Genomic DNA, 55,466 nt, shown 5'->3' with positions numbered 1-55,466 from the left:
ACGGAAATCTTCTGCTTCACCGCAGTCCAGCTGGAAGTGGTGAAGGCTGCAATGGGAGTCGTCAGCGAGTCCTAAAACAACGGCAGGCTGGGCTTTCGATTTCTTCCCCTTCGTTCAGCTACGCCCGCAGCAGCTTGCGGCGGTCCTGTCCATCCAGAAGCTCTGCAGGTATTGCCGACAGACTTCCGGTGGGGTGCTGGGCCTTGGCTATGTCCTGGGCATGTGCAGCCTCGAGGGCTTGCACCATCTCGATGCCGAAGCCGCCATAGTCAGACAAGATCACGGCGAACTGGGGCACGTATCGAAAGGACTACTGCTAAGGGGTTTCTAGTAATAACAGCCGCTATTTGGCCGATGGTGGGTTAGAGGTAGGACAAGCGCCCTTATTTCGGTAGCAATGGATCTGATCGACCACCTCCAGGTACTCGCTGCCAGGGCACAGCAAATCGAGGACAGCCTGACTAACGAGGAGGCCACCAAGATGGCTCTGATAGCCCCATTCATCCAGGCGCTCGGATACGACATCTTCAACCCCACAGAGGTGAAGCCAGAGTTCAGCGCCGACCTGCCTGGCATCAAGCAGGGCGAGCGGGTGGACTATGCCGTCCTTGAGGACGGGCATCCCAAGATCTTGGTCGAGGCCAAGCCGTATCGCACCGACCTCAAGAGTGCCGAGAAGGGCCAGCTCTCCCGCTACTTCCAAGTCACCCGTGCCCGCATCGGCATCCTGAGCAACGGCAGGCAGTTCCTGTTCTTCTCAGACCTCGACCGTCAGAACCTGATGGACGAGAAGCCCTTTGCTGAGATCGACCTAACCGATTTGAAGTCGGCCCCGCTGGAGCACATCAAGCAGCTCTCCAAGTCGATGTTCGACCTGGACACCCTGCTCTCCACTGCAGAGCGCCTGAAATACCTGCGGGGCGTCAAAGAGGAGATCAAGGCCGAGTTCAATGACCCGAGCGAATGGTTCGTCCGCGAGATGGCCAGGAGGGTTCACACCGCCGAGCGAGTGACAGGCCAGCTGCTGGAGAAGTTCAAGCCGGTGGTCTTCGACGCGATCAAGTCGGTAATCAACGACCGAATCAACGACCGCCTCAGCTCAGCGATGACAGAAGAAGCGACTCCCGCAACAGCAGACGCTGAGGACATCTTGGAGGCTGCAGCCGAGGAAGACGGAATCGTGTTCACCGAAGAGGAGCGTGAAGGTCTCTACATCGTCCGCGCCATCTGCTCAAGCGCGATTGACGCCAGCCGCCTAGTTGAGAAGGACACAATGACCTACTGCAACGTTCTCATCGACGGCAACAACAGGAAGTCGATCCTGCGGATGCACTTCAACGGAGGCACCAAGCGGGTGGAGATCTTCGATGAAGCCGAACCCAAGTTTGTTCAGATTGAGAAAATGTCAGACATCTACCAGCAAAGCGAGCGTATCAGGGCTGCGCTGAAAGCCAAGCTGGGGTGAGGTTTTGCCCTGGCTTACCCGTTAGCCACGAACTGCTAATGCCGGGTGGCGACCAGGGCCACCTCCACCAGGTGCCCGCAGCACCCCCTGGAGCTTGGGGCCGCGGCAAAGTGCCTGGCCGTTGAGTATCGCCCTTGACAATCTCCCGGCGCTGCTTAAATGCTGGCGGGGTCTACGCCATTGGCCCGCAAGTCATCGTTGAACTGAGCAAAGACAGTGCAATACGGCGGGCGACCCATTTCATTTGCGCTAACAGGGTTGGCGCTTGCCTCCTGCATTTCCATGGTGATCTCACACTGACGATCGAGCCATTTATGCAGCTCAGCAGGGCTAGTCGACCAGGTGAGGTTTAGAGCTAGTAACCTTCTTCGATCTGAACCAGCACCTGATTGAGTTCGGCCATCGCGCTGACCTGAGCACTCAACCAGTTGTTGCAGCCGAAGGATTCCGGTAAGAGGTGGTAATTTGCTGGGTCGAAATTGTCGTTGACGTGGCTACGCTCGCTGATCACAACATCGAGCAATAAAGCCCATTGTTAGGCACGAAAATCCACGCATTGATTCCTTAGCGGCGCATGACCAACCCTGATTCAGGGTAAGCTGGCCCCCCTCGGCCAAGGTTTGGAAGACATAGGCACTTGCAACCCATTTCTCCATCTGGAAGTGGATTGGACTTGGGCTGGTGAGCCTCGTGGACTGGGGGGCGGGTGGGGCAGGAAAGCGAGGCTCTACGCTTGATTGGCAAGAGGGCAGACCCTACTTCCATTTATTGAAAGCCATGTTCATCTTGGGTTGCATTGTTGGAGGGATTATTGCCTGGTACATAAATGAATCACGTTTTAAAAAGCGTGCACTGGATTACTGGGATACTCCTCAGGGTAAAAGCAGGATGAGCAAGAAGGATCTTGCCGAGGTGTCTAATATTGGCCAAAGTCACTTCGCAGCCCTTAAATGGGTTCAATATCCATCAGCAGGATTTCTACCGTTTGAGTTGCTTCTTTTCCAGTGGCTACACGACCGAGACAAGATCGAGGAATTCAAGAAAATAGATAATTTGGCATACAAGAGCCTGCACTGGCGTGTCGTTTCCTACATGTCAATGCTCGAGATAAACAAGACAGAAAGCCTTCAGGACAATAGCATCCTGCAAGAAATTAAAAGCACTTCAAATCTAGAGGTTGCAATGATGAGGTGGTGGACGTCTAAGTGGCACGTGAGCTTTCAGGAGGTTATCGAAAAACTGGGAGGCTACCAAGACTTTGGTGAATATATAGAAAGCTCTGATTACCCAGAAGCGATAAAGGAAATGATTTTCAATACATTCATGGCTGCGATCAAGAATAAATGACTAAATCAAAACTGTATCCGCCGATCAGCCCTCCAAGCCAGATAGTTGCGCGATCAGATTCCCGCGTCGGCAGCCTCTCAAATCAGAAGAGCCACGCTAAGTTCTTACAGGGTACTCCGAATATCGCAAATGTTCTTCGTTGCAAAAGTGAAGGCTCTAGCTTGAATTCTTGCAAGATTAATGGAGCACCTCTAGCATCATCTGCAAGGCATAAGGTGGTGACACAATTACCTCCAACTTGATGTACGCGTCACCAAAGGCGATGCCAAAGCTGTAATCAGCAACGGGACCCTACGCCCGCATTGCAGGTTTGTCGCCTCTGAAAACGACCATGCGCAGGCCATGCTCTTACTCCGACCAGGCGACTCCCGGGCCCGGAATATCAGCGGATCAGGAACGCTTTGCTGGTGGGCCAGTAAGCCGTCACCGGCCCCGTCATCATCGGTTCAGCTGCGTCTGGCACCCCTCACCAATCGAGCTGTAACCAGAACCACGCGGCCTCGACAGCAGCGTTATGAGTCAACTGTTCGAGGATTTCGAACACTGCTATTAGGTATCAATCTTATATTTTGGTGGAGTTCAGCGGGCTCTCTTTTCGCGTCTCGGCTCTTCTGCCACTCCCCATGTACGGCGCCCCCATCGACTGAGTATTACTGCGTTCCTGCATGGCCGCAAGGTTCGCGGAGCGGGGTGCAGCTGCACGGCAAGGCATCGTCACGCTCGCAACAGCGCCCAGGCTTTGTGTAATCTCTAATCTCCTCCATCATGCTGAGTAATTCTATTTGTCAAGAATTCATTGCTTTTGTCAGTAGTTCGTGCTCTGCGTTGTGGGGGTGCTAACTGGACTTGGAGTCTCGCCTGATTCGCATCTATGTCCTGTCGAAATAGTTTTATGCTTTATAGTCGCCCTTGCTTCGAGAAGCTGGCAAATAGCCTTTCTCTTTTCGTGTTTGCCTCCCTTTGCTTGGGGCGGGCAGCATATGCGAATCCCCTGCTACCGCAGAGCTTGCCGCTTCCCCCGGGCTCAGTTTATGCCGACTGCGTTGTAGCGATTGGACGCGAGAGATGTGCGGCTATTGCCATGTCGAGGAGTCTCTGCAAGGCAAGAATCGAGGAGAGCAGAGGAATTAAAAGGAAAATCAGCCGAGCCTCTAATGATTATCTTGATACTCTTGCGGCTATGAATATAAGGGAAAATGACCTTCTTAACGCAAATTTTGCTTATAGTGGAATTGTCACCGAGCTCGCCGCGAACATTATGTATGAGGTCTGCCCATCGGTGCTGAAATCGGAAAGCGGAGACAGGCCTATTCTTGTAGCAAACCTGGAAACCATGACATTTGGAGTCTATAGGGAAGCTATTTTGCGCTTCTTGCTTGTAAGATCAAGCGCGGATGCTGATTGCAAAAATAAAGTACCTTACGATAAGTGTATGCGTTCAAGGCAAGAGTTTTATTTTGATGCTTTCCGCTGATAATCCCGCTGAAATAGCTAGGTACTTGATCTTGTCTTGCTTAAGTAATTAGCGCCATTTGGCGCCATCGATAAGCAAGGCTACCCGCTAAGCCGAGGACAGAACTGGTTAACACTAGGGGAACCCGTATCCCACCTAGCGTGATGGCGGTAAAGTTCCCAATTGCAATCAGTCCTGATCCTGCAGCGAACAGTGACCCGCAGATCAAGAGCATTTGGGCCCTCCCCTTCCAACTGTTTTTGTAGTCGGGGAGCATCAGGGCGTTCCAGATTCCGTAGGCACCCAGGCAACAAATCGCATAGCCAAGTACTGAGACAAGAGCAATCCAGCCAGTAGCAAGGCACTGCTGTAGGCCCTGGATCCCAACAGGCAACCAAGCAGCATTCAGGCAAATTGAGGTCGCGATCGTGATGCGGGCCATTTGCTTCTTCTTTCTCTCATGTCGATGCAATAGCCAACTGAGATCAGGATCGCTGCAGTACCCACCAGGCCCCACAACGGCTTCGCGCCCATCTGCATGTCGATAAATATGCTCGTAGCTCCATTCCTCATCTTCGTAGTCGATGAATTGGATGATTTGCCAGTCGCCGATCCTGATGCACATGTTTTTTTGGCAGCGTCAAAAATCAATCTATTCCCCGAAGCGTATATAAAGAAGGCTCAGTAGATGAGTCAATGATTTTGACTGCTACTCGGATACCTTGTGCGCGCTTTGAACGTTGTATTCAGTGCTCGGGCAAGTGCTGTTATTTCCCAGTGGTGGCTCTCCTTCTGGGCAGCCAGGATTTACAGTGGCTCTGGAAAGCCCCTCAAGCCGCAATACTCCTGCCCAGGAAAATAGGCCCATTCCGCCACATTTCCAGCCCTTGCCTGCAACGCGCGGATCATGCCCTCTGCCGCCCCCTCCCAAGCGCCTGGGATAGAGGCACTGAACTTCGCTGCAGTTGCCTCCGCCTACATAGGCCCATCCAACAGGGCATTGGTTGCCTTCAGCGATGTCGGCTCCTTGCTGAATGATGGTTCGCTGAGGGGATGTGGCCTCGCCGGTCATTGTTTTGACGCACCCGGCGTAATCCTTCGCCTCTATGCAGAGCTTGTGAATCTTCGGATCAACCTGCGCCATGACTGGTGCAGCCAAAAGGATTGAAAAAGCAGTGGCTAGTTGAAGGTGACGCATACAGGTGATGTGAAGGAAGGCGGTCATGTCGAATCCGGGGATCAGTTACTCCGCTGCTGCTTCCTGAAATCCCAAGGCTTCAGCTTGTTACCCCATCGCCAGACGCCTTGCCGGTAACGCTCGGCCTGAGCTTCGGCATCAAGGTAAGCGTTGGCGTCACAGCCGCCTAGGTAGTCCCGGTATGCGTAGGCCAGGCCCATGCGGACCAGTTCAAGGTTGACGTTGCGGCCACCGGCATAGACCTCAGCAACGGTGCGTCCGTACTTGTCGATGGTCTGGGGGCGTAGTTCAAGGGAGGCGTTTGATAGGAGCTGCTTGAGCATCTGGGTGGCTTCGGTGCCGCTTTGGCCTTGGGCGGTTTCTGGGGCATCAATGCAGACCAGGCGAACGGTCATCTTCTGAGCTTTGGCAGTGGTACGCGAATGGTGTCGCCATCACCAACGGAAACTAGGGAGTAGGGTCCTCGGCAATGTGTAATTAATTTACTGCTGTGTCATCCCGTGATAGCAAAGCCGCTCTAGTCTCTGAAGCTCTCAGAAGGGTTAAGCATCTGGACTGGCCTGACTGCATCACAGTAAGTACAGCCAAGAGAGCAATGCATCGAATAGTTCTGGTGATTCTTTTCGTCATTAGTCTTGCGCTTCCCACGATTGCTTCAAGCACGAACTGGGATGGAAAGATTTCTGCTTTTCAATGTGATCAGAATCCTAATATCGAGATGACACTTGGAGAGGGGCAGCAAATTAAGGAGGAGAAACTGCGCCTTCTCTGCTCATGTATTTGGGATGACAAGATCAACGTTGGAGGGTGGGAGAGGGAGGCTCTGGCCCAGATAGGATCTGGAAAAGATCCTGGCTTTGTCAAGAGCCAGGGAGCCATGGGGAGGCTCTATAAGGCAGTAAAAGCATGCTCTCCTGGTACCTACGTACAGGTTGCAAAGCCTGGATATGTCGTAGCTCCAGAGAATGAACAAATGAAATCAAATTGGTTCCCTGCGATTCTTGGCCTTGTCACAGGTGGTCCATTCGGCTTCTTTGTTGCTCCACTAATCCTGGTGCTTGTGGGGAGCAACTATGTCTTGTGGACCATAATTGGCGTTTTTGCAGGCCCACTCCTCTGGAAGATATTTAGCATGCTTTTCTTTTTTGTTATATACTTGTTCTCTAAGCCGAAAGAGTAGCCTTTCCTCCATGCACACACAAATAGATAACGCTTTTGCAAATCAGAGGGCGAATAGAGCAGAGGTCAGGAGTGCTCATTTCAAGGAATAGCCAAGCGGCGTTCAGCCAGCCTGCCACGAAATAGCCAGCAGCCATGCCAGGCGAAAGGCCCTCGTGGATGCCCCTGGACCCAGCGCCAGTCACTGCTGCACAGCATCGGCTGTGGCTGCTACCTGGGCCTGAACGCCCCTGGGTGCTGGCCACGGCTTGGTGCGGGGAGTGTGATGAAGCACGAACAAAGTACCGACTAGCGTCCACTCCCGTAACGGAATCCAGCAGTTGCGCTCAGATGCGTCCTGCTGCGGATAGCTGTAGGGGACCACGACAACTAACTAATGGCTCTGCTACTGCTGCTAGTGGCGATAGCTGCCATCGCCTGGGGGATCGGCCAGGCAAAAGCTGTGAAGGCAGCACAGGGTCAGCTCCAGGAGTTTTCCAGGCGGTACAAGCCCGCAATGGACATCGACCGGCATGTCCGACTGGGGGAGGAGCGTGTCCAGAAGCTACTGGACCAGGAGCAGCAGCTCAGGGCTGAAATCGAATCTGCCAAGCAGGGGCTGACCCGCATCAACGAGGAGCTGGAGCTGGCCAGTGATGCGGCCTTCCTGGTGGAGGTCGGCTACTACGAGCCGCGCTACGACTTTGAGGACCTGCCCAGCTACGAGGCTGAGCTACAGCGGATCAGGGAAAAGCAGAAGGCCATGCTCCGTGAGGACGGAACTGGTGACAACAGGAGAGCCGCCGCTTTTGCTACCCAATCCCTGTCCTTTAACGGCTCAGCAACCCAAGGGCGGGCAGCCCAGAAGAAGACCCTCAAGCTGATCCTGCGAGCGTTCAACGGTGAGAGTGACTCCTTCGTGGCCCGGGTCAGCTACCGGAACGTCGAAGCCATGGAGAAGCGCATCCGCTCCGCCTTTGAGGCGATCAATGCGATCACCCAGAAATACGACTTCTGCGAGCTGAACCCTCGCTACCTGGAGCTGCGCCTTCAGGAGCTGCAGCTGGTTTACGAGTGGGAGGAAGCCAAGCAAAAAGAAAAGGAGGAACAGGCCCGAATTCGTGAGCAGATGAGAGAGGAAGAAAAAGCTGTGCGGGAAGCCGAGAAGGCGCAGCAGCAAGCCGACAAAGAGGAAGCTAAGTACCAGGAGCTACTCCAGAAAGCCGAACAAGAGGTCCAACAGGCCAGCGAGAAGGACAAGGCCAAGCTCAATGCCAAGATCGAAGAATTACAGCGTCGAATCGCTGAAGTAGAGGACAAGAAGCGAGCTATCAGCCAAGCGATGCTCACAAAGACGGGGCACGTCTATATCATTAGCAATGTCGGGAGCTTTGGCGAGAACGTCTACAAGATCGGCATGACCCGGCGACTAGAGCCGATGGATCGCGTCAAGGAGCTGGGGGATGCCTCAGTGCCGTTCCCCTTCGACGTCCACGCCATGATCCGCACGAGCGATGCACCTGCCCTAGAGAACGCACTGCACAAGCACTTCGACATTCGGCGCCTGAATCTGGAGAATCAACGCAAGGAGTTCTTCCATGTTTCCATTGACGAAATCAGACAGGAGTTGGATGCGCTGAAGGACAGGCTGGGAATCGAGTCAGAACTGAGGCTCACGCTGCTGGCCGATGCCAAGGAGTACCGAATGAGCCAGGCCAAGCGGAAGCACCTAGAAGCGAGCTGGCAAACGAGCAACTGATTGGGACCACGATTTGCGTTGAAGGCCTTCGCTGCTCCCTTTGCATCACCAGCTGAGGCAGCGCTCCCCACGCAAGGCCTCTTGCTGCCTGGTTTCATAGCGAAGCTTCCCGGCCAACCTACGGGTTTCTTTTGAGGCCCACCCTTGCAAGGGGCGTGCTTCGATTTGCTCTGTCATGGGGCCTTTCTGGTTTGGTCAGCTTTTGGGCTGAATCTGGCCTCAAACACAGCGGCCATACGGGCAACTTTTTGGCGAGCACCACCAGAACCCCAGTCATACCAACGCTATGAAGATCGCCACCTGGAACGTCAACTCGGTGCGCACCCGCCTCGAGCAGGTGCTGGCCTGGCTGCAACAGGAACGCCCCGATGTGCTGTGCCTGCAGGAAACCAAGGTGACCGATGAGCTGTTTCCGAGTGAAGCCTTTGAGGCCCTGGGCTATGCGGTGGCCATCAGCGGCCAGAAGGCCTACAACGGCGTCGCCATCCTCAGCCTGCTACCCCTGGAGGACGTGCAGATCGGCTTTGAGGCCCTACTGCCCGCCGAGCAAGAAGCCGCCGGTCTCAGCGAGCAGAAACGGGTGATCAGCGCCCTGATCGACGGCATCCGGGTGCTGAATCTCTACGTGCCCAACGGCAGCTCGCTCAAGAGCGAAAAGTACGCCTACAAGCTTGAGTGGCTGGCCTGCCTGCGGCGCTACCTGGAGGAGCAGGAGAGCCACGGAGATCCCCTCTGCATGGTGGGCGACTTCAACATCGGCCCCGAGGCCCGCGACATCCACGATCCGGAGCGACTCAGCGGCGGCATCATGGCCAGCGCAGCGGAGCGCTCAGCCCTGCAGCAGCTGCTGGGCGAGCGGCTTACAGATGTGTTTCGGGTATTTGAGCCAGAGGCCGGGCACTGGAGCTGGTGGGACTACCGCACCGGCGCCTGGGACCGAGACCGGGGCTGGCGTATCGACCACATCTACCTCTGCGAACAACTGCTCGCCTGCGCCACCGGCTGCGTGATCCACAAGGCCACCCGCGGCAATGAGCAGCCCAGCGACCACGCCCCGGTGGTGGTGAATCTGGTGTGGCCGCCTGAAACCGACTACTGGAACTAAGCCCGGTTAAAACACCACCGCTTCATCGGGCAGCGCCTGGCCCTGGGCCTGCAGCACCGCCACCCTGCGGGCCGATTCGCCGCAACTACTGGGGGTGGGGAAGATCTTGCCGGGATTAGCAAGATTCAGCGGATCGAAGGCCCGGCGCACCAGCTGCATCGTGGACAGGTCATCGGGGCCGTACATCCAGTCGAGGTAGCAGCGCTTATCGCTACCCACGCCGTGCTCGCCGCTGATGCTGCCCCCCTCATCCACACACAGCCGCAGAATGTCGGCGGCCAGGGCCTTCACCCGCTCCTCGATGCCGGGCTCCTGGGCCGAGTAAAGGATCAAGGGGTGCAGGTTGCCGTCACCGGCATGAAAAACATTGGCCACCGGCAAGCCGTAGCTGGCGCTGAGCTGCTCAATCGCCGCCAGCACCCGGGGCAGGGCACTGCGGGGCACAACGCCGTCCTGGAGGTAGTAGCTGGGGAAGCGGCGACCCAAGGCTGATACGGCCGATTTGCGCCCTTTCCACAGCAGGGCGCGCTCCTGGGCATCGGTGGCCTGGCGCATGGTGCGGGCGCCCGCCTGGGAGCAGAGCTGGGTGGCGAGCTGCACCGCTGCGGCCACCTCCCCCTCCTGACCATCCAGCTCGATCAACAGCAGTGCCGCCGCATCGCGGGGGTATTCATCAACGCCGAAGTAGTCGTTCACCGCCTCGATCGTGAGGCGATCCATCATTTCCATGCCAGCAGGCAGCAAGCCGGCGGCAGTCACCAGACGCACCGCCTCGCCGGCCGCTTCCATGCTGGTGAAGTCAGCTAGCAGCACGGCCACGCTCTGGGGCGCCCGTAGCAGCCTCAGGGTGATCGCCGTAGCGATACCCAAGGTGCCCTCACTGCCGATAAAAGCGCCCCGTAAATCGAGTTCAGGGGTTTCGTCGAGCTCGCTGCCCAGGCAGGTGACGCTGCCATCTGGCAGCACCACCTCCAGGCCCAGCACGTGGTTGCTGGTCACGCCGTATTTGAGGCAGTGCACACCACCGGAATTTTCGGCCACGTTGCCGCCGATGCTGCAGGCCACCTGGCTGGAGGGATCTGGGGCGTAATAAAAGCCATCGCCGGCCACCGCCCGCGTCACCCAGCTGTTGATCACACCAGGCTGCACCGTGATGCGCTGGTTTTCCAGGTCTATGGCCAGCACCTGGCGCATGCGACTGGTGGCGATCACCAGGGACTCGAGCTCGGCTACGGCGCCGCCGGAGAGGCCCGTGCCACTACCCCGGGCCACAAACGGCACCCCCTGCTGATGGCAGAGCTTTACCGCTGCAGCCACCTGGGCCGTCGTCTCAGGCAGCACCACTAGGGGCGGCTGGTGCCGGCTCAGGGTGAGGCCATCGCAGTCGTAGGCCAGCAGCTCCTGGCGCGCCGACACCACGGCACGGGGTGGCAGGAACTGGCGTAACTGCCGCTCCATCTCTGGCCAATTGATGCCCAGATGACCCATCGCAAGAGGCTCAATTTACCGAGCAAGCACCAGGGGTCTGTTTTGGGTCAGGATGGTTGACGGTTTTGTCCCTCTGCGGGTTCCGCTTTGACCTCGGCTGCCACCTCCGCTCCGGCCTCGGGTTCTGCCCACAACACCAGCCGCTCCCAGGAGCTCTTCAATGCTGCCCAGAGCTTGATGCCAGGTGGCGTCAGCTCGCCGGTGCGGGCGTTTAAATCGGTCGGCGGCCAGCCGATCGTCTTCGATCGGGTCAAGGGCTCCTACGCCTGGGACGTAGACGGCAACCGCTACATCGACTACATCGGCAGCTGGGGGCCGGCCATCTGCGGCCATGCCCACCCCGAGGTGATCGCCGCCCTGCACGAAGCTCTCGACAAGGGAACCAGCTTCGGCGCCCCCTGCGCCCTGGAAAACACCCTCGCCGAGATGGTGATCGCCGCGGTGCCATCGGTGGAGATGGTGCGCTTCGTCAACAGCGGCACCGAGGCCTGCATGTCGGTGCTACGCCTGATGCGCGCCTTCACCGGCCGCGAAAAGATCATCAAGTTCGAGGGCTGTTATCACGGCCATGCCGACATGTTTTTGGTGAAGGCCGGCTCCGGGGTGGCCACCCTGGGCTTGCCCGATTCCCCTGGCGTGCCGCGCAGCACCGCCGCCAGCACCCTCACCGCCCCCTACAACGACCTGGAAGCTGTAAAGCAGCTCTTCGCCGAGAACCCCGGTGAAATCGCCGGCTTGATTCTTGAGCCTGTGGTGGGCAATGCGGGCTTCATCACCCCCGAGCCTGGCTTCCTCGAGGGCATCCGCGAGCTCACCAAGGAGAACGGCGCCCTGCTGGTATTCGACGAGGTGATGACCGGCTTCCGCATCAGCTACGGCGGCGCCCAGGCCAAATTCGGCGTCACCCCCGACCTCACCACCATGGGCAAAGTGATCGGTGGCGGCCTGCCCGTGGGGGCCTACGGCGGCAGAGCCGACATCATGGCGATGGTGGCCCCAGCCGGCCCCATGTATCAAGCCGGCACCCTCAGTGGCAATCCCCTGGCGATGACCGCCGGCATCAAGACCCTGCAACTGCTGCAGCAGCCCGGCACCTACGAGCGCCTAGAGGAAATCACCAAGCGGTTGGTCGCCGGCATCCTTGATGCTGCCCGCAGCGCCGGTCTGCCTATCTGCGGCGGCTCGATCAGCGCCATGTTTGGTTTCTTCCTCTGCGATGGCCCGGTGCGCAACTTCGAGGATGCCAAGGCGGCTGACACCGTGCGTTTCGGCAAACTGCATCGCACCATGCTCGAGCGCGGCGTCTACCTGGCCCCAAGCGCCTTCGAGGCGGGCTTCACTTCCCTGGCCCACTCAGACGCTGACATCGATGCCACCATCGCGGCCTTCCGCGAGTGCTTCGCAGCGGTGGCTTGACCCCGGCTCCCATGCAGCGTCGTCTTGCCTCCAGCCTGGCCGCCTTGCTCTCTGCTGCTGCTGCACTCAGCGCCTGCCAGGGCTCAGAGGATCAGGGTCCAGTCAATCTGAGCAAGGGCGTTCCCGTTGGGGCCGTATTGGCACTCACCGGCAATGCCAACGTCTACGGCCAAGACCAGAAAATCGGCATCGAGCTCTCCCTGGCAGCCCTCAATGGCGCCGGCGGCGTTAACGGCAAACCGCTATCCCTAAGCATCGAAGACGGGGGCAGCGCGGAGCCCAGTGCCAACGCTGCCGTCTCCTTGCAGATCAACCGGGGCATACTTGCCCTGATCGGCCCCACCCTCTCCCAGCAATCATTTTCTGCCGGTCCGATCGCCCAGCGCCGGGGCGTGCCCTTGGTGGCTCCTTCTAGTACCGCTACCGGCATTCCGGAGATCGGCTATTTCATTAGCCGGGTATCAGCCCAAAGCTCGGTGATCGCGCCGCTCTCGATTGCCAAGGCCCTGCAACTCAACCCGGGCATCCGCCGGGCAGCGGTTTTTTACGCCCAAGACGACGCATACAGCACCGCAGAGACGGTGATCTTCCAGCAGGCCCTCACAGCCAAGGGACTCAAGCCAGTCACGGTGCAACGCACCCAGCTCAACGACCAGGACTTCCAGAGCCAGATCACCGCCGCCCTAAATCAGAAGCCTGATCTGGTGGTGCTGTCGCTGCAGGCGATGGATGGCGGCAACCTCATACGCCAGCTGCGGGAGCTCGGCTACCGCGGCGCGATCGTGGTGGGCAATGGTATGAACACGCCAAACATCTACCCGATCTGCCAGAAATATTGCGACGGCATCTTGATCGCCCAGGCCTACAGCCCGGAGCTGCAGACGCCAGCCAACCAACGCTTTACCGCAGCCTTCGCTGCCGCCCAGGCCCGCAATCCCAAGGTCAGCCCGATCCCACCCCAGCTCACCGCCCAGGCGTACACAGCCATGCAGGTGATCGGCGAAGCTCTCGCCCGCCTCGATCGCAGGCAACCGCTCAAGGGCCTCCCGCTAGCCCAGGCCCGCAAGGCCCTGATGGCTGAAATCCTCGGCGGCACCTACCAAACCCCCCTCGGTGAAATCCGCTTCACGCCGGAGGGCGAGGTGATTCAGAAAAACTTCTTTGTCGCCCAGGTGCGCATGAATGCTGGGGGCAAAAGCGGACGCTTTAGCCTGCTGCCTTAGGGAAGCGGCATGGAAGGCCTGCTGCAACTGCTGTTCAACGGGCTTTCGGTAGGAGCTGTATACGCCCTGTTTGCCCTTGGCTACACCTTGGTGTTTTCAGTGCTGGGGGTGATCAACTTCGCCCACGGGGCGATCTTCACCATGGGGGCCTACTTCACCTATCTGCTGATTGGGGGCTCGGTGGGGGCTAATGGTTTATTGGCCGGCCTGCAGTTCCCCTTTGCCCTGCCCTTCTGGCTGGCTCTGCCACTGGCGGGCATAGCCGCAGCCGCCGTGGCCCTAGTGGTGGAGCGCATCGCCTTCCGCCCCCTGCGCGATCGAGGCTCGGATCCCCTGCTGGCCCTGATCACCAGCCTTGGGGCCGGTGTGATTTTGGTGAACCTGATCCAGCTGCTGGTGGGAGCCGAGAGCTATTCGATTCCTGTGGGCACCCTTGGCTCCCTGCCGGCGGCGCTGAGCATCGCCGGCGCCAAGGTGCGCACCGTGCAGGTGATGCTGCTGGCCATCTCCGGCCTGCTGCTGGCAGCCCTTTCGATCTGGATAAACGGCAGCCGCAGCGGCAAGGCGCTGCAAGCCGTTTCCGAAGACCAGGTCACCGCCCAGCTGCTCGGCATCAACAGCGCTCGCGTGATCCAGATCGCATTTGGCATCAGCGGCTTCCTGGCCGGCATGGCCGGCGGCCTGGTGGGGTTAAGCATCAGCATCGCCGGGCCTTACTTCGGCATTGGTTACGGGCTTAAGGGGCTGGGAGTACTGGTGCTGGGCGGGCTCGGCAGCGTGCCTGGGGCCGTGCTTGGTGGCTTGATCATCGGCCTGGCCGAGGCCTGCGTGCCCGCCGATCTATCGGGCTACAAAGATGCGGTCTCCTTTGGCTTCCTGTTCCTGGTGCTGTTGATCAGGCCCCAGGGTCTGCTGGGCCGACCCCAGGCCAACAAGGTTTGATCAGCATGGACGCCGGCCTGCTCGAACAAATGCTGCTGGGGGCCCTACTGGGCCTGTCGGTGTACCTGCCCCTGCGCTGCGGCCAGCTCTCCCTCGCCACTCCGGGCTTCTTCGCCATCGGCGGCACGGTGGCAGCCCTGCTATCAACGCGGGTCCCCGACCTAGCCGGCAGCGGCAGCACCTACCCAATCACTTCAGTTTTGCTGGAGATGGCTCTAGCGGCCCTGCTCACAGGCGTGCTGGCCCTGGGCCTGGGCAGGGTGGTGCTGCGGCTGCGGGGCATCTACCTAGCCATCGCCACGATCGCCCTGGTCGAGATCCTGCGGGTTGTCACCCTCAACCTGGAATTCACTGGCGGAGCCCTGGGCATCTTCGGCATCCCCCAGCCCTTCAATAGCTCCGCTGGCTACGCCGCCTTCACCCTGGCGCTGTTGGCCCTGATCTGCTGGCTATGCGACCGGCTCGAAAAGACCCGGCCCGGCCGGGCCATGGCCGCCATCCGCGACGACGAACTGGCCGCCGCCAGCCAGGGCATCAACACCGCCGACACCAAACTGCTCGCTTTTGTACTGAGTGCCCTGGTGGCGGGAATCACCGGCGTGGTTGCGGCCCACTTCCTCAACTCCTGGAACGCCAAGCTGGGCAACTTCGACGCCAGCATCACCACCCTGGCGTTTGTGGTGTTCGGCGGCTCGCGCACCTGGCTGGGGCCGGTGTTTGGCGGGCTGCTGCTCACCGCCCTACCAGAGCTGCTGCGCCCGGTCGGCGACCTGCGCCTAATCGTGTTTGGCGCTGTGATTCTGGTCGGTCCCCTGTTCTTTCCCCAGGGAGTGATCACCCCGGAGCTGTTCAAGTGGTTCAAGCCGCGAATACGAGGCATCCCCACGGCAGCAGCGCAGGGGGTAAAGCAATGAACCTGCTCCAGCTTGAGGATGTGGGGGTCCGCTTTGGTGGCCTGCGGGCCTTGCAGGCTGTCGATCTTGAGGTGAAGCAGGGCGAGATTTTTGGCCTGCTCGGCCCCAACGGTGCCGGCAAGACCACCCTTTTCAACGTGATTTCTGGCCTCACCGCCCCCAGCAGCGGCACCGTGCGCTGGCGGGGGGCAAGCCTTGCTGGCCTCAGCAGCCACCGCATTGCCCGCCTCGGCATCGCTCGCACCTTCCAGAATCTGCGGCTATTCAGCAGCATGAGCTGCCTTGAAAATGTGCTCGTGGGAATGCATCAGCACGCCCGTCAGCCGCCCCTTGCAGCCATACTGCAAACCCAGTCCTTTCGCCGCCGCGAATCCCAGCTGCAGCAAGAGGCTCTAGCGCTGCTTGACCTATTTCAACTGGAAGCCACTGCCCACCAAGACGCCGCCAGCCTCTCCTATGGAGACCGGCGCCGGCTGGAGATGGCCCGGGCCCTGGCCAGCCGTCCCCAGCTCCTGCTGCTCGATGAGCCGGCCGCTGGCATGAACCCCTCAGAGAAAGATGAGCTGCGGGAGCTGATTCGGCGCATCCGGGACCAGTTCAAGCTGACGGTGCTGATCATTGAGCACCATGTGCCCTTGATGTTGGGCCTGTGCGACCGGCTGGCGGTGCTCAACTTCGGCCAACGCATCGCCCTGGGCAGCCCCGACCAGGTGCGGCGCGACCCGGCGGTGATCGAGGCCTATCTGGGCGGTGGCACATGAACGGCCCCCAAGCGCCCCTGCTCGAGCTGCGCAACCTGGTGGTGCGGTACGGCAGCATCACGGCCCTGCATGGCATCAATCTGAAGGTGCAAGCTGGCGAGTTGGTGACCCTGCTAGGGGCCAATGGCGCCGGTAAAAGCACCACTCTGCGGGCCATCTCCGGCCTGATTCACCCCGTCGGCGGCGAAATCCTCTGGCATGGCGGCTTGATCAATCGCCTGCGCACCGAGCGCACCGTGAAGTTGGGCATCAGCCACTGCCCGGAGGGCCGGCGCGTGCTCAGCCGCCAGTCGGTAGCCGACAACCTGGCCCTGGGCGCCTGGTTGCGCCGGGACAAAGTCGCTATCGCCACAGATCTGGAGCGCTGCTACGCCTTGTTTCCCCGCCTGGCCGAGCGCCGCAGCCAGCTGGCCGGCTCCCTCTCCGGAGGAGAGCAGCAGATGCTCGCCATCAGCCGCTCCCTGATGGCCAGGCCCACCCTGTTGATGCTGGATGAGCCGAGCCTGGGATTAGCGCCCCGGCTCGTAGCCGAGGTGATGGCCGCTCTGTCCCAGCTGCACCGAGACGGGCTCACCATTCTGCTTGTAGAGCAAAACGCCCAGGCCGCCCTGACCATTGCAGATCGTGGCCTAGTGCTGGAGGCGGGCAGCATCAGCTCCGGCGGCAGCGCAGAACAACTCCTGGCCGACAACAGCCTCCAGGCTTCCTATCTGGGGGCGAACTGAGCAGCTGCAGCTCAATCGTTCTCGGTAGCTCCAAAGCAATGCATCAGGGCATCGCCCCAGCTGTTGATTGCCGCTAGCTCGTGATCCTTGGCGCTGCCCAAGGCCTTGGCGTGCTCGCGCAGCAGCACTGTCTTATCGATGGCATGTCCATGCTCAGCCGCCATGGCCACGATGTCGTCTAGCCCGGCAGCGGCATGCAGCTTGTCGCGGAGGGCGACATCACCAGCAACGCGGGCCACAAAGGCCTGGATAGACGCAATAGACATGACTGACTCAGTAACCAGGGCTACTACTAGCAGGCGAAACCAGCCCGGGATAGGTACCTTAAAACCACTCCTCTCGGAACGATGCCCCGCGAACGCTTCTTCCTCGAACTCGATCCCCCTGATCAGAGCCTAAAAACCCTGCCCCATGTGGTGATCGTAGGGGGCGGCTTCGCCGGTCTCCAGGCCTGCCATGCCCTGATTGGCAAGCCGGTGCGGGTCACCCTGGTTGATAAACGCAACTTCAGCCTGTTCCAGCCGCTGCTCTATCAGGTGGCCACCGGGCTGGTGTCGGAGTCGGACGTGGCCTCGCCCCTGCGCCAACTGGTAGGTCAGGCCCCAAATGTGCAGGTGCTGCTGGGCGAAGTGGAGGAGATCGACACACAGGCGAAGCAAGTCGTGTTCAACGACCGGCAGCTAACCTACGACCACCTGATCCTGGCGGCCGGCTCCGGCAGCAGCTATTTCGGCCACGACGACTGGCGCGAAGCGGCGCCGCCGATGAAGATCCTCGAGCACGCCGATGAAATCCGCCGCCGGGTGCTGCTGGCCCTTGAGGAGGCCGAACAGACCCCCGATCCGGCGCGGCGGGCCTTTCTGCAATCGGTCGTCGTCGTGGGTGGAGGACCTTCGGGTTGCGAACTCTCCGGCTCCCTGATGGAGCTGATGGCCCATGCCCTCGGCCGCCACTTCAAGCAGCTCGATCCCCGCCAGTGCAAGGTCACCCTGGTGGACCCGGGCGACCGGGTGCTGCGGGCGATGGATCCGAGCCTCTCGGCCGCCGCCGGCAGCTATCTGCAGTCCGCAGGGGTAGAGCTACTGCTGGGCGGGCGGGTTCAGACAATTGAGGCGGAGAAAGTGGTTGTTAACACCAGCGAAGGTGCCCGCACCCTGGAAGCCGCCACCATCTGCTGGACCGCCGGGGTGCGGGCCTCCCATCTGGGCCAGGTGCTGGCCGATGCCAGCGGTTGCAGCGTCGACCGAGGCGGACGGGTGGTGGTGGGGCCCGACTTCTCGATCCCGGATCATCCGGAGATCCGCGTAATCGGCGACCTGTGCTCCTACAGCCACACCGCCGATGGCAAACCCCTGGCCGGCATGGCCGGGCCCGCCGTGCAGATGGGTGGCTGGGTGGCGGCAGACATTATTGCCAAGATCCAGGGCCGCACGCACAAGTCCTTCCAGTTCACCGATTTCGGCACCATGGCGGTGCTCGGTCGACTCCATGCCGTCGCCGACCTCCGCGGCCTCAAGGTGAGTGGCCTGCCGGGCTGGATCCTCTGGGGCCTGGCCCACTTAATGTTCATGCCCGCCAATGAAAATCGATTGACCCTGCTCACCAAATGGTTGTGGGCGATCGCCACCCGTCAGCGGGCCTCGATGCTGATCACCGGTCGTCCGAATCAGCACCTGAACGTGGAGGTGGGCCTGGAGCGCCCTCTTGCCAATCCCTGATCTCCTGCTTCTCAGACTGCAGGGTGTAACGACTTATCAGCAAGCCCATCACGATGGCCAGATACAGCGGCCCAGAGATGCTCAAGGCCACACTGGCCATCTGGGATGGCGGCAGGGCGGGGATGATGTCGCCGTAACCCACGGTTGTAAGACTGACGAAGGCGAAGTAGTGGATACGGGTGAAATCGAGTTCCCAGATCCGATGTGCCGCTGAATCCGCTCCCAAACCAGTTAGCAGCAGTTCCCGACCTCCATCGGCCTGGTTGATGAAGCTGCCAGGCGCCAGGGTCTCCAGCGCTCCGAACAGCAAACCGCCGCTAATTCCCAGCAGTAGATAGCCAGCCACAGCTCCGCCGAGCACGGCCATGCGGATCTGGGTTTCCTGAGCCAGGCAGATCAGGAGTCGCTTCAGGCTCCAGAAAATAAAGGCTGTTGTGGCCGCGAGAACTGCAAACCCCATAAAGGCAAAGTCGCGGGGACTGCACATCCAGAGGGACTGGAACAGCAGGGTCAGCAAGCCAAACCGGCGATAAGCGCTGTCAGGCCAGCGGTGTCGGGTCTGATGGGCACGGATTGGCCCGCCGAGCTCAACCGACAGCAGAACCATCAAAGCGGCCGTACCGAGGGCCCCGATTCGATGAATTGGGAACGGCACCGCCATGGAGGCGACCACAGCAGTAGCAACCAGAAAAAGGTGCCGATAGAAGCGGTGTCGATAAAAAAGGAGATGTCGATTGATCATGTGCGCCAGCGAAAACGGCCAAGAATCAAGGCGATCAGAATGGCCACATAGAGCTGCCCCACCACGGTGATCACCGTGGTCACCACCTGGCCGCCCACATGGCTGGTTTTGAGCACCGTGGTGCCGATGGTGGTGAGCATGGTGAACGAGGCGGCCATCAGCGCAGGCGCCACCGACACATTGGGCAGCGCCGCCGTGGATCCCACCGCAGGCAGGGAAGTCAGCTCAAAGGCGGCGGGATCGAGCACCCAGAGGGCGGTGAGCAGCAAGCCACCTGCCATGCCAACCAGCAGGTAGCCCGAAGCGGCCCCCATCACCACCGAAACGGTGACAAAAGGCTCGCGGGTGAGGGTTTTCACCTTGCGAAGCACACCAAGTGACAAAAAGACCAGCCAGACGATCACGTGGGGAATGGTGAGCGCCCGCCCCACTGCTGGCCAGAGGTTGAGTGACAGGTGCCAGATCAATTCAAGGGCGATCGCCAGTCCGCCCAGGCCATAAATCAGCGGGCGGGTTTTGCGGAGGGGGGAATAGCGGCTGACGAACACCATCAACACCAACGCCAGCAGAATCAGCAGAAACGCCAACAGCCAGATCTGGGCCTGGGCCACCGGCAGCAGCAGCAGCAGGGCCACTTCCGTGGCCAACGTGATCTGATAGCCCCGATGGCGCTTGCGCAATCGGATGATCTCCTCACGGGTGATGTGCATGTGGCTCTACCGATTTGCCTGGTGCCCCCCTCCGCTCAGCAGGGGGTCATAGGCCGGGGCTGCAGTGCATCAGGCCACCATCAACGAAGATCGAGGCGGCGGTGATGTAGCTGGCGGCATCGCTGGCCAGGAAGCCCACCACCTTGGCGATCTCCTCGGGCTGAGCCATGCGGCCCAGCGGGATGGCGGCGTTGAGCTTCGCCAGCAGCTCGGGGTTGTTCATGGTGGAGTCGTTGATCGGCGTGGCCACCGCACCGGGACCGACGTTGGTGATCGTGATGCCATGGGGGGCCAGCTCAAGGGCGGCGGTGCGGGTAAGCATGCGCACTCCGCCTTTGGCGCAGCAGTAGGGGGTGTTGTCGGGCATGGGCCAGTCCTCATGCACCGAGGAGATATTGATGATCCGCCCACCGCCGCCTTGGGCGATCATCTGCTTGGCGGCGTACTGACAGGCGAAGAACACGCCACGCAGATTTACATCCAGCACCTTGTCGAAATCGTCGGGTGTGGTGTTGAGGATCGAGGTGCGAGTCTCGACGCCGGCGTTGTTGACCATCACATCAAGGCGACCGTATTTGGCCACGGTGGCGTCCACCAGGCGTTGCAGGTCGTCGAGCTTGCTGACATCGGCCTGCACGCCGTAGCTGCTGCCGCCATAGGCACCGATCTCCCGCTCCAGATCTTCGGTGGCCTCGGGGTGGGAGCGGTAGTCGATCACCACCTTGGCGCCTAGTTCGGCTAGATTTTCAACAATCGCCTTGCCGATGCCGCTGTTGCCACCGGTCACGATGGCCACCTTGCCCTGCAGGAAGGTAGAGAGCATCTGGTCAGCGTATGGGTTGCTGGAAGCCATTGGTCGATGAGGAAAAACAGCTGGTTCACCGTTGTACGGGGTGAACCATCTTTGAAATCGTAGGTCGGGTCTGCGCAAGCTGCAGCAATCGAAACATCAATGCATGACAAGGCTTTCTCAGATGGGAAAAGTCAGGACCTCGAAACACATGCCACCAAAGCAACTCGGCGAGCATTGAGTCATATCGAGAGCATCACATCGAGCAGGATGCGGCTTGAGAATCACAATTGATGAAGCATAAGGTCAATGATCAAAACTATTTATAGATTGCAACCGCAATTCACTATGCCTGACTGGCGCTACTCATGGATCAATCCCGACCATTGGAGCGGATCACAGGCCAGTTCCACAAAAGCATCGGTGCGACATTAGTAGGCTTCATGATCCTGGGTACAGCCCTGATCACTGACTGTCAGAAAAGCCTGGCGAATCCACCCATGGGAGCCGCCTGCCTGCCAGGCAACCCTGATGCAAAACAATGCCGCAAGGTGTCGATCACCAATAATCCACCTTATCCAGAAGCACAATCACCACAATTAACTGTAATAGCCCTAGACCCTGCATTTGAAGCCATCGTTGGACGCACACCCAATCTTGTCCCTCTCGCAACAGGCTTCGGCTTTCTTGAGGGACCCGTTTTTCTCAAGGACAAAGATGGCAGCGGCGGGATCCTATTCGTCACCGATCAAATACACAACAGCATCTATGCGATGCGATGGAAAGGGCTGATTAATGACCAGATCACCCCAGCATCCTGGGACGCTCCACAACTCTTCCGCAATCCTTCCGGCGTGGCCGATGGGCAGACCCCTGATCTGCAAGGCAACCTGCTGACGGCAGAAACCACCGGCAGGCGTGTATCGATCACCCGATCCATCACGGCAAACCTGAGCAGCCCAGACCCCCAGGCCCCCACCTTGGTCGGGAGCTATCAAGGCAAACGCCTGAATTCACCCAATGATCTGGTGGTCAAGGCTGATGGCAGCGTTTGGTTTACGGATCCCAGCTACGGTTCCCTGCAATTCCCCCCCCAACCAGCCGAACTACCAAACAACGTCTACCGCTTTGACCCTCGCACAAAGCAATTGACCGTTGTCGAACCAAACCTGGTGATGCCCAATGGCATCGCCTTTGGGCCCAAAGAAAAAATCCTCTACATCATTGACAGCGGTGCCATTCAAGGTCCGCGAACCTATTTCCCCTACCTACCCCATCGCATCTACGCCTATGACGTCAGTGCCGATGGCAAGAGCATCAACAACAAGCGCCTGCTCGCCAACGTGGCGCCAGGATTCCCCGACGGGATGCGGCTGGACGAGAAAGGAAACATCTATGTGGGCACCTTGGAGGGCATCCACGTGCTCAATCCCCAAGGCAAACTCATCGGTAAGTTTCTGATGGCGAAACAAACAGCCAATCTGAGCTTCGGTGGCGCCAACAACGATGTCCTCTTCATTGGATCCAGCGATACGCTGTGGGCCGTGAAACTGAAGGCACGCGGCCTTGTGCCAGTACGCACACTAGCGGACAACCCCTAACTCAATTTCCTGAAGCAGCAGGAGCATTGTCCAGGCGAATGACACGGGAGCCGTTGTTTCCCACGGCTCCTGCAAAACTGTTGATCAGACTGGGATGAATGGCGGCTCCAACGCTGTCAGGCTGGCGCTGGGGAAACAACACCTGAAAGGTCAGAGAACCACTGACACCAGTTAGCTCATCATAATTGGAAGCAAGAGTCGCGCTCCAAGAGCGCGCAAAAGAATAAGTGAACTGCAACTGTCCGCCAACAGCCGAACCTGTGCTATTGCTACCCACTAAATAAACCCTGGGCTGAACTGCGAGGCCTGGATAGCCCGTTGGCAGCGACACTTGAACATTAACGGATGCCAAAGGGGTGTCCACAGAAGCAGTGGCACTGGGGGGCGACAAGGGCAGCCCCATTGTTAACACCAACTGATAGTCCCGCTTTGTATATTCAAATGCAGCCCCAATCTGTTGATAATACTCACCCTGCTGCCAGAGGCTGTCGTAGCCAACACTGGCACCATGAAACGCATTGCCCTGTTCAAACAGTGTCCTCACACCAAGGCGCGCACTCTGACCAAAAGCCTGAAAAAAATCCGAACCAGCAGAAGCACCGATCAACGGCTGCTCCGATGCAAAAACCTTGGCATCCAAAAAATATCGATCGCGCGCTGTTTGAACAATGGGAACGATATAGTCATATTCAAGCCGGTTAGATGAATATGGCTGGGGAATCACCAGCTTGATCATCTGAGAGGCGCCAAGCTTCAACGGCTCTTTTGCAGCGAGTTCATGGCCTTTTGCCGGAGCCGCCAGAATCAAAAGCCCCAATGAAAGTGCTGCTTTGCCATCCAGCAGGCGCCCAGGTTGATTCATTACCGCTGAGACAGAGAAGCAAGGCCCTTTGGAGCAATAATGCAAACAGAGAGCAGCGCCAAAGCCAGAGCCACCCAAGCACCCCAGCCAAACAACGTTGAGACTGGAAGCTGAAGCGCTTGCTGCAGAGTGCCTCCACCAAAGGCAGCCAAACCAAAGCCCAGCTGATACGAAGCAATCAACAGGCCAGCCACAGATTCACCAAGCCAATTCAGTCGCTTTTGCCCAAAGCTGATGATCAACGGCAACATCGCCGAGCAGCCGAAACCTGCAAGAGCGAAGAGCACAAGGGCGCTGCTGTCGTCGCCAGAAGTCAAGCGGCTGATGGCCGCCAGGACGACAGCCAGAAAAACTGGCAAGCCGGGCAGTAGCAATTTAGGTGTAAGCCAGCGGGACACACCTGAGAAGAACAGCCTTCCGATGGTAACCATCGCCCAAAACACAGTGAGCGCCATCGAAGCAATCTGAGGCGGGCTTTCCACACGCCGAGACATCAACAAAACCGACCAATTGCCATTCAAGGTTTCAATCAACCCATACAGAATGGCCACCAGCACAAACAGCACCAGTAGACCAGGATCTCCCTGCTGGAGCCCAGCCTTTGCGCCCCCGTCTTGATCGTTTGAACTCAGTTGCAACGGCTGGGCACGACACGCCACCAGAAGAAGCGCCGCTGCCACCAGCACAATCAGGGGAAGCAGCCACCAAATGCCCGGTCCGACCACCAGCGCGGCCAACGCAGGGGCCAAGGCAGTGCCCAGACCCAGTAGGGCATTCAGCATCAAAATAGACTGATCTACCCTTTGCGGCTGGAAGTCGGCGATAAAGGTATTCAGGAGGGGCACAACAGCGCCAAACCCAAACCCCATCAGTGCTGTTGCCGTCAGCAGCATCGGCAGGGCAACCGTGGGCTCATGGATCCACAAAGAGCTCAGCAAAAGCACACCCATCGAGGCCGTGTTGGCCATCAATCCGAGCAACAGGAGATGTTTGGCTCCCCACAGCCGCGAGAGCTTTCCGCCCAGGAAAGAAGCTGCGATGGCAGCGATCACCTGTGGCAAAAAGATCAAGCCATAGGAACTGCTGGACAAGCCATAGCCGTTCGCTGACGTCAGAACCGTACTGATGGCGGGGAAGGTTACCAACGCGACCCCTTGCATCACACCGACTAGGAGAAGCACCACCTGCTCAAGGCTGTGGTCTGCCGTGGATTCAGGGACAGCTCGGAGCTGGGCGTCAGATCGATCGCGCATCAGAAATCGGATTCACAAACAGCCAAAAACGATTCGGGGCGATTTACATCAGCCAAGGCTTTATGAGTTGATGCCCCTTCAGGCAGATGGTACCCCTGATGCCCGGAACGAACAGCACCATCCCAATCCGCCTTCGGCAGCTTGAAGGTCAACGGATTCCACCAGCCATTCGCCATGCGGTGCCAGCGGGCGCTGACATGGGTTCGTCACAGGGGGCTGGCCACCGACATGATCAAGAGGTTGCACGTCTGGCCCGGATGCCCCGCTTCCTGCTGGTCTGGGTCTACGGGCCCTGGGGCGCTTCCGCAGCCGTCAACCTGACGGCCCTGCGCCTAATGGTGTCTGATGAGTTCAGTCTGCGAAGCCATGGCTGGAGCCTGATCGGCAGCGGGGCCATCTGCTTTTCGATCGGCTGCGTATGCAAGGTTTCCTGGGAGCTGGCCAAGATCAACCGCAACCTGGCCCGCGATCGCCAGATGCTCGAACACATCGCCTTGCACTAGGGCCGCCATGACACCCAGACGCCTGACCCCGAGACGGCTGCTCGTGGTGATCACCCTGCCCTGGATCGCCGCGGCAGCCGTCATGCTGCTCCTCACCAAACTGCGCGATGGGGACGTGCGCTGGCACTGGGGCTTGTTTGGCAACGCGGCCATCTGCTTTTCCATCGGCTGCCTGGCCCGCACCAGCGTGATGCTGCATGAGCTGGCCCAGGAGGAACAGCGCCGCAGCCGGGCTGCCCTTCCAGGAGCCACCCCCCCGCCATGAGCGTGCATCGACATGGGGCTGGGGCCCGGAAGGCTCGACGCTGCAACGCTCGACGCAATTTGGTAATCGCCGTGGTCGCGGGATGGGTCACTGGCCTGGCTGGCGGATCGGCCAGCTGGGCCCAGCCCCCCCTGCCCAAGCCTTCCGCCACCTTGCTGCGAAGCCTGCAGCGCTTTGAACGCGACCTCCAGGCCCTCGACCTGGCGGTTCCGGGCGATCCCCAGGCGATGGCCCCGAGGGCTGCGGCACCGGATGGGGAGATCCTGGAGCTGCTGCAGGCCCCGGCGGCGGAAGCCATCCCCACCACGACGGCAACCGTCAGCGTGGTGCGCCGAGTGAGCCTGAACCTGCCCACCGCCCTGGAGGTGGCCGTGCGCAACGACCCTGATCTGGCTGCCCAGGTAGCAGCGGTTGACGAGCGAAAAGGATGGCTCACCTCGGTGCGCGGTCGCTTCTGGCCGGAGCTGGCCCTGCTTGTGAGTGGCAGCACTAGCCAGAGCCAGACCACCAATCGGGTGGGGGAAGACAACGTGGGCATCTACCCAGCCGGATCACCCTTTTTGGTGGAACCGAACGGCTGGAACCGAATCCAGGAAAACCTGCAGATCGGAGTGGCCGGCCTTGGCCTCAACTGGGAACTGGTGAGCTTCGAGCGCAATTCGGCCTTGGCTGAAGCCAAGAATGAACTGAGCGCTTCACGGCAGCGCTATTCCAACCGGCTACGCCAACTTCAGCTCGACGTCAGCCTGGCCTACTACGGCCTCCAACTCTCCGAACAGCTGCGGCGCGTGCGCCAGGCGGTGTTGAGCAACGACAGCCTGGTGAAAGAGGAGGTGCAAGCCCTCAAGCAGTCGGGTCTGGTGCCGCGGCTGGATCTAATGCGGGCAGAAGCCGAGCTGCAACAGAGCCGCTACCGGCTGGAGCAGGCGGAGGCCCTGCGCGCGAGCCGCGAACGCCAGCTCAGCAACCTGATCAACGTGCCCTTCGACATCACCGTGACAGCTCCAGAGGCCATCGCCCTCCAGCCGCCCTGGCCCCTCGACCTGCAGCAGACCCTGATTCAGGGCTTCAATGACAACCCCCAGCTGCTGGCCCTGCAGGCCGCCCGGGATGCCCTGCTGCGCCAGGCCGACCGCCGAGCCGCCGAGCTGCTGCCCAGCCTGCGGCTGTTTGCCCAGGCCGGCGTGGCGGAGGTGCTCTCGAACAAACCGGTGATCGATCTGCAGGGCTGCTGCGCAGCCACCAACATCCCCGAGCTCTACAGCCAGAGCGCCGACTGGGCCGCCGGACTGCAGCTGCGCTGGCGCCTGTTCGACGGGGGGGTTACCAGTGGGGCGGCGGCAGCCAGCCGTGCCGCGGCGGTGCGCACCGAACAGACGCTGGCCCGGGAACGCAACTCCATCCGTCAACGACTGGAGGCGGCGTTTTTCGATCACCGCGCCGCCCTGGGACAGATCGTGGCCTCCCGGGCCTCCTATGCCGCCTCGCGGGAGGCGTTTAGGGATGTGCGAGCGCGCTATCAACTCGGGCTCGCTGACTACACCGATGTGAGCACCACCATTCGCCTGCTCACCCAGGCTATGGAGGGAGTGGCCGAGTCGATCACCCTCGCCAATGTGAGCTACTCCCAGCTGCTGCGCGAACTCCTGCCTGTACCAAACGAACCCGGCCTGCCCGTCAGTCTTCCCCTGGTGCTCGAGCCTGCTGGCGGCGCCAGCACCAGGCCCAGCCGCGCCACGCCAACAGCACAACCAACACCGCAAACCAGAACCACACCTCCGGCGCGTTGGCGTGCAGCAGCACCACCAGAAGGCTGATCTCAACGATCAATAGCGGCAGCTCCCGGCGCAGGGGTGCCCTCACGGCCTCTCCTCTCTCCTCATGGCAACCCTCCCGCCTGCCGCAGGGACGGACGGTCCTGACGCTGCTGGCCCAGGTTGCGGTAGCTGCCTGTGACGTCGCGCAGCACGGGCAACACGTAACTCAAGGGGGTGCGCCACTCCACGTAGCCATGGGCCTTGAGGGTGAGCCCCTCCCGGATCGGGAAAACACTGCTTCCCCGGGAGAGGGTCCAGCGGTAGCCATCAAAACCCCGGGCGCCGGGGTCCAGGCCGATGTTCACCCGCATCACCGGACCGTTCTTCACCAACGCCTCCGCCAACTGGGGATTGCCCATGGTGGTGTCCACATCTTCCCGGGTGGCAGGCAGCACACTCACCTGTTGCACCCGACCCTGCAGTCCCCCGAAACGACCACGCTCATTCCAATCGGGCACCACTTCCATCGGCAGCCGGGGAGGCAGACGCCTGGCGTCGGCCGGTGAGAAATAGGCCACTGCCAGCAGGGGATCACCGGGCTTGCCGCCGAGGGTGCCGAGCCGCTGGCCGGGTTTGACTGTCTGACCGCGCACCACCTGCAGGTCGAGCACCAGGCCATCACGATCCGCGATCAGGGTGCCTTCGTAGGCCAGTCGCGCCTTGGTCACCTTGATGGCTCGGCGGCTGTCGTCAATGCGATAGCGACGGCGCTGCTGCTCAGTTTCGATCTCCAGCTTCACCTTCTCAAAGACATCTTCGGCTTCCTTTTCGCCGATGCGCAGATTTTCAATGGCCACCTCCAACTGGGTCGCCCGATCCTGGGTGGACACCACCTGCTCCGCCAGCGGGGCCACCACCTCCTCACGGGCCAGCAGGCGGAAATCGGCAACTTTTTGGTTGTAGGTCTGGCGCAAGCCAGCCAGCCGCTGGCGCTCCCGGGTCAGCTTGGTGAGGGCGGTATCTCGCACCGTGCGGGCAGCCTGGAGACGCACCCCATCGCGGCGGTCGAGATCGGTATTAATGGCGATCAACTCCGCCAGATCCCGCTCCTGTCGCCGCAACTCCTGCTCCAATGCCGGCAGATAGAGCCGGAGCAGGGGCTGCCCGCGACGAACCGCCTCGCCCACCGCCACGGGAATCTCCAGGATCTGCCCGCCGGCACGGGCGTCAATCACCTTGGCTCCTCCCGGCACGATCATCACGCCACGGCCAACCACCTCCGTGGGCACCGGCCAGAAGCAGACCCAACCTACGGTGAGCGTCACCAGCCCAGCGAGGGCAAACAACACCTGGCCTTCCGGATCGGCGGCCTGGCGACGAACCCAGCTCCAGGCATCAGCAGCCAACATTCACCGCCCCAGACGCTCCCGCAGATGGTCGCCCACCCGCAGGGCATTGGCGATGGCCGTGAGTGAAGGGTTCACCGCGCCGATGGTCGGCATGAAACTGGTATCGACCACGTAGAGGTTGTCGAGGTCATGGGCCTTGCAGTTGAGGTCCAGCACTGAGGTGGCCGGATCGTCGCCGAAGCGGCAGGTGCCGGCCTGGTGCGCCACGGCGGCAATACCCATGGCGTTCTTGACATAAATCTGGCGCTCCACCAAATGCTTCTTGAGATAGAGCTGGTCCAGCATCCCGGTAAGCCGGCCGTAGAGCCGCTGGGCGGCGGTTGGGTTGTTGGGCGTGTAGTCCAGATGAATCTGGCCCTCGCCATCGATGGTCACCCGGTTGTTGGGGTCGGGCAGATCTTCCGATGAGATCCAGAAATCGACAGCGTGCTCAGCGATTTTGTCCATCGACCAACCCGGCATCAGGAAGGTTTCGAGCGGCGCATAGCCCTTCATGATCGTGCCGTTGGTCTTACCCGTCATCTGGATATTGCCCATCGGGTAGTCAAAGTCGGCATCCCCCAGATACCAATCGTTGATCGAAAGCGTCTTCTGGAACACGGTGGTGTTCGGCTCGTGGGCCAGGGCCACCATCGCCTTGCTGTTGTGGGACATGTAATTGCGGCCCACCTGGTCGGAGCTGTTGGCCAGACCGCGCGGGTGCTGGTCGTTTGCTGACATCAACAGCAGCCGGGCCGTATTGGCGGCACCACAACTCACCACCACCACATCACCCCGCACGGTCATCGGTTGACCATCCCGCTCCAGCTGCACGGCCTGCACGCTGCGGCCCGAGGCATCGGTCTCCAGGCGACGCACATGGGCCCGGGTGAGCAGCGAGACATTCGGAGCAGCCAGGGCCGGCCGCATGCCGAGCACGTCCGCATCGGATTTGGCATGCACCAGACAGGGGAAGCCATCGCAGCAATTGCACCTGCGGCAACGGCTGAAGGCCATGTTGGCCTCATCCAGCATCACCCCGGTAGGGGCATGGAAGGGATGCAATCCGGCCAATCGCAGATCATCCACCAGCTTCTGGATGCGGGGCTCATGGGCCACCGGCGGATGGGGATAGGGGCCGCTGCAGGGGGGCTCGGTGGGATCTTCCCCCCGCTGACCATGCACGTGGTACATCTCTTCAGCCCGCTGGTAATAGGGCTCGAAGTCGCTGTAACGCAGGGGCCAGGCTGGCGAAATGCCGTCGAAGTGATGAAGCCGCTCAAAATCCTGCTGCCGCAAGCGGAAGTGGGCCGCGCCATACATCTTGGTGGCCCCACCGACGAAGTAATGGCTGCCGGGCTGAAACGGCTTGCCGTGCTTGTCGTGCCACACATCCTTGGAGATGTACCGCCCCTTCTGGAAGACCTCCTCCGCATCCCAGTTCTGGGGTTCCTGCGGGAGCCAGTCGCCACGCTCCAGCACCAGAATCTTTAGGCCGCTGGGGGCCAGGTGGCGCGCCAGGGTGCCACCGCCGGCACCGCTGCCGATGATCACCACATCAAAGTGAGCCCCATCGGCCACCTCCAACTGGCCGGCATTCGGCAATGGCGAAATTGCCAGGGAAGGACCAGGAAGCTCGGTGCGATTAGAAGGATGAGCCATGGCTGAATAGAGGAGGCAGTCGAAAAAGAAGCAGGCAGTCCCTTGCGTTAACCAGATGAATAACGACTCAACTGGTTGACCATCTTGGCGACAGTGGCGCTCCATCCAGTCTGGTGGGAAGCACCCACACCCCGGCCATTGTCACCATGGAAATATTCGTTGAACAGGATCAGATCCCGCCAGTGGGGATCGTTCTGGAACAACTCCACATCACCATTGAAGGCCCGCCGCCCGGATGCATCGCGCCGGAAGATACCGACTAGGCGCTTCTCCAGCTCCAGCGACACCTCCCAGAGATTGAGCCAGTTGCCGGAGCGCGTGGGGAACTCCACCTTGAAACTGTCCCCGTAGTAATGGGCGTATTTCTGCAACGACTCAATCAGCAGGAAGTTGATCGGCATCCACACCGGCCCACGCCAATTGGAATTGCCGCCAAACATCGCCACGGGACTGTCCCCAGGGCTGTAGGTGAGGGTCTGACTATCGGAGCCCTCTGTGAACGAATAGGGATTGTCGCCGTACACCTTGGAGAGGGAGCGGATCCCGTAGGAGGAGAGGAATTCCTCTTCATCAAACATCCGTTCACAGATCCGCCGCAGGCGATCCTCCGGTACGAGGGTGTAGAGGATGCGGTCGTTGTGCCACTGGCCGAGGTTGCGTTCCAACCAGGTGGGCGTGGTGCGCTCATGCACAAACCAGGCCATGCTTTTAAGCACATCGAGCACAGGCAATCGGTCGACGGTTTCACGGTCGAAACTTGCCACAGCCAGCAGAGGTACCAGACCCGAAAGGGAGCGAGTGCGCAGGTAGTCGGTGCTGCCGTCTTGCCGCTTGATCACGTCGTAGTAAAACCCATCCTCGTCATCCCAGTTCAGGAAGCCTCTTTCTGAAGGAGTATTGAGGGTGATGGCCAGTTGAGTGAAGTCGTAAACGAAGCGCTCGCAGGTGTCGGCATATTCAGGCTGCTGATGGCTTAGTTCCACTGAAATATTCAGCAGGTTGAGACTGAGCGAGGCCATCCAGGCCGTGCCATCGCATTGCTCGATGCGGCTGCCATCGGCAAGGGGAAAACGGCGATCAAATATGGCGATGTTGTCGAGGCCTAGAAACCCCCCCTCAAACACGTTGTCGCCAGAGCGATCGTTGCGGTTGGCCCACCAGCCGTATTCGAGCAACAGCTTGCGCAGGGCGGCCCGCAGGAAGGGATGATCGGCCTGGCCGGAGTGCTTGCGATCGATCTGGTAGATCCGCATCGCCGCCCAGGCGCCGATCGGCGGATTGGGATCGGAGAGAGCCCACTCATAGGCGGGGGTTTGGGCGCTGGGGGCTGTGTAGTGGGGGCTGCGCAGCAACATCGCCTGCTGCTTGGCCACCTCTGGATCGAAGATGGCGAAGGCCACCGCGTGGAACATCAGATCCCACTGGCAGAAATAGGGGTACTCCCACGCATCCGGCATCGAAATGATGTGGTGGGAGTGAAGTCGACGCCACTGGGCAGTCTCCGACTGCCACCGATTCGCCGGCGGTGGCGGCTGGGTGGGGTCACCTTCGAGCCAGCGCAACACGCTCCAGCCGTAATACTTCTTGCACCACAACAATCCCGCCAAAGCGGAGGTGTGAATCAGGCGATCCTCGGCATTGAGGCCGGGCAGGGTATGTTCATAAAATTGGGCACATTCCAACTCGCGGGCCTGAAAAAGGGCCTCAAAGGTGTCGCCGAAGGCAGGCTCGCTAGCCCCGTCAGCATCCACCCTGTCGCGTTGCCTCAGGCGCAGCTCGACGGTCCACTCTTCAGCCGGAGCCAGGGTGCGCTGCAACAAGCGGGCCGCCTTGGTGCCGCCCTGGGCTGTATTGATCGCCGCCGCCTCAGCGCCAATCACATAGCGGTGAAAGCCATCCTTCTGATATGGGGTGGGATTGGGCTCGCCATAGAGATGCTGATGGTTGGTTTCGTTGTCGGTGAACAACCAGCTGCCCCGATCCCGGCAGATCAGCTCGTAAACCCCTAGGTGGGGCAGATCACCGGTGACCACAACATCACCATCGAGGGCCATCGGCTGGCGCTGCTCATCGGGATAGCCCCAACCCCAGGTGTTGCGCATCCACAGGGTGGGCAACAGGGTGAGAGGGGCAGGATCGGGCCCGCGGTTGGTAACCCGGATGCGGATCAGCAGATCGGTAGCTGAGGCCTTGGCGTACTCAATGACAACGTCGAAGTAGCGACTGGCATCAAAGATGCCCGTATCCACCAGCTCGTATTCGGGCTCGCTGCGGCTGCGGCGACCGTTTTCATCCACCAACTGCTGGTAGGGGAATGCGGCCTGGGGATACTTGTAGAGCCCCCGCATGAAGCTGTGGGTGGGGGTGTTGGCGAGGTGGAAGTAGTAATCCTTGAGATCTTCACCGTGGTTGCCCTCGGGGTTGCCCAGGCCAAATGGCCGCTCCTTGAGGATCGGATCTACCCCATTCCAGAGGGCCAGGGAGAAACACAGCCGGCACTCTTCGTCGCAGATACCCAATAAACCGTCTTCGCCCCAGCGATACACCCGCGAGCGAGCCTGGTCGTGGGGGAAGGAGCGCCAGGCATCGCCATCGGCGGAGTAGTCCTCCCGCACCGTGCCCCACTGGCGATCGGGCAGATAACTGCCCCACAAGGTCCAGGGCTGAAGGCCCTGGTCGCGCTCCAGGATGCGAGCGGCTTCAGGAATGGTGGTCACCGGGGGCCGTTGACGTCATCGGAGGGATGCCTTGAGGCCAGCGGCGATGCGCAGGGCATTGGCGATCACGGTGAGACCGAAGCCCATGGCCGGACAGGCCGGGAAGACACTGGCATCGGCGATGGTGAGGTTGACCACCTCGTGGCTGCGGCCCTGCAGATCCACCACCGACGTGGCTGGGTTGTCGCCCATGCGACAGGTGCCGCAGCTGTAGCCCATGGCCGATAGGGGCGCCTCGCCGCGGGGATGGGTGGGAGCCTCCTTCACCACATGGCAATCCGGATCGGCCTCCACCGCCTTGAGGGCGTCGATCCAGCGGTACACGAGGCGGTCATGGGCCTCGCGGTTGTTGGCCAGATAGGTGATCTGAATACGATCCCCCCGCAAACTGACGCGGTTGTGGGGGTCGGGCAGCACCGGACTCATGGCCCACCAGGAGATCGAGCGGGAGGCGAGCTGCTCGAGGCCGAAATTAGGCAGCAGCTTGGTCACCAGCGAGAGCACCGGTGGCGATTCAGCAAACAGGGCGTCCTGCAAAACACCGCCACCGTTCTGAATCGAACCCAGTGGGAAGGAGACGTTCTTGTCGCCCCAGAGGTAGTCGTTGATGCCGTAACTGCGCCCATAGCGACCGCTGTTGGCTTCAGTGGCGAGCTGCAGGATGGAGGTGAGCTGCAGCTTCATCAGGTTGCGGCCCACCTGGTCGGAGCCGTTGGCCAGGCCCCGGGGATGGCGATCGGTGGCCGAGCGCAGCAGGATCGCGGCGCTGTTGATGGCGCCGGCAGCTAGCACCACCTGATGGCCCATGAACAACCAACTTTGGCCATCCACCAGGGCCTCAACCCCTCGCACCTCCGTGCCACTGGGATTGACATGCAGTCGCTGCACCTGGGCGCCGGTTTGTACCACCACCGCGGTTGAAGCGCGGGCCGGATCCACTCCGAACAGCTCTGCGTCACCACTGGGATCGGCGCTGGACTGGGACCAGCTCAGCGGCAGGGAATAGGGATTCAGCCCCTGGCGAACCAAGGCCAGCCGCAACTCCTCAAAGAACGGCTCCACGGGCTTGGGGGCCATGGCGTAGTCGGCGCCCGCTCGCGGTTCGGTGGGATCCACACCCCGCTGACCATGCACCCGATATAGGGCCTCAGCTTGGTCGTACCAGGGTTCGAAATCTCCGTAGCTAAGCCCCCAGGCTGGAGCCTGCCCGCCCTGTAAATGCAAGCCAGCAAACTCCTGCTCCCTCAGCCGCTCGAGCACCCCACCCCAGATCTTGGTGTTGCCACCTAGGGCGTAGATCGTCTGAGGCGAAAAAGGATCCCCGTCGGTGCCAAACCATTGCTCCTTGGGGTGGTAGCGATCCTTGCGGAACAAATCCACATCGGCGACGTTCTGATCAGCGAGGGACATCTGTTCCCCCCGCTCCAGCACCAGCACTGCCAATCCTGATGAGGCAAGCGAATTGGCAAGGGTGCCACCGGCAGCTCCACTGCCAATGACAATTACGTCGTAATGGTTGTCGTCGATGATCATGGATGGTTCCTCAGCTGCGCTGCCAGACGTAAAGGAGAACGAAGAGGATGATCCAAATCACATCCACAAAGTGCCAGAACAGGGATGTGGCCTGAACGCCCTGCTCTCCACCCGCATAGTTCTGGGGGATGAAAGATTTCACCAGCATCAATCCCATCAAAAACACCCCCGTGGCCACATGCAAGCCATGGAAGCCGGTAAGCAGATAAAAGGTGCCGCCGAATACACCACTGGTCAAGCCAAACTGCAGACCACTCCACTCAACGGCTTGGCCGTAGAGGAAATAGGCACCAAGGGCCATGGTGAGCAGCCAGAAAGCCCGAAATCCCATCAGATTCCCCTTGCTCATGCAGCGCTCTGCCAGCCAGATCGTGCCAGAACTAGAAATCAATACCACCGTGTTGAGCAGGGGCGTACGCCACTCGAGGCCTTCCACACCGGGGGGTAGCCAATTGAGCGCAGCGGTTTTCAGCAGGGCAAAACCACTAAAGAATGCCAAAAAGATGACACTCTCAGAACAGAGAAAGATGATGAAGCCAGTGAGGTTGTGCTTCGGGTGCTCAGTGTTCAAATGAGGTGTAGCAGTCATGCGCTGGCCTCCTGAAGGGTGAGCTGATTTTCAATCTCTGCCTGGTGCTCAACAAGTGGCTCTCCAGTGCCGTAGCCATAGGGGCGTGAAATCACGGTCGGCACATGCTCACCAAAGTTGTCTTCAGGTGGCGGTGATGGCAGCAGCCACTCAAGACCAATGGCATTCCAGGGGTTATGGGGGGCTTTCGGGCCCCGTACCCAGGCACTCACCATATTGAGGAGAAAGGGAATAATAGACACTCCCAGCAAGAAGGCGCCCAGGCTGGCAAGCACATTCCAGAAGGCGAATTCCGGGTCGTAGCTCGAAACCCGCCGGGGCATGCCCATCAGACCGAGGGGGTGCATGGGCAGAAAATTGAGGTTGGCACCGATGAAGGTGAGTAGGAAATGGACCTTGCCAAGGCCCTCGTAAGGCATGCGGCCAATAAATTTGGGAAACCAGTGATAGATAGCGGCAAAGATTCCCATCACCGCTGCCCCATAGATCACATAGTGGAAATGACCCACCACAAAATAGGTGTTCGATACGTGAATATCGACCGGCACCGTGGCAAGCATGATGCCGGTGATGCCAGCGAACACAAAGTTGAACAGGCCACCCAGGCAAAAAAGCATCGGTGTGGTGAGTCGCAGTTTGCCGCGCCAAATGGTGCCCAGCCAGGCAAACACCTTCACCCCCGTGGGCACGGCAATGAGCATGGTGGAAAACATAAAGAAGTTACGCATCCACTGCGCTACCCCACTGGGGAACATGTGGTGCACCCACACAACTAAACCCAGTGCCACGATGATGAAGGAGGCCAGGCAGACGTAGACGTAGCCAAACAGTGGCTTGCGTGAGTAAACCGGGAACAGCTCTGAGAAGATGCCAAACACCGGCAGGATGATCACATACACGGCCGGGTGGGAATAAAACCAGAAAAAGTGCTGATAAAGCACAGGGTCGCCACCTCCCTCTGGCTGATAAAAGCTGGTGCCAAAGCTGAGGTCCATCAACAACATCACAGCCCCACCGGTAAGGGCCGGCAGGCCGATCAACTGCAGACTTTGGGCTGCAAGGGCCGTCCAGCAGAACACCGGCATGCGGAAAAAGCCCATGCCAGGGGCGCGCATGCGCAGAATAGTGGTGACGAAGTTGAGCGCTCCCATGATCGAGGAGACACCCGAAAGGGCCACGGCTGTGATCCATAGGCCTTGGCCATTAATAAAGTGGCCCAGCGGGTTCTGGGTGCTCACCGGTGGATAGGACCACCAGCCGGAATAGGCCGGCCCACCAGGAACGAAAAAGCTGCCGATCAACAGGGCGCCAAAAATGGGAACCAGCCAGAAGGCCACCGCATTCAACCGCGGAAAGGCCATATCTGGAGCGCCGATCATGGTGGGGATCAGCAGGTTATTGAGCCCATTCAGCACCGGAAAGATGAACAGGAACAGCATGATTGTTCCGTGCATCGTGTAGATGCCGTTGTACACCGTGCGGTCGACCAGGTCGGCCGCTGGCGTGATCAGTTCACCGCGAATGATCATGGCCAGCAGGCCACCGATCAGAAAGAAGAAAAAGGCCGTAACGATGTACTGAATGCCAATCACCTTGGCATCGGTGTTGAAGCCGAAGTAGCGGCTCCAGGAGGTGTTTTCGGGAGGGCTGGGCGGGAAGGTAGCGGAGGTCATCGGGCTCAGGCGTCGTGCGGCAGGGAGTTGGATCCGGGAACGTTCACCTGGGGCGGTGGAGCTGGCGGCACGGTGGCCCAGCCTGGATTTTTCAGCTGTTTGCGCTCGCCGTACTCGATTACTGCATCACTTAAACCGGGCTGCAGCGGCTGGCTAGCGGCAATTTTCAGCCAAGCCTGGTAGGCCTCGGAGCTCTCGACCACCACATCGGCCTGGTTGGCGGCAAACCAGGTGCCACTGAACTGGGAATCGCGCAGGCGGTAGCGCCCCTCCCGCGTTGGAGTGAGATTGAAGTTGATCGCCCGGCCAGGAATTACGTCCTGCTTGAGGCGGAAGGCAGGAATGAAAAAGCCATGAATAACGTCGTCTGACACCAAACGGAAGCTGACGGGCTGATCAACCGGCAGGTGCAGCTCGGTGGTGGAAACATTGGCGCTTGGATAGCGAAATTCCCAAGACCACTGGCGAGCAATCACCTCCACCTGCTCGGCTGGCAAGCGATCGGCGGCGTAGCCGCCCTGGTCTTCCACCGGATTAGCCAAATGGATGTGCTCCATCGGCCCAAGAACTCCGAGTTTGGTGTTGACGCGCATGGCGTAAACAGCGATGGCCATCACCAGCAGTAGGGGAATAACCGTCCAGATCACCTCGAGGCGAGTATTTCCCTCAATCGGCTCCGCATCGCTCTCGTCGTATTTCTCAGCGCGGTGCTTAAGCAGCACCCAAGCCATCACCGACACCACCGCCCCAAACACGAAAGTACCGACGCCCGTTTCAAAGCTGAACAGCCCATCAACCAGTGGTGCCGCGGTAGATGCCTGCACCGGCAGCCAGCTGTAGGACTGCTGGGCCATCCACCAGCTCAAGGCCACCAGCAAACCGATCCACCCAAGCAGGGCCACCAGGCCCAGGCCGCTGATCGGCAGACGGGAGCGGTCAGAGGAATTACTCACGGCAGGGCCTCCTTGAGATCAGCGCCAGCGGCAAGAAGTTGGTCGGCGGTGATGTGAACACCGAATTCAGCTGCAAGCTCGGCGCCGAGGGTGCCGTGCAGCCCGATCACAAGAAATAAGCCCAAACCCACCAGCAGGTAGAGCCACTGCACCTGACGCCCCATGTCACGACGCCAGACAAAGCGCTGGTAGCCGCGCCACACAGTCATGGCGACGATCACAAGCAGGATCACAACCCCACCGACGCCATGCACAAGCATCGTCTCCATGCTCTGAAGCCCGATGCTGCTTGTAACTCCAGGCAGGGGCACTGCCAGCAGCATCTCGTAGAAGCCAGCGGCCACCGTAAAGAAGGTAACGATGGCGCAGGCCAGCAGGTTGTACCAACCCACATCGTGGAAGCCGCCGCGGGTCACCGGCAGGGCCAGGAAGCGGAACACCCGCTTCTCCACCGGATATAGGGCACCAGCTATATCAAAGGCGATGGCAATCACAAAAAGCCCGATGGTGAAATGCACCAGGTTGGGGTGAATTGGCAAGGCATAGGGAAGCCCGTTGGGCCCTAGATCAGCTGCCAACTGCTCAATCGGTGAGCCCGCCGGAATGAAGGCAGCCATCACACCAGCCCCGAGCGCATGGCTTGCACCACCGGCACCGTGTGCAGGCCGTACACCCAGATGAGTTGGTTGCCGAGGGTCACCTGCAACACGATCAGGGCACTGAGCAGGCCTCCGGCGCCTAGAAATGCCAAGGGCAACTGCTGGGGGTCCTTACTGCGAATTACATAACGCCAGCCCGACATCATCGACAGCACTCCAGCCAGCGACCAGCCGATCGTGCTGTGCAGATTGAGGATGTCGCGCGAAGCGCCATAGGGAGTGGCCAGCCCCGCCTCAATCTGGCCAAACATGATCGCCACAAAGATGGCGGCCGTGGCAAATAGGAGATTCCAAAAACTGACCTCAAATAGAGCTGGCCGGCGGGTTACAACTCCGATCAGATCAAATACAAAGGTAATCAGCCCCATGGCGATCACAAAGTGCACAACGATCGGATGGATGGTGTCCATCCAAGGGAGGTTGTGCTCGTTGAGCGGCGGCAGCAGCTCAAGCATGGTGCCCATACCAAACACGATTGATCTCCACGTTGGAGAGAGCCAACCAGCAACGCCGAAAGCCGTGATGCTTTGCTACACAGCCATGAGCATTTCCTGACAGCGGGCCCTTGTTGCGCGGCGATTAAAGTTGAAAGCTAATTGCTTTTATTCCGGTGACAGTTCCTGCCTCTCCCGCCCTGCGCTGGGTCACCGCAGTCCTGCTTTTTGCTGCGGCCGGGCTGTCGGTGGTGCTGCCATTTGTCTCGGCCACCTTGCTCACCATCGCCGTTGGGGCCGTATCAGTGATTGCCGGGGTGTCCCAAATTCTGCGTCTCACTGGCGAAGCCGATATCAAAGGAAAAATCTTCCGCCTGTTCTCAGGTCTGCTTTATCTAGGCGGCGGCGTCTGGGTGCTGGCATTCCCAGTTGCCAGCGAGGTGAGCTTGACGCTGTTTGTCGGCTTCCTGCTTGCTTTCGAGGGCGTAATGGAGCTAGCCGCCGCGGCCACCGGCCAGGGAGCGGCTCGCGGCTTGGTGCTGATTGACGGCATCGTCACCGCCGTACTCGGCGGCATGCTGATTGCCGAATGGCCCTCCGACAGCATCTGGGCGATCGGCATGTTGTTTGGCATTGGCATGGCGTTTTCCGCCATCAACCTGCTCACGGCCCCACCAAGCCAGCCGGCCAGTTGAGCGGCAGCTCGCCAATGGCCGCCGCATCGAGGCGGCGGGGATCAGCCACCCCCAAGCTGCCTCCATCAGGAAGCACCTCAACGCTGTTTGCCGATCCCATGGCGGCCGTAACGACTACACGGTGGCCTTTTGCTTCCAGCAATCCCACCGTGTCAGGGCTCAGTCCCTGTTCCACGCTGATCTGATCGGGCCATAGCTGGGAGTGAATCCGGGGGCTGGCCACGGCTGAGGCCAGGTTCAGGCCATGCACCATGCGGTTGAGCAGCACCTGCAACACGGTGGTGATGATGCGACTGCCGCCAGGGCTGCCGGTAGCCAACCAGGGCCGGCCATCGGGGCGAAACACCAGGGTGGGCGTCATCGAGCTCAGTGGTCGTTTGCCTGGAGCGATGGCGTTAGCGCTGCCCTGCACCAGCCCGTAGGCATTGGCCACGCCGGGTTTGGCAGTGAAGTCGTCCATCTCGTTGTTGAGCAGGAAACCGGCGCCGGGAACGCTGATGCCACTGCCATAGGCGAAGTTGAGGGTGGTGGTGAGGGCCACCATCCCGCCCTGAGGGTCGGCCACTGAAAGATGGGTTGTGTTGGTACCACCTGCCTGGAAGCCCTGGGCCGCTAGCTCGCTGGCGGGGCGATGGCGCTGAAGCTGGATCTGGGCCCGCAACCGCTCCGCATGGGCCGCACTCAGCAAGCGCTCCAACGGCATCTCCACCTGATCGGGGTCGCCTAGCCAATGGTTGCGATCGCGATAGGCAAGGTTCATCGCCTCCACCATCCGGTGCAGGCTGGCGGCGCTGTTGAGACCCAGCTCAGCCAGGGACATGGGCTCGAGCACCTGGAGCAGTTGCAGCAAAGTGACGCCACCACCACTGGGGGGCGGCATGGTGAGCACCGGATGGTTGCGGAATCTTGCCTGCAGGGGGCGCACCAGCTGGGCCCGGTAGCCCTTGAGGTCGGCATGGCTAATCAGGCCGCCCCGTTGGCGCATCAAGGTCACCAATGCGTCAGCGATCGGGCCCTCGTAAAAGCCTGGTTCGCCCTGGGCGGCGATGCGCCGCAGGCTGGCGGCAAGCAGGGGCTGGCGCCACAGCTGGGCAGGCCGCAAGGGGCGCTTGAGAAACAGCTGGCTGGAGGAGGGGTCTGTCTGCAGCAGCGGTGTGCCCTGGCGCAGGGAATCGGCCAGTTCCTTGCCCACCGGAAAACCGCGACTAGCCAGGCGGATCGCCGGTGCCAGCACCGCGGCCCGCGAGAGCCGGCCATAACAGCGCTGGCTCAGCAGTAAGCCAGCGGGGCTACCAGGCACGGCCACACTCAACAGGCTGCGGGTGGCTCGCTCACGATCCACCTCGCCTTCGGGGCCGAGGAACATCCCAGCGGTGGCTGCCAGGGGCGCCGTCTCGCGAAAGTTGACGGCCACTGCCGTGCCACGGCCAAGGCGCAGCTCCGGGGCGGTAGGGCAGCCCCGGCCCGCAGCCGGTGATGGTCCGGGCAGCCACAGCACCAAAAAACCACCGCCGCCGAGGTTGCCCGCCTGGGGCAAGGTGACCGCCAGGGCAAAGGCCGTGGCCACCGCCGCATCCACCGCATTGCCGCCGCTGGCCAGGATTTCAGCGCCCGCCAGCGATGCCCAGCGCTCCTGGCTTGCCACCATGCCGGCGGCAGACCACTGGGGGTGGAAGCGCTGGCTGCGCTCCTGCAGCACCTCTGCCTGGGCTGGTGCGGCCAGCAGCGTCGCCAGCCCAGCTAGCAGCAGTCGCTTCATGGTCTGCCCGGGGCGCCGTAGCCCCCACCGCCTGGTGTCTCAATGCGCAGGGCTTCACCGGGCTGGAGCTCCAGCTCGCAGCAGCCGTCGAGCTGCCGGCTCGAGCCATCAACCCCGATCCAGGTGTTGCGGCCGCAGGCGCCCGGCAGCCCGCCGGCCAACCCCGCGGGAGCCACCCGCCGCGCACCTGAGATCAGGGCAACGGTCATCGGGGCCAAAAAACGCAACTGCCGCACCGCCCCAGCGCCTCCCCGAAACCGCCCATCCCCGCCCGATCCGGCCCGGATCCCAAAGCGCTCCAGCCGCACCGGAAAGCGCGTTTCCAAAATTTCCGGGTCGGTGATACGGGAGTTAGTCATGTGGCTCTGCACAGCGGCCGCCCCGTCAAAGCCCGCACCACCGGGGCGGATGCCAGCACCGCTGCCCCCACCGATCGTTTCGTAGTACTGGCAATGGCCATTGCCAAAGCTGAGGTTGTTCATCGTGCCCTGGGCGGCGGCTTGCACCCCCAGCGCCGCAAACAGAGCGTTGGCTGCCGCTTGGGAGATTTCCACATTGCCGGCAACCACCGCCGCCGGTGGCTTGGGATGCAGAAGGGAGCCGGGCGGCACAATCAGCTCGATTGGCTCGAAGCAACCGGCATTGAGGGGGATCTGTTCGCCCACTAGGCAGCGAAACACGTAGAGCACCACCGCCTTAGTTACGGCTAAGGGGGCGTTGAGATTGCCGCTGTGCTGGGGCGAGGTGCCGCTGAAGTCAACCTGAACCCGGCGAGCCCCAGCGTCGATGCGAACAGCTACCTGGATGAAGGCGCCGTGGTCGAGCTCCACCCGGGCAGAGCCGCTGCTGAGGTGAGCAAGTGCCTGGCCCACCGCCTCGGCACCGTAGGCTTGCCCATGGGCCATGTAGGCCCGCACCTCGTCGAGGCCGTGGCGCTCAATCAAGCGCCCCAGCTCCTGAACACCCAGCCGATTAGCCGCCGCCTGGGCCTGCAGATCGGCAAGCAACTGGTCGGGGTTGCGTACTGGATGGCTACCTGCAGCTAGTCGCTGCCGCCACAGCGACTCATCAAAGTTGCCACTACTCAAAAACGGCACGTTGTCGAGTAGCAGGCCCTCATCGTCGATGCTGCGACTGAAGGCCGGCATCGAGCCCGGGGTGATGCCGCCCACATCGGCGTGGTGGCCGCGGCAGGCCACAAAAAACAACGGGGTCCCAGCCTGGGAGTCGCCCAAGCCAGGGACAAAAACCGGCGTAATGGCGGTGATGTCTGGAAGGTGGGTGCCGCCGTTGTAGGGATTGTTTGACAACACCACATCGCCAGAAGCCAATGGGGGGCGCTCGCCCCGGGCGATGGCGGCAAGCAGGCTGGCCACGCTGTCGCCCATCGAACCGAGGTGCACCGGGATATGGGGGGCATTGGCTACCAGCTGACCCGCCGCATCGAAGAGGGCGCAGGAGAAATCGAGCCGCTCACGGATGTTCACCGAGCGGGCGCTCTGCTGCAGCCGCCCACCCATCTGCTCGGCGATGGCCGCAAAGCGGTGGTTGTAGAGCTCAAGCAGGGTGGGATCGGGCCCCTGCTCCACAACTTCAACAGCCTGTTCAACAGCCTGGTCAACCCCGCTGCTGGCCGCCGCCGCGCCGTCCCGCTCCAACAGCAGGGCTCCATCGGCTAGCACCAGGGCTTGCCAGCCAGGCTCCAGCACGGTGGTGGTGGTCGCATCGACAACCAGGGCTGGCCCCGCGAGCCTCTGCTGGGGCTGCAGCTGGGAGCGCTGCCACAGCGGCACCGGCCGCCAGCCAGCCGCCTCGCCCAGCCACAGGGGAGTGGTTGGGGCAAGCGGGGCTGCAGCCACTGCCTGTCCTCGAACTACTGCCTTTCCTCGAACTACTGCCTTTCCTCGAACCACTGCCTGTTCTGGAACCACCGCCGGGGGAGCCAGCTCCACCAGCAGACGCTCCACGATCCAGTCTTCGCCCACCGGGCCATAACCGAAGCGCTGCAGATGGGCGGCGCTAAAAGCTCGCTGCAGGTCTTCAACCCCTTGCTCGTCTGGCAGCCACGTCACCTCCAGGCCCCGCTCGCTGCCGGCGGCCCGCAGCTCCAGCTGCACCCCGATCCGGCCAGTTGCCCCTTCGGCCAAATCCCCCAGCCGGCGCAGGTCGGCGAGCCCCTGCTGCTCCAGCTCGGCGCAGCGCTGACGCAGCAGGGGGAGGCTGTCGGAGCGCAGCGGCAACCGCGGCGAGCACTCCAGCAGCAGCCTCTGCTCGGCCATGCCGAGGCCATAGGCGGAAAGCACCCCCGCCAAGGGGTGGAGCAACACCCGCCTCACAGCCAGCACCTCAGCCAGGCGGCAGGCATGCTGACCACCAGCCCCGCCGTAGCTCACCAACAGGGCCTCGCGCAGGTCGTGGCCGCGTTGGATCGAGACTCGGCGCAGGGCTTCCGCCATCGTTTCAATGGCGATCTGCAGGGCCCCTGCCGCCAGCCGCTCCGGGCTGATCCCAGGTGCCACCAGTGCCATCTCAAGCGCCAGCTCCGCAAACCCTCGCCGCACCGCTTCCCCATCTGCGGGTTGGTCGCCCTGGGGGCCAAACACCGCTGGCAGGGCGGCAAGCGGCAGGCGGCCGAGCAGCACGTTGGCATCGGTGATGGTGAGCGGCCCGCCGCGGCGGTAAGCCGCTGGACCGGGATCAGCTCCCGCAGAAACAGGCCCAACCTGCAGCCGCCTGCCGTCAAAGCGCAGCACCGAGCCGCCGCCAGCAGCCACGGTGTGAATCGGCAACATCGGAGCTTGCAATTCCAGTCCAGCGATCTCGGTGGCAGGGCTGCGCTCCCAGGCCAGATCACCGCCAGCGTTTGAGCGGCAGCGGTCATCGAAATGGAACACATCGGTGGAGGTGCCACCCATGTCGAAACCAACGATCGGCTGCGGCGGCAACCCAGCGGCAGCAAGGGCCCTCCGGCCCACAGCCACGGCGCCCACCATGCCTCCGGCCGGCCCCGAGAGGATCGTGTCTTTGGCCAGCAGCAGCTCAGGCGCTGCCAGAGCCCCACTGGATCGCATCACCCGCAGCCTGGTTGCTGGCCCCAAGGCCCGCTGCACCTGACGCAGGTAGCGACCCAGCACCGGCGCCACCGCCGCCTCCACCAAGGCGGTCTGGCCGCGGGGCACCAGCCGGGGCTGGCCACTGAGCCGATGGGAGAGCACCACGGACTCGAAGCCCAGGGGTGCGAGCCACTGCTCCAGCTGCAGCTCCTGGCTGGAATTGCGGGTGCTGTGCAGCAGGGCCACCGCGCAACTGCTGTAGCCGTCGGCCTGGGCTTGCAGCAGCTGCTGCTGCAAATCCTCTCCCCACTGGAGCGGTGCAAGCTCGAATCCCTGCGCATCCAGGCGCCCCTCCACCTCCAGCACCCGCACCCGCAAGGGGTTGGGCCGCTGAATGGCCAGGGCAAAGAGGTCGGGGCGGTGCAGGTCGCCGATGCTGAGCAGGTCGGCAAAGCCGCGATTGATCAGCAGCACCACCCCGGCACCGCGCTGCTCCAGCAAGGCATTGGTGGCCACGGTGGTGCCAAGCCTCACCTCCCGCACCAATCCCAGCGGCAGGGGGCTGCCGGCCACAACGCCGGGCTCCCGGCTCAGCAGCGCAGCTATGGCACGCACGGCCGGGTCCCCCGGGCACTCCGGCTGCACCGACAGCACCTTGCGCACCAGCAGCTCGCCAGCTGGGCTGCAGCCCACCACGTCTGTGAAGGTGCCACCCCGATCAACCCAGAACCGCCAACCAGGGGCGGAACAAGCCGGCTTCACCGGCTCAGCGGTAGTTCTCAAACTGCAAAGGAACTTCCACGTCCTGGGCCTTGAGCAGGTTGATCGCCTGCTGCAGGTCGTCCTTGTTTTTGCCAGTGATCCGCAGGCTTTCGCCCTGGATCGAAACGGTCACCTTCTTGAGCTCGTCGCGCACGGTTTTGCTCAGCTGCTTGGCCAGCTCAGAGCTCAACCCTTTGCGCAGTTTCACCACCTGTTTGACCCGGTTGCCCCCCACGGGCTCGGGGCTCTGGAAGTCAAAAATCTTCAGCGAGAGGTTGCGCTTGGTTGCCTTCTGGCGCAGCACGTCCTCCACGGCCTGAAGGGTCATGTCGCTGGCGGTGGTGATGGTGAGGCTCGCCTCCTCCACCTCTATTTCGGTATTGGAATCCTTGAGGTCGTAGCGGGTGCCCACGTCGCGGCGCACCTGATCGATTGTGTTGACGAGCTCCTGGCGATCGAAATCGCTCACCACATCGAAGGAATAGGTGTCGGCCATGGGGCGCAGTTTGGAGGTCGGAGAAGTTCACGGATCGTAGGGGCGGCCTGTCAGCCTGACTAAGCACTGATTGCGCCTGCAGTTCATGACCTCCACCCTTGCCCCTTTCGCCTGGTCGTTGCTGCTGGCAGCTGGCGTGGTGGTATTCAGCATTGTGCCCCTGGGCGCCGCCCGCTCCAAGGCCAATTTCCAGATGGCCGACCTGGGCGCCCCGCGGGCGATGTTTGAGCGGCTGCCGGCCTGGGGCAAGCGGGCCGCCTGGGCCCACCAAAACTGCTTTGAATCCTTCACCCTGCACGCGCCTGCTGCCCTGCTGTGCCTGGTGGCGGGTGTCACCAGCCCGGTAGCCATCGCCGCGGCCTGGATCCATCCCCTGCTGCGCCTGGCCTACATCGGCATGTACGTAGGCAACGTGCCACCGCTGCGAGGCCTCTGCTGGGCAGGCTCTCTCACCTGCAGCGGCTTGCTCTACGTGGAAGGCCTAAAAGCGCTGCTGGGCTCCTAGGCCACAGATTTAATCGAAGAACATCACGCTCACCACCTTGCCCATGTCCTCCGCGACCCGGCAGCTGGCAAGCAAGGTTTCACTGTCGTGGAAGGCGTAACAAATCAGCTGATCGCAACGACTGATGATGTCTTGGTTGCAGAGGCTGCTTGCCATCGGCAGGGGCAGCTCATCGTGCTCTGGCTTCTCCACCAGATGCAGCACTCGCTCCAATTGATCGCGAGACTCTCCGGGTTGGCGATCGAGGCTCTGGGGCAAAAGCACGGTGAGCCTGGCCGGATCAATCTCCAGCACGCTGCGAATCACCGCCGCATTAACGCCCTGGGATCCAGAGGTGATCAGATTGTGACCCTCCTGGGCCAGGGAGCGGGCCACTAATTCGACCAGATGGATCGAAACAACGGGCACATGGCGACTGCCCAAAATTGCAATCCGACGCTTGCTGCGGTCCTGGAGCATCGCCAGTTCCTGGGCCAGGGTGTCGATACGATCAATCGACGGAAGATCAAGGGACCGCGACACCAGTAGCCACCTGTCAGTCCTTTGAAACTAGCAGCGTTATTTCATTAACGCGGGCAACTGCAACCGAGCAAACAGGCGCTCGAAATTGCAATGCTCTTCCACCAGCCGGAAGGCAAAGCTTGCCTTCACCACTTCGTGCAGACGCACATGACCAAAGGCCTGCTCAATCACTTCCACCGTAGTGAGGGTGTCGTGCTCCACCTTGAGCAGGGGCACTTCGAGCTCCTCGGCCCGGTTGAGCAGCTGGGGCAGCGGATCTCCAGCGCCCGTGAGAATCAGGCACTGGGTTGAGGCCTCCAGGGCTGCCAGCTGAATATCGGTGCGATCAGCGCCAGTCACCACCGCCATGTTGCGGCGGCGCCGGAAAAACTCCATTGCCGAGTTGACATTCATGGCGCCAATCGAGAGGGTTTCCACTAGGAGATCGAGCCGTTCCGGGCAGCACAGCACCTGGGCACCGAGCCGCAGGGCCAGCTCCTCCACCGTGACACTGCGCAGCAGCGGGCTCTGGGGCATGACGCCAAGCACCGGCAAACCAAGGCGCTCCAGGGCAGGTACCACTTCGGCGCACAGCTGGGCCACAAGCCCCGGCTTAACGGCATTGAGTATCACCCCCGCCAGATGCTCACCCAACTCGGCCTGAGCCGCCAGGAGCGGGTCGATGCTGCAGCTATCGATCCAGGGATGCACCAGCAACACCGATGCCTCCAAGCCCCGGGCCAGCTGGGCCAGGCTGAGGCCGTAAAGCAATCCCTCATGCAGGCTGCCGGCGGCTTCCAGCAGGGTGAGCCCGTCGCTGGCGGCGGCCAGCTGCTGACGCAGCTGCTCAAAACCCGAGCCGGGATCCAAGTCACCCTGCAGCAGCCGCCGCTCTGCCGTGGCCGGGTCGAGCACGTGCAGGGAGGAAATCAGATTGGCTTCCGGAAGCCCCAGGGTGGCGCCGATGAAACGCACATCGGCATCCAGCAGAGGCGCCTGGCTGGCAGGATCCACCGGGCTATCGAGGCTGGTGGCTAGGGGCTTGCCAAAACGCACCGGTACCCCTTGACGAGCCAGCTGGCGGGCCATGCCAAGCACCACCGCCGATTTGCCACTGAAGGATTCGCAGGAGCCGATCAGCAAGGTGGGGGCCATCGGTCAACCTCGCTTGGGGGTGTCTTGAAGCGAAATTTAGGCGGCGCTGCCCACTGGTTCGGTAGCAAGGGGCGGCTGACCCAGCAAAAGCCATTGCCAGAAACTCGCCGGCAACTGCTCCCCCTCCCGATCCATCAACCACTGCACCAGCTGGTGGCAGGGCAGCTCGAAGCTGTACTTCACCTCTGGAAAATCAGGAAAAGTCAAATCGCAGTGGAGAATTTCCTGGGGTGCGGTCTCACCACTCCAGCTAAGCCGCAGCATGTGGCTACGCCCCCCCTGCAACAGGCGCTTACCAGCCCAATCGCCCTCCAGCAGGACAGCCAAAGCACTCTCTAAAGCCATCAGCCGACCTAGCCCCCCGCAGTGAGGAGCAAATAGGGGCACTAGGGGGGCAACAGTCTCAGGGATCATGCCAGTGGGCATCAAGGCGGCGTTTACGTCATCTATTTCCGGCCATGCTGACGCGTCGGCCGCCGTTTACGCCAGGCAGATGACCAGTTTTGACGGATGCCGGATTGCGGTTACCGGTGCGAGCGGCAGCCTGGGTCGGGCCCTACTCCAGGAGCTAGCCCAGCAGGGCGCCTCACTGGTAGCCCTCACCAGCAGCAGCGAACCTCTGCTCCTGCTGGATCCTGCTGGCACAGCGATTCCCTTAGAGCAGGTCTGCTGGCAATGCGGCCAGGAGCAGGAGCTACGTGGGCTACTGGAGCGGGTAGACATCCTGGTGCTGAACCACGGCATCAACCAGCAACAACTCCGCAGCCGCTCTGCCACGGCGCTTGCCCTGGAGGTGAATGCCCTGAGCAGCTGGCGGCTGCTGGAGCTGTTTGCCGAGGTGGTGGAACAAAGCCCCCGGCCAGAGCGGCCCAAGCCAGAGGTGTGGATCAACACCTCGGAGGCGGAGATCCAGCCCGCCCTCAGCCCTCTCTATGAACTGAGCAAACGGCTGTTAGGCAGTTTGGTGAGCCTGCGTGCCCTGGATCTCTCTGGTGCCAGCGGGCCCCTGCGCATCCGCAGGCTGGTGCTGGGGCCATTCCGCTCAAGCCTCAACCCAATCGGGGTGATGGGGCCAGGATTCGTGGCCAATCAGGTACTTGCCCAGGCCCGATTAGGGCTCAGCCTGATCATCGTGACCCCAAACCCCCTCACCTATCTGTTGATGCCGCTAAGCACCCTGGCGCGTTGGGGCTACTTCAAGCTGCTGACGCGGCCAAGCCCCGACCAGCCCTAGAAATCGCGGTCGGTGAGGATTTCGCAACCCTCGCTGGTTACGGCGATGGTGTGTTCCCACTGGGCCGACCAGCTGCCATCAACGGTCACCACGGTCCAGCGATCCTTGAGGGTGCGGCAGGCCTTGCTGCCGGCGTTGAGAATCGGCTCCACCGCCAGGGTCATGCCCGGGCGCAGCTTCATGTTGGGCAGATCTCGGGTGCGGAAGTTGAACACCGAGGGCTCCTCGTGCAGATTGCGGCCCACTCCATGGCCCGTGTAGTCCTCGACCACCGCAAAACCGTGGGCCTCGACGTGGTCTTGGACCGCTCCAGCAATGTCGAGCAAGGTGTTGCCCGCCTTGATCTGGCGCAGCCCTTGCATCAGCGATTCCTGGGCCACCCGGCAGAGGGTCTGGGCCTCCTCGGTGGCGCCTTCACCTACACAAAGGCTGACGCAGCTGTCGCCGTGATAGCCGTCGAAGTAGGCACCGGTGTCGATCTTCACCAGGTCGCCGGCCTGAATAACCCGTTTGCTGTTCGGGATGCCGTGGACTACTTCGTTGTTGATTGAGGCGCAAATACTGGCCGGGAAACCGTGATACCCCTTGAAACTGGGAGTAGCACCCATCTCGCGGATGCGCTTCTCGGCATGGCGATCGAGGTCGCCGGTGCTCATGCCGGGAGCCGCCAGCTCCAGAATTTCACGCAGCACCGTGGCCACAATCCGGCTGGCCTTGCGCATGGTGTCGATCTCGCGGGCCGACTTGATTTCAACGCCGCGCCTTCCCTTTTGGATGCGTGGACCGGTTTCAACGGTGGGGGAGGCAACCGCCGCGCCCTTGGTGCTGGCAAGTAGGTCGGCAAACAGATTCATGCAATGACCCACCGGCAGCTATCCGGCAGCGATGTAGGGCAGAACTGAAAGCTACCAATGGGACTGGACCGCTGTGGCAAAGCCGGAATAGAAAACGGGGCACCACGAGCCGGTACACTGCATCTTTGGCCAGGCGTAGCGGAGCTGAGATGGCAACGGAGTCGACAGAAAATCAAGCAGCTGATCAGGTGGTAGACGCCACCCAGAGCACGGCAGCTCCTGCGGCCACCGAGAGGACTGCAGCTCCTGCGGCCACCGCGGTGCAAGAAAAACCCGCCGCCACGAAGGCCAAAACCGGCAAACTCAGCGCCCAAGAGCTGATCCGGGCCTTTGAGGCAGAGCAACTTAAAGACGAGCTGCCCGACATTTACGTCGGCGACACCGTCAAGGTGGGGGTGCGCATCCGCGAAGGCAATAAGGAGCGTGTTCAGCCCTATGAGGGCGTGGTGATCGCTAAGCGCCATGGCGGCCTCAACGAAACGATCACGGTGCGCCGGATCTTCCAGGGCATTGGCGTGGAACGGGTCTTCATGCTTCACAGTCCTCAAGTTGCCTCCGTCAATGTGGAGCGCCGAGGTAAGGTGCGTCGGGCGAAGCTCTTCTACTTGCGCGACCGGGTGGGTAAAGCCACGCGCGTCAAGCAACGCTTCGACCGCTGAGGTTGCCAACGCAACGTCAGCCTGCCGTCTTGGGATTCCTCTAGACAGCTGGCTGATTAGCTGCGGTCTCCTATTTACGGGGCATCGGCCATGCGCCGTTAGTTCAGTTGGTAGAACGCAGGTCTCCAAAACCTGATGTCGGGGGTTCAAGTCCTCCACGGCGCGTTCGATGCCCCAATTTGCAGTTTGCTGGTTTGAGCATGGAGTTGGATTTACAACCCGGGGATGTGGTCAAGGTGCTCGAATCAGCCGCTCTGGGCTGGGTTCGAGCTCGGGTGATCCGGGTGAAATCCGGTGGCAGGGTGGTTGTGCAGAGCGACCAAGGTCGTGAATTCACAGCCCGAGGCAATCAGGTTCGTTTGATTGAGCCAGCAGGGTTTAGGCCCTGAGATTCATGCGGCTTTTATGCCGATCCGCAATGCCGGTCTGCCCTAAACCAATTGGTTGACGAGCGGACCGGCCATCACGGATACTTTCAAAGTCGCCTCCGCGACACAGTTAGCCTAAAAAGCTGCCTGGGACTGTAGTTCAACCGGTTAGAGCACCGCCCTGTCACGGCGGAAGTTGCGGGTTCGAATCCCGTCAGTCCCGTTCCATTTCAATTAGGAGTTGTCCCTGTGGATGCTGCGCAGTCCGTAGCAGGGCAACCATCTTCAGATCGCCAAGTGCGGGTTCGCCTCGCCCCGAGCCCAACGGGCACGCTGCACATAGGCACCGCCCGCACAGCAGTCTTCAACTGGCTTTATGCCCGCCGCCTGGGCGGTCAGTTTTTGCTGCGCATTGAAGACACCGATAAAGAGCGCAGCAAGCCCGAATACACCACCAACATCCTCGAAGGGCTGCAGTGGCTGGGGTTGCAATGGGATGGCGAACCCATAATTCAGAGCGCTCGCATCAGCGAGCACCGGGCCGCCATCGAGCAACTGCTTGCATCCGGCCACGCCTACCGCTGCTACGCCAGCGAGGCGGAACTCACTGCCATGCGGGAGCAGCAGGCGGCCAGCAAGCAGGCCCCCCGCTACGACAACCGCCATCGCGACCTAACGGCCGAGCAGCAACAGGCCTTCATCGCCGAGGGGCGCCAAGCCACCATCCGCTTCCGCATCGACGACGACGCCACGATCACCTGGAGTGACCTGGTGCGGGGCGAAATGCGCTGGGCCGGCGCCGATTTAGGTGGCGACATGGTGATAGCCCGCCGCGCCGCCGCCGACCAAATCGGCGACCCCCTCTACAACCTGGTGGTGGTGGTGGACGATGCCGCCATGGCGATCAGCCATGTGATCCGCGGCGAAGACCACATCGCCAACACCGCCAAACAGCTGCTGCTTTATCAAGCCCTTGGCGCCGAGCCACCGGTGTTTGCCCACACCCCCCTGATCCTCAACCAGGAGGGCAAGAAGCTCTCCAAGCGCGATGGCGTCACCTCGGTGAGTGACTTTCGGCAGATGGGCTACACGGCTGAAGCCCTGGCCAACTACATGACCTTGCTGGGCTGGTCGCCGCCGGAGGGGATGGGCGAGCGCTTCAGCCTGGCTGAGGCCGCGGCAGCGTTTTCCTTCGAGCGGGTCAACCGCGCCGGCGCTCGCTTCGACTGGGACAAGCTCAACTGGCTAAACGGCCAGGTGCTGCACGAGCTGGGCCCAGAGGCCCTGCGGCAGCAGCTGCTGCCCCTCTGGGCCGCCGCGGGCTGGCCGGCTGATTCCAGCGGCATCAGCGCAGATCCCGCCTGGCAGCTTCAGCTATGTGAGCTGCTCGGCCCCTCCCTCACCCTGCTGGCCGACGGTGTCGACCAGGCCCGGCCGTTCTTTGCAACCCCAGCCCTCAACGAAGCTGCCAGCGCCCAGCTCGAACTCGAGGGTGCCCGCCCAGCTCTGGCAGCCCTACTGGACCAGTTGCCGCCTGGTGCCCTGGAGCCCGATCAGGCCCAGGCGCTGCTTGGCGAGGCCGCAACTGCCGCTGGCGTCAAGAAGGGCGTGATCATGAAGAGCCTGCGGGCAGCGCTGCTCGGCAGCCTCCAGGGACCAGACCTACTGGCCACCTGGCTTCTGCTGCACCGATGCGGCGACGACCGCCCCCGCATCGCCCGCTGCCTCTGAAACCTCTGAAAGGCCCAGCCAGCGGGCCAGGGGGCCGGCGCTTAGGCCCTGCAGCCCCACGGTGAGCAGGATCGTCAGAAACACCAACCCCTGCAGACGGCCGGCCCCCACCACTCCCGCCTGCTCAAGCCGAATCGCAAACAGACTGGCCACCGCTGCGGTAACGATGCCGCGGGGCGCCAGCCAGCTCATCAGGGCCCGTTGGGGCAGGGTGAAATCGAGGCCCCAGGTAGCCAGGCCGATGGCCACGGGGCGCACCAGCAGCATCAAACTCAGCACGCAGGCCACCCCTCCCCAGCCCAAGGGGCTGAGTTCGGCCCAGCTCACATCTGCGGCCAGGAGGGGAAAAAGCATCGTGATCGCCAGCTGGGCCAACTGACGAATCAACTCATCGAGCTCGGCGGCATCGGTATCGGGCCGGCGACCCACCACCACACCAGCAGCCACGGCCGCTGGCAGCCCCGATTCGGGCAGCAGCAACTCACAGCCACTAAACATCAGAAACAAGGTGCCCAAGGTGAGCTGGAGCCTCAGGGCCCCGGCCGGCTGGGCGGGGATGCGGCGCAGGGCTTCGGCCAGCAGCCAGCCGCAGAGCGCACCGATCGCCACACCGCCGCCGAGCCGTTGCAGCAGCCCCAGGGCCAGCTCCCGCCAGCCATGGAGGTCGCCAAGGGCCAGCTCCAAAAGCAGTAGCGCCAGCACGGCACCAATCGGCTCCAGGATCAGGCCCTCCCCCTCCAACACCTCGCCCAGGGGCGGCGCCAGGCGGATCTGCCGCACCAGCGGATTTACCACGGTGGGGCCAGTGGCCAGCACGATGGCGCTGAACACCGCCGCCAGCGACCAGTTCAGCCCCGCCAACCAGTGGGCGGCCAGCAGGCCAGCGGCGAGGCCGAGCACCAGGCGCACCAGCACGATGCGCAGCACTGCCTGCTTGGTGGCATCACCGGGCAAGCGCAGGTTGATGCCACCGTCAAACAGCACCAGGCTCACCAGCAGGCCTACCACCGTGCCCAGACCCGCACCCAGGTCGAGGGGTTCTACAAGGCCAAAGCCGGAGCGGCCGATCACCAGACCGGCGCTGAGCAGCAGCACCACCCCAGGCAAGCCGGTGAGCCAGGCCAGGGCCTGAGCTGTGGCCCCGGCAAAAACCGTGACCCCCCAGAGCAGACCCAGCCGCTCAGGCGTCATTCATCGAGGGCGTTGAACTTGGGCTCCACATGGATGCCAATCACGCCGTTGGGTCGCACGACCAGATACTCGCCCTCCAGGTCGCCGATCGGCACATTCACAAAGGCGTCTGGGGCGGAGGCGGTAAGCACCCCGCCATACCACTGCTGAAACGCCTCCAGGGTGGGGAAATGGACGGTTTCGGTCTGGCCGCCGCTCATATGCAGATGCACGGCGTAGCGGCGGGGGATGCGGGACATGGGGGCGCGCCAGGCAGCGAAACGGAGCTGCCCACAGGATGCCCCAGGGTCTGTTGGTTGTGCCAGGTGAGTGGCTGCAGCGCAACATCGCTGGCCAAATAGAGGGGATGGCGGGGCTGGCCGGCGGCGGTGAGACCCAGGGCCCAGAGACCACGCCCCTGCACCAAGGCCAGCACCTCCTGATCGCGCCGCCGCCAGGTGCCCTGGTTGCCCCAGCCCAGCCAGAGGGTGGCTTCAGGTTGGGCCGCCAGGCGCCGCCGGATCCAGGAATCAGCCTCTGCCCCCAACGGATCAGCTACGCGGCGCAACACCGCCGGCGATGGGCTGATGCGCGCAAACAGGTTGAGCACCTCGAGGCTGCCGTAGCCCCAGCGCTGGGCAAAACCCACCAACCGCCGCAGGGTGGGATCGTCGCGCTGCCCATCGGCCCGCGACGGATTGAGGCCGATGAAGAGCAGCCTTGGCGCCGCCGGCTGCCACAGCCGCTCCAGCCACCAGCGGTACTGGCCGCAGGGGCTGAAGGCGGCATGGGCGGTCGTGTTGGTGAAGGCCCCGTTGCTTGCCCTGCCTTGCTCCATGGCTGCTTTGCCGATGCGCTTAACCTTGGTTCCATGGCATCGATGTCCACTCTCGCCCGAATTCGGCAGGCTCGGCATGAGAGTTGGCTGGCCGAATTACGCCGCAAAACCGAGGAGGTCGGCCAAGCTTGCGTGAATCAGGGCATCGGCATTGAGGAGGTGCTGCTGTTTGGATCCCGGGCCAGGGGTGATTTCGATGGCCATTCCGATGTCGACCTGATCGCCGTTGGCTCCACCCAGCAAGACGCCGAGGCCGTTGCGGATGCTTTGACCGATGCGCACCTGGGGGACGACCTGATCGCCATGAGCCGTGACAGCTGGCAGCGCAAAGCGCACGCCAGCCATCCGACCTGGAGGGCCACCTTTAGCGAGGCCGTGCCGCTCTTCCAACGCGACCCATGAACACACGACCTCAAGCCTGGCTGGATCAGGCCCGCAATGACCTCGAATTGGCTGTGCTGGCTGACACCCGTGACTTTCACGCCCAAGCCTGTTTTTTTGCCTCGCAAGCAGCAGAGAAAGCCTTGAAAGGGGCCATCCTTGAGCTCGGCGCTGAGCCAGCCCACACCCACCAGCTCACCGAACTCGTGATGTGCCTCACATCACTGGGTGTGCCGACGGAGCCTCTGCTGCAGTTGCGTCTCAAACCGCTGAGCCGCATGGCCACCAGCACGCGCTATCCAGACGACGACACGCCGCCGCTGGAGCGCTTTGATCACCAAGATGCCGAGGAATCGATCCGCTGCGCCCAAGAGGTGATGCGGATTGTTGAGCAATGGGACAGCCCCCAGAGCACCTAGGGAAGCTCTGGTCAACGAGGGTTTCACGCTGGCAGCACAGAGCAATTTTGCAGATAGGTGGATTTCTGGGTGATCCAGCTCTAATTTACCTTCTTCTTACTCTTTGAGAGTAGCTTTGAGCCT

At 61.5% G+C, this 55,466-nt stretch carries 56 protein-coding genes and 2 tRNA genes (1 of these 58 running past the window's edge); 27 read left to right on the top strand and 31 right to left on the bottom strand.

Annotation, left to right across the window (positions count from 1 at the left end; all coding sequences use genetic code 11):
* Positions 1-75, top strand: partial view of a GIY-YIG nuclease family protein gene (locus tag KBZ22_RS11775; protein ID WP_255022104.1) — the 3' portion only. The gene continues 474 nt to the left of window position 1, outside the view; 75 of the gene's 549 nt are visible here — the last part of the coding sequence; its start codon lies off the left edge, out of view; its stop codon occupies positions 73-75.
* Between the two features lie 43 nt (positions 76-118).
* On the opposite strand, the gene KBZ22_RS11770 is transcribed toward KBZ22_RS11775, so the two are convergent.
* Positions 119-298 (bottom strand): hypothetical protein, encoded by a 180-nt coding sequence (locus KBZ22_RS11770; protein WP_255022103.1) that lies wholly within the window; start codon positions 296-298, stop codon positions 119-121.
* 99 nt (positions 299-397) lie between these two features.
* Here KBZ22_RS11770 and KBZ22_RS11765 point away from each other — a divergent pair, with 99 nt between their 5' ends.
* Entirely contained in the window at positions 398-1,465 is a 1,068-nt protein-coding gene (locus KBZ22_RS11765) for a type I restriction endonuclease (protein WP_255022102.1), read from the top strand.
* 355 nt (positions 1,466-1,820) lie between these two features.
* Here KBZ22_RS11765 and KBZ22_RS11760 read toward each other — a convergent pair whose 3' ends face one another.
* Positions 1,821-1,976: a hypothetical protein gene (locus KBZ22_RS11760; protein WP_255022101.1), complete on the bottom strand. Its 156-nt coding sequence runs from the start codon at positions 1,974-1,976 to the stop codon at positions 1,821-1,823.
* A gap of 170 nt (positions 1,977-2,146) precedes the next feature.
* On the opposite strand from KBZ22_RS11760, the gene KBZ22_RS11755 reads away from it, so the two are divergent.
* Positions 2,147-2,812: a hypothetical protein gene (locus tag KBZ22_RS11755; protein ID WP_255022100.1), complete on the top strand. Its 666-nt coding sequence runs from the start codon at positions 2,147-2,149 to the stop codon at positions 2,810-2,812.
* A gap of 1,081 nt (positions 2,813-3,893) precedes the next feature.
* Positions 3,894-4,286, top strand: a complete 393-nt coding sequence (locus tag KBZ22_RS11750) for a hypothetical protein (RefSeq protein ID WP_255022099.1) — start codon at positions 3,894-3,896, stop codon at positions 4,284-4,286.
* 40 nt (positions 4,287-4,326) lie between these two features.
* Here the strand turns inward: KBZ22_RS11750 and KBZ22_RS11745 are convergent, their stop codons facing one another.
* Both KBZ22_RS11745 and KBZ22_RS11740 read right to left on the bottom strand, forming a co-directional pair.
* Positions 4,327-4,890 carry a hypothetical protein gene (locus KBZ22_RS11745; protein ID WP_255022098.1) on the bottom strand — a complete coding sequence of 188 codons (564 nt, stop codon included), beginning with the start codon at positions 4,888-4,890 and terminating at the stop codon, positions 4,327-4,329.
* Positions 4,891-5,504: 614 nt separating this feature from the next.
* Positions 5,505-5,858, bottom strand: coding sequence for a thermonuclease family protein (locus tag KBZ22_RS11740; RefSeq protein ID WP_255022097.1), 354 nt, complete (start codon positions 5,856-5,858; stop codon positions 5,505-5,507).
* A gap of 95 nt (positions 5,859-5,953) precedes the next feature.
* Here KBZ22_RS11740 and KBZ22_RS11735 point away from each other — a divergent pair, with 95 nt between their 5' ends.
* The 3 genes from KBZ22_RS11735 to xth all read left to right on the top strand — a co-directional run bounded on the left by KBZ22_RS11735 (position 5,954) and on the right by xth (position 9,485).
* Positions 5,954-6,643 (top strand): hypothetical protein, encoded by a 690-nt coding sequence (locus KBZ22_RS11735; protein WP_255022096.1) that lies wholly within the window; start codon positions 5,954-5,956, stop codon positions 6,641-6,643.
* A gap of 375 nt (positions 6,644-7,018) precedes the next feature.
* Positions 7,019-8,380: a DUF4041 domain-containing protein gene (locus tag KBZ22_RS11730; protein ID WP_255022095.1), complete on the top strand. Its 1,362-nt coding sequence runs from the start codon at positions 7,019-7,021 to the stop codon at positions 8,378-8,380.
* Between the two features lie 286 nt (positions 8,381-8,666).
* Positions 8,667-9,485 (top strand): exodeoxyribonuclease III, encoded by an 819-nt coding sequence (gene xth, locus KBZ22_RS11725; protein WP_255022094.1) that lies wholly within the window; start codon positions 8,667-8,669, stop codon positions 9,483-9,485.
* Between the two features lie 6 nt (positions 9,486-9,491).
* Here xth and KBZ22_RS11720 read toward each other — a convergent pair whose 3' ends face one another.
* Positions 9,492-10,973, bottom strand: a complete 1,482-nt coding sequence (locus tag KBZ22_RS11720; RefSeq protein WP_255022093.1) for an FAD-linked oxidase C-terminal domain-containing protein — start codon at positions 10,971-10,973, stop codon at positions 9,492-9,494.
* A 177-nt stretch (positions 10,974-11,150) separates the two neighbouring features.
* Between KBZ22_RS11720 and hemL the strand changes: the two genes are divergently transcribed.
* From hemL to KBZ22_RS11690, 6 genes are read left to right on the top strand one after another with little or no spacing between them, the layout of a single operon-like run.
* On the top strand, positions 11,151-12,389 hold the full coding sequence (hemL, locus tag KBZ22_RS11715; RefSeq protein ID WP_255022117.1) for a glutamate-1-semialdehyde 2,1-aminomutase: 1,239 nt from the start codon (positions 11,151-11,153) through the stop codon (positions 12,387-12,389).
* Entirely contained in the window at positions 12,386-13,612 is a 1,227-nt protein-coding gene (locus KBZ22_RS11710) for an ABC transporter substrate-binding protein (RefSeq protein ID WP_255022092.1), read from the top strand. Before hemL ends, KBZ22_RS11710 begins: the two co-directional genes overlap by 4 nt.
* 9 nt (positions 13,613-13,621) lie before the next feature.
* Positions 13,622-14,554, top strand: coding sequence for a branched-chain amino acid ABC transporter permease (locus KBZ22_RS11705; RefSeq protein ID WP_255022091.1), 933 nt, complete (start codon positions 13,622-13,624; stop codon positions 14,552-14,554).
* A 5-nt stretch (positions 14,555-14,559) separates the two neighbouring features.
* A complete protein-coding gene (locus KBZ22_RS11700; RefSeq protein WP_255022116.1) occupies positions 14,560-15,468 on the top strand; it encodes a branched-chain amino acid ABC transporter permease in 909 nt (302 codons plus the stop codon).
* Entirely contained in the window at positions 15,465-16,229 is a 765-nt protein-coding gene (locus KBZ22_RS11695) for an ABC transporter ATP-binding protein (RefSeq protein WP_255022090.1), read from the top strand. The genes KBZ22_RS11700 and KBZ22_RS11695 overlap by 4 nt, the downstream gene beginning before the upstream one ends.
* Complete coding sequence (locus tag KBZ22_RS11690; RefSeq protein ID WP_255022089.1) at positions 16,226-16,954, top strand: ABC transporter ATP-binding protein; 729 nt, start codon at positions 16,226-16,228, stop codon at positions 16,952-16,954. Before KBZ22_RS11695 ends, KBZ22_RS11690 begins: the two co-directional genes overlap by 4 nt.
* 11 nt (positions 16,955-16,965) lie before the next feature.
* Here the strand turns inward: KBZ22_RS11690 and KBZ22_RS11685 are convergent, their stop codons facing one another.
* A complete protein-coding gene (locus KBZ22_RS11685; protein ID WP_255022088.1) occupies positions 16,966-17,220 on the bottom strand; it encodes a Nif11-like leader peptide family natural product precursor in 255 nt (84 codons plus the stop codon).
* Positions 17,221-17,301: 81 nt separating this feature from the next.
* Here KBZ22_RS11685 and KBZ22_RS11680 point away from each other — a divergent pair, with 81 nt between their 5' ends.
* Positions 17,302-18,672 (top strand): NAD(P)/FAD-dependent oxidoreductase, encoded by a 1,371-nt coding sequence (locus KBZ22_RS11680; protein WP_255022087.1) that lies wholly within the window; start codon positions 17,302-17,304, stop codon positions 18,670-18,672.
* Here KBZ22_RS11680 and KBZ22_RS11675 read toward each other — a convergent pair.
* From KBZ22_RS11675 to KBZ22_RS11665, 3 genes are read right to left on the bottom strand one after another with little or no spacing between them, the layout of a single operon-like run.
* Positions 18,605-19,414: a potassium channel family protein gene (locus KBZ22_RS11675; RefSeq protein WP_255022086.1), complete on the bottom strand. Its 810-nt coding sequence runs from the start codon at positions 19,412-19,414 to the stop codon at positions 18,605-18,607. The genes KBZ22_RS11680 and KBZ22_RS11675 overlap by 68 nt on opposite strands.
* The gene (locus KBZ22_RS11670; protein WP_255022085.1) at positions 19,411-20,124 is read right to left on the bottom strand and encodes a hypothetical protein; all 714 of its coding nucleotides are present in this window, start codon (positions 20,122-20,124) and stop codon (positions 19,411-19,413) included. Before KBZ22_RS11670 ends, KBZ22_RS11675 begins: the two co-directional genes overlap by 4 nt.
* Positions 20,125-20,170: 46 nt before the next feature.
* Entirely contained in the window at positions 20,171-20,947 is a 777-nt protein-coding gene (locus tag KBZ22_RS11665) for an SDR family oxidoreductase (protein WP_255022084.1), read from the bottom strand.
* Positions 20,948-21,282: 335 nt separating this feature from the next.
* Here KBZ22_RS11665 and KBZ22_RS11660 point away from each other — a divergent pair, with 335 nt between their 5' ends.
* Positions 21,283-22,515 carry an SMP-30/gluconolactonase/LRE family protein gene (locus KBZ22_RS11660; RefSeq protein WP_255022083.1) on the top strand — a complete coding sequence of 411 codons (1,233 nt, stop codon included), beginning with the start codon at positions 21,283-21,285 and terminating at the stop codon, positions 22,513-22,515.
* Between the two features lies 1 nt (position 22,516).
* On the opposite strand, the gene KBZ22_RS11655 is transcribed toward KBZ22_RS11660, so the two are convergent.
* The 3 genes from KBZ22_RS11655 to KBZ22_RS11645 all read right to left on the bottom strand — a co-directional run bounded on the left by KBZ22_RS11655 (position 22,517) and on the right by KBZ22_RS11645 (position 24,806).
* Positions 22,517-23,377 carry a hypothetical protein gene (locus KBZ22_RS11655; protein ID WP_255022082.1) on the bottom strand — a complete coding sequence of 287 codons (861 nt, stop codon included), beginning with the start codon at positions 23,375-23,377 and terminating at the stop codon, positions 22,517-22,519.
* Positions 23,377-24,537 carry an MFS transporter gene (locus KBZ22_RS11650; RefSeq protein ID WP_396112046.1) on the bottom strand — a complete coding sequence of 387 codons (1,161 nt, stop codon included), beginning with the start codon at positions 24,535-24,537 and terminating at the stop codon, positions 23,377-23,379. The genes KBZ22_RS11655 and KBZ22_RS11650 overlap by 1 nt, the downstream gene beginning before the upstream one ends.
* 92 nt (positions 24,538-24,629) lie before the next feature.
* Entirely contained in the window at positions 24,630-24,806 is a 177-nt protein-coding gene (locus tag KBZ22_RS11645) for a hypothetical protein (protein ID WP_255022080.1), read from the bottom strand.
* A gap of 81 nt (positions 24,807-24,887) precedes the next feature.
* Here KBZ22_RS11645 and KBZ22_RS11640 point away from each other — a divergent pair, with 81 nt between their 5' ends.
* The 3 genes from KBZ22_RS11640 to KBZ22_RS11630 all read left to right on the top strand — a co-directional run bounded on the left by KBZ22_RS11640 (position 24,888) and on the right by KBZ22_RS11630 (position 27,215).
* Positions 24,888-25,133 carry a hypothetical protein gene (locus KBZ22_RS11640; RefSeq protein ID WP_255022079.1) on the top strand — a complete coding sequence of 82 codons (246 nt, stop codon included), beginning with the start codon at positions 24,888-24,890 and terminating at the stop codon, positions 25,131-25,133.
* A 7-nt stretch (positions 25,134-25,140) separates the two neighbouring features.
* Complete coding sequence (locus KBZ22_RS11635) at positions 25,141-25,398, top strand: hypothetical protein (protein ID WP_254942986.1); 258 nt, start codon at positions 25,141-25,143, stop codon at positions 25,396-25,398.
* Between the two features lie 71 nt (positions 25,399-25,469).
* Entirely contained in the window at positions 25,470-27,215 is a 1,746-nt protein-coding gene (locus KBZ22_RS11630; RefSeq protein ID WP_315858613.1) for a TolC family protein, read from the top strand.
* 62 nt (positions 27,216-27,277) lie between these two features.
* On the opposite strand, the gene KBZ22_RS11620 is transcribed toward KBZ22_RS11630, so the two are convergent.
* From KBZ22_RS11620 to KBZ22_RS11580, 9 genes are read right to left on the bottom strand one after another with little or no spacing between them, the layout of a single operon-like run.
* Positions 27,278-28,564 (bottom strand): NHLP bacteriocin system secretion protein, encoded by a 1,287-nt coding sequence (locus tag KBZ22_RS11620; RefSeq protein WP_255022077.1) that lies wholly within the window; start codon positions 28,562-28,564, stop codon positions 27,278-27,280.
* The gene (locus KBZ22_RS11615) at positions 28,565-30,205 is read right to left on the bottom strand and encodes a GMC family oxidoreductase (protein ID WP_255022076.1); all 1,641 of its coding nucleotides are present in this window, start codon (positions 30,203-30,205) and stop codon (positions 28,565-28,567) included.
* A 47-nt stretch (positions 30,206-30,252) separates the two neighbouring features.
* Entirely contained in the window at positions 30,253-32,922 is a 2,670-nt protein-coding gene (locus tag KBZ22_RS11610) for an MGH1-like glycoside hydrolase domain-containing protein (RefSeq protein ID WP_255022075.1), read from the bottom strand.
* Positions 32,923-32,937: 15 nt separating this feature from the next.
* Positions 32,938-34,455 (bottom strand): GMC oxidoreductase, encoded by a 1,518-nt coding sequence (locus tag KBZ22_RS11605; RefSeq protein ID WP_255022074.1) that lies wholly within the window; start codon positions 34,453-34,455, stop codon positions 32,938-32,940.
* Between the two features lie 10 nt (positions 34,456-34,465).
* The gene (locus KBZ22_RS11600; RefSeq protein WP_254942066.1) at positions 34,466-35,044 is read right to left on the bottom strand and encodes a heme-copper oxidase subunit III; all 579 of its coding nucleotides are present in this window, start codon (positions 35,042-35,044) and stop codon (positions 34,466-34,468) included.
* Complete coding sequence (locus KBZ22_RS11595) at positions 35,041-36,717, bottom strand: cbb3-type cytochrome c oxidase subunit I (protein ID WP_255022073.1); 1,677 nt, start codon at positions 36,715-36,717, stop codon at positions 35,041-35,043. The genes KBZ22_RS11600 and KBZ22_RS11595 overlap by 4 nt, the downstream gene beginning before the upstream one ends.
* Before the next feature lie 5 nt (positions 36,718-36,722).
* Positions 36,723-37,670 (bottom strand): cytochrome c oxidase subunit II, encoded by a 948-nt coding sequence (locus KBZ22_RS11590; protein ID WP_254998137.1) that lies wholly within the window; start codon positions 37,668-37,670, stop codon positions 36,723-36,725.
* Positions 37,667-38,287 (bottom strand): DUF2231 domain-containing protein, encoded by a 621-nt coding sequence (locus KBZ22_RS11585; protein ID WP_106502780.1) that lies wholly within the window; start codon positions 38,285-38,287, stop codon positions 37,667-37,669. Before KBZ22_RS11585 ends, KBZ22_RS11590 begins: the two co-directional genes overlap by 4 nt.
* A complete protein-coding gene (locus KBZ22_RS11580; RefSeq protein ID WP_255022115.1) occupies positions 38,287-38,784 on the bottom strand; it encodes a DUF2231 domain-containing protein in 498 nt (165 codons plus the stop codon). Before KBZ22_RS11580 ends, KBZ22_RS11585 begins: the two co-directional genes overlap by 1 nt.
* 155 nt (positions 38,785-38,939) lie before the next feature.
* Here KBZ22_RS11580 and KBZ22_RS11575 point away from each other — a divergent pair, with 155 nt between their 5' ends.
* Positions 38,940-39,458, top strand: a complete 519-nt coding sequence (locus tag KBZ22_RS11575) for an HdeD family acid-resistance protein (RefSeq protein ID WP_254942070.1) — start codon at positions 38,940-38,942, stop codon at positions 39,456-39,458.
* Here the strand turns inward: KBZ22_RS11575 and ggt are convergent.
* From ggt to KBZ22_RS11560, 3 genes are read right to left on the bottom strand one after another with little or no spacing between them, the layout of a single operon-like run.
* Entirely contained in the window at positions 39,427-41,217 is a 1,791-nt protein-coding gene (gene ggt, locus KBZ22_RS11570; RefSeq protein WP_255022072.1) for a gamma-glutamyltransferase, read from the bottom strand. The two genes, KBZ22_RS11575 and ggt, sit on opposite strands and share 32 nt — an antisense overlap.
* Positions 41,214-45,053 carry a hydantoinase B/oxoprolinase family protein gene (locus KBZ22_RS11565; RefSeq protein ID WP_255022071.1) on the bottom strand — a complete coding sequence of 1,280 codons (3,840 nt, stop codon included), beginning with the start codon at positions 45,051-45,053 and terminating at the stop codon, positions 41,214-41,216. Before KBZ22_RS11565 ends, ggt begins: the two co-directional genes overlap by 4 nt.
* Entirely contained in the window at positions 45,037-45,528 is a 492-nt protein-coding gene (locus tag KBZ22_RS11560; protein WP_106502775.1) for a YajQ family cyclic di-GMP-binding protein, read from the bottom strand. Before KBZ22_RS11560 ends, KBZ22_RS11565 begins: the two co-directional genes overlap by 17 nt.
* Before the next feature lie 85 nt (positions 45,529-45,613).
* Here KBZ22_RS11560 and KBZ22_RS11555 point away from each other — a divergent pair, with 85 nt between their 5' ends.
* Positions 45,614-46,033, top strand: a complete 420-nt coding sequence (locus KBZ22_RS11555; RefSeq protein ID WP_255022070.1) for an MAPEG family protein — start codon at positions 45,614-45,616, stop codon at positions 46,031-46,033.
* Positions 46,034-46,042: 9 nt separating this feature from the next.
* Here the strand turns inward: KBZ22_RS11555 and KBZ22_RS11550 are convergent, their stop codons facing one another.
* Genes KBZ22_RS11550 through ebsA form a run of 3 tightly spaced genes read right to left on the bottom strand, consistent with a single transcriptional unit; the run spans position 46,043 to position 48,103 of the window.
* A complete protein-coding gene (locus tag KBZ22_RS11550) occupies positions 46,043-46,555 on the bottom strand; it encodes a DNA-protecting protein DprA (RefSeq protein WP_254931240.1) in 513 nt (170 codons plus the stop codon).
* A 36-nt stretch (positions 46,556-46,591) separates the two neighbouring features.
* Complete coding sequence (locus KBZ22_RS11545) at positions 46,592-47,689, bottom strand: phosphotransacetylase family protein (RefSeq protein WP_255022069.1); 1,098 nt, start codon at positions 47,687-47,689, stop codon at positions 46,592-46,594.
* A 36-nt stretch (positions 47,690-47,725) separates the two neighbouring features.
* Complete coding sequence (gene ebsA / locus KBZ22_RS11540; RefSeq protein WP_255022068.1) at positions 47,726-48,103, bottom strand: type IV pilus biogenesis protein EbsA; 378 nt, start codon at positions 48,101-48,103, stop codon at positions 47,726-47,728.
* On the opposite strand from ebsA, the gene KBZ22_RS11535 reads away from it, so the two are divergent.
* Positions 48,102-48,923, top strand: coding sequence for an NAD-dependent epimerase/dehydratase family protein (locus KBZ22_RS11535; protein ID WP_255022067.1), 822 nt, complete (start codon positions 48,102-48,104; stop codon positions 48,921-48,923). The two genes, ebsA and KBZ22_RS11535, sit on opposite strands and share 2 nt — an antisense overlap.
* Here the strand turns inward: KBZ22_RS11535 and map are convergent.
* Positions 48,920-49,777, bottom strand: a complete 858-nt coding sequence (gene map, locus KBZ22_RS11530) for a type I methionyl aminopeptidase (RefSeq protein WP_255022066.1) — start codon at positions 49,775-49,777, stop codon at positions 48,920-48,922. The two genes, KBZ22_RS11535 and map, sit on opposite strands and share 4 nt — an antisense overlap.
* 149 nt (positions 49,778-49,926) lie before the next feature.
* Between map and rplS the strand changes: the two genes are divergently transcribed.
* The 4 genes from rplS (at position 49,927) to gltX (ending at position 52,535) form a co-directional block, all read left to right on the top strand.
* The gene (rplS, locus tag KBZ22_RS11525) at positions 49,927-50,436 is read left to right on the top strand and encodes a 50S ribosomal protein L19 (RefSeq protein WP_255022065.1); all 510 of its coding nucleotides are present in this window, start codon (positions 49,927-49,929) and stop codon (positions 50,434-50,436) included.
* Between the two features lie 92 nt (positions 50,437-50,528).
* A tRNA-Trp gene (locus KBZ22_RS11520) sits at positions 50,529-50,601 on the top strand.
* Positions 50,602-50,953: 352 nt separating this feature from the next.
* Positions 50,954-51,027: transfer RNA gene (locus tag KBZ22_RS11515), tRNA-Asp, on the top strand.
* A 74-nt stretch (positions 51,028-51,101) separates the two neighbouring features.
* Positions 51,102-52,535, top strand: a complete 1,434-nt coding sequence (gene gltX / locus KBZ22_RS11510; protein ID WP_255022064.1) for a glutamate--tRNA ligase — start codon at positions 51,102-51,104, stop codon at positions 52,533-52,535.
* Here gltX and KBZ22_RS11505 read toward each other — a convergent pair.
* The 3 genes from KBZ22_RS11505 to KBZ22_RS11495 are packed head-to-tail and all read right to left on the bottom strand — an operon-like array spanning position 52,467 to position 54,543.
* Positions 52,467-53,726, bottom strand: a complete 1,260-nt coding sequence (locus KBZ22_RS11505) for a cation:proton antiporter (RefSeq protein ID WP_255022063.1) — start codon at positions 53,724-53,726, stop codon at positions 52,467-52,469. The two genes, gltX and KBZ22_RS11505, sit on opposite strands and share 69 nt — an antisense overlap.
* Complete coding sequence (locus tag KBZ22_RS11500; RefSeq protein ID WP_254959672.1) at positions 53,723-53,965, bottom strand: hypothetical protein; 243 nt, start codon at positions 53,963-53,965, stop codon at positions 53,723-53,725. The genes KBZ22_RS11505 and KBZ22_RS11500 overlap by 4 nt, the downstream gene beginning before the upstream one ends.
* Complete coding sequence (locus tag KBZ22_RS11495; protein ID WP_255022062.1) at positions 53,923-54,543, bottom strand: DUF1643 domain-containing protein; 621 nt, start codon at positions 54,541-54,543, stop codon at positions 53,923-53,925. Before KBZ22_RS11495 ends, KBZ22_RS11500 begins: the two co-directional genes overlap by 43 nt.
* 42 nt (positions 54,544-54,585) lie before the next feature.
* Here KBZ22_RS11495 and KBZ22_RS11490 point away from each other — a divergent pair, with 42 nt between their 5' ends.
* Together KBZ22_RS11490 and KBZ22_RS11485 are read left to right on the top strand one after the other, a co-directional pair.
* Positions 54,586-54,945, top strand: a complete 360-nt coding sequence (locus KBZ22_RS11490; protein WP_255022061.1) for a nucleotidyltransferase domain-containing protein — start codon at positions 54,586-54,588, stop codon at positions 54,943-54,945.
* Entirely contained in the window at positions 54,942-55,343 is a 402-nt protein-coding gene (locus KBZ22_RS11485) for a HEPN domain-containing protein (protein ID WP_255022060.1), read from the top strand. The genes KBZ22_RS11490 and KBZ22_RS11485 overlap by 4 nt, the downstream gene beginning before the upstream one ends.
* Positions 55,344-55,466 lie beyond the last annotated feature (123 nt).

The sequence above is a fragment of the Cyanobium sp. L1E-Cus genome (assembly GCF_024345755.1).
GTDB lineage: Bacteria > Cyanobacteriota > Cyanobacteriia > PCC-6307 > Cyanobiaceae > Cyanobium_A > Cyanobium_A usitatum.
This window is presented reverse-complemented; position numbering and strand designations above follow the sequence as displayed.

Bases quoted from the DNA above. Each gene is read 5' to 3' on its own strand.
- KBZ22_RS11765 (WP_255022102.1), top strand. From the start codon at position 398: ATGGATCTGATCGACCACCTCCAGGTACTCGCTGCCAGGGCACAGCAA.
- KBZ22_RS11750 (WP_255022099.1), top strand. From the start codon at position 3,894: ATGTCGAGGAGTCTCTGCAAGGCAAGAATCGAGGAGAGCAGAGGAATT.
- KBZ22_RS11745 (WP_255022098.1), bottom strand. From the start codon at position 4,890: ATGTGCATCAGGATCGGCGACTGGCAAATCATCCAATTCATCGACTAC.
- KBZ22_RS11740 (WP_255022097.1), bottom strand. From the start codon at position 5,858: ATGACCGTTCGCCTGGTCTGCATTGATGCCCCAGAAACCGCCCAAGGC.
- KBZ22_RS11730 (WP_255022095.1), top strand. From the start codon at position 7,019: ATGGCTCTGCTACTGCTGCTAGTGGCGATAGCTGCCATCGCCTGGGGG.
- xth (WP_255022094.1), top strand. From the start codon at position 8,667: ATGAAGATCGCCACCTGGAACGTCAACTCGGTGCGCACCCGCCTCGAG.
- KBZ22_RS11720 (WP_255022093.1), bottom strand. From the start codon at position 10,973: ATGGGTCATCTGGGCATCAATTGGCCAGAGATGGAGCGGCAGTTACGC.
- hemL (WP_255022117.1), top strand. From the start codon at position 11,151: ATGCCAGGTGGCGTCAGCTCGCCGGTGCGGGCGTTTAAATCGGTCGGC.
- KBZ22_RS11705 (WP_255022091.1), top strand. From the start codon at position 13,622: ATGGAAGGCCTGCTGCAACTGCTGTTCAACGGGCTTTCGGTAGGAGCT.
- KBZ22_RS11700 (WP_255022116.1), top strand. From the start codon at position 14,560: ATGGACGCCGGCCTGCTCGAACAAATGCTGCTGGGGGCCCTACTGGGC.
- KBZ22_RS11695 (WP_255022090.1), top strand. From the start codon at position 15,465: ATGAACCTGCTCCAGCTTGAGGATGTGGGGGTCCGCTTTGGTGGCCTG.
- KBZ22_RS11690 (WP_255022089.1), top strand. From the start codon at position 16,226: ATGAACGGCCCCCAAGCGCCCCTGCTCGAGCTGCGCAACCTGGTGGTG.
- KBZ22_RS11685 (WP_255022088.1), bottom strand. From the start codon at position 17,220: ATGTCTATTGCGTCTATCCAGGCCTTTGTGGCCCGCGTTGCTGGTGAT.
- KBZ22_RS11680 (WP_255022087.1), top strand. From the start codon at position 17,302: ATGCCCCGCGAACGCTTCTTCCTCGAACTCGATCCCCCTGATCAGAGC.
- KBZ22_RS11675 (WP_255022086.1), bottom strand. From the start codon at position 19,414: ATGATCAATCGACATCTCCTTTTTTATCGACACCGCTTCTATCGGCAC.
- KBZ22_RS11670 (WP_255022085.1), bottom strand. From the start codon at position 20,124: ATGCACATCACCCGTGAGGAGATCATCCGATTGCGCAAGCGCCATCGG.
- KBZ22_RS11665 (WP_255022084.1), bottom strand. From the start codon at position 20,947: ATGCTCTCTACCTTCCTGCAGGGCAAGGTGGCCATCGTGACCGGTGGC.
- KBZ22_RS11660 (WP_255022083.1), top strand. From the start codon at position 21,283: ATGGATCAATCCCGACCATTGGAGCGGATCACAGGCCAGTTCCACAAA.
- KBZ22_RS11655 (WP_255022082.1), bottom strand. From the start codon at position 23,377: ATGAATCAACCTGGGCGCCTGCTGGATGGCAAAGCAGCACTTTCATTG.
- KBZ22_RS11650 (WP_396112046.1), bottom strand. From the start codon at position 24,537: ATGCAAGGGGTCGCGTTGGTAACCTTCCCCGCCATCAGTACGGTTCTG.
- KBZ22_RS11645 (WP_255022080.1), bottom strand. From the start codon at position 24,806: ATGGCGAATGGCTGGTGGAATCCGTTGACCTTCAAGCTGCCGAAGGCG.
- KBZ22_RS11640 (WP_255022079.1), top strand. From the start codon at position 24,888: ATGCCCCGCTTCCTGCTGGTCTGGGTCTACGGGCCCTGGGGCGCTTCC.
- KBZ22_RS11635 (WP_254942986.1), top strand. From the start codon at position 25,141: ATGACACCCAGACGCCTGACCCCGAGACGGCTGCTCGTGGTGATCACC.
- KBZ22_RS11620 (WP_255022077.1), bottom strand. From the start codon at position 28,564: ATGTTGGCTGCTGATGCCTGGAGCTGGGTTCGTCGCCAGGCCGCCGAT.
- KBZ22_RS11615 (WP_255022076.1), bottom strand. From the start codon at position 30,205: ATGGCTCATCCTTCTAATCGCACCGAGCTTCCTGGTCCTTCCCTGGCA.
- KBZ22_RS11605 (WP_255022074.1), bottom strand. From the start codon at position 34,455: ATGATCATCGACGACAACCATTACGACGTAATTGTCATTGGCAGTGGA.
- KBZ22_RS11600 (WP_254942066.1), bottom strand. From the start codon at position 35,044: ATGACTGCTACACCTCATTTGAACACTGAGCACCCGAAGCACAACCTC.
- KBZ22_RS11595 (WP_255022073.1), bottom strand. From the start codon at position 36,717: ATGACCTCCGCTACCTTCCCGCCCAGCCCTCCCGAAAACACCTCCTGG.
- KBZ22_RS11585 (WP_106502780.1), bottom strand. From the start codon at position 38,287: ATGGCTGCCTTCATTCCGGCGGGCTCACCGATTGAGCAGTTGGCAGCT.
- KBZ22_RS11580 (WP_255022115.1), bottom strand. From the start codon at position 38,784: ATGCTTGAGCTGCTGCCGCCGCTCAACGAGCACAACCTCCCTTGGATG.
- ggt (WP_255022072.1), bottom strand. From the start codon at position 41,217: ATGAAGCGACTGCTGCTAGCTGGGCTGGCGACGCTGCTGGCCGCACCA.
- KBZ22_RS11560 (WP_106502775.1), bottom strand. From the start codon at position 45,528: ATGGCCGACACCTATTCCTTCGATGTGGTGAGCGATTTCGATCGCCAG.
- KBZ22_RS11555 (WP_255022070.1), top strand. From the start codon at position 45,614: ATGACCTCCACCCTTGCCCCTTTCGCCTGGTCGTTGCTGCTGGCAGCT.
- KBZ22_RS11545 (WP_255022069.1), bottom strand. From the start codon at position 47,689: ATGGCCCCCACCTTGCTGATCGGCTCCTGCGAATCCTTCAGTGGCAAA.
- KBZ22_RS11535 (WP_255022067.1), top strand. From the start codon at position 48,102: ATGCCAGTGGGCATCAAGGCGGCGTTTACGTCATCTATTTCCGGCCAT.
- ebsA (WP_255022068.1), bottom strand. From the start codon at position 48,103: ATGATCCCTGAGACTGTTGCCCCCCTAGTGCCCCTATTTGCTCCTCAC.
- map (WP_255022066.1), bottom strand. From the start codon at position 49,777: ATGAATCTGTTTGCCGACCTACTTGCCAGCACCAAGGGCGCGGCGGTT.
- rplS (WP_255022065.1), top strand. From the start codon at position 49,927: ATGGCAACGGAGTCGACAGAAAATCAAGCAGCTGATCAGGTGGTAGAC.
- KBZ22_RS11505 (WP_255022063.1), bottom strand. From the start codon at position 53,726: ATGACGCCTGAGCGGCTGGGTCTGCTCTGGGGGGTCACGGTTTTTGCC.
- KBZ22_RS11500 (WP_254959672.1), bottom strand. From the start codon at position 53,965: ATGTCCCGCATCCCCCGCCGCTACGCCGTGCATCTGCATATGAGCGGC.
- KBZ22_RS11495 (WP_255022062.1), bottom strand. From the start codon at position 54,543: ATGGAGCAAGGCAGGGCAAGCAACGGGGCCTTCACCAACACGACCGCC.
- KBZ22_RS11490 (WP_255022061.1), top strand. From the start codon at position 54,586: ATGTCCACTCTCGCCCGAATTCGGCAGGCTCGGCATGAGAGTTGGCTG.
- KBZ22_RS11485 (WP_255022060.1), top strand. From the start codon at position 54,942: ATGAACACACGACCTCAAGCCTGGCTGGATCAGGCCCGCAATGACCTC.